This is a genomic window from Delftia sp. CH05 (assembly GCF_009827015.1).
GTDB lineage: Bacteria > Pseudomonadota > Gammaproteobacteria > Burkholderiales > Burkholderiaceae_C > Comamonas > Comamonas tsuruhatensis.
Genome location: NZ_WUMG01000004.1, coordinates 113435 through 170596, shown reverse-complemented (window position 1 = coordinate 170596; position 57162 = coordinate 113435). Strand labels below are relative to the sequence as shown.

The 57162-nt window shown below is 66.2% G+C and carries 51 protein-coding genes (2 of these 51 only partly in view); 10 read left to right on the top strand and 41 right to left on the bottom strand.

What is annotated here, in order from left to right; translation table 11 throughout:
• Together GRX31_RS05820 and hxpB are read right to left on the bottom strand one after the other, a co-directional pair.
• Positions 1 to 327 carry the 5' portion of an RNA polymerase sigma factor gene (locus tag GRX31_RS05820; RefSeq protein WP_016451324.1) on the bottom strand. It extends 294 nt beyond the left edge of the window, so 327 of the gene's 621 nt are visible here — the first part of the coding sequence; its start codon is at positions 325 to 327; the stop codon falls past the left edge of the window.
• A gap of 162 nt (positions 328 to 489) precedes the next feature.
• Complete coding sequence (gene hxpB, locus GRX31_RS05815; protein ID WP_237426614.1) at positions 490 to 1185, bottom strand: hexitol phosphatase HxpB; 696 nt, start codon at positions 1183 to 1185, stop codon at positions 490 to 492.
• Positions 1186 to 1301: 116 nt separating this feature from the next.
• Here hxpB and GRX31_RS05810 point away from each other — a divergent pair, with 116 nt between their 5' ends.
• Positions 1302 to 1811, top strand: a complete 510-nt coding sequence (locus GRX31_RS05810; RefSeq protein WP_160851846.1) for a DUF1993 domain-containing protein — start codon at positions 1302 to 1304, stop codon at positions 1809 to 1811.
• 28 nt (positions 1812 to 1839) lie between these two features.
• Here the strand turns inward: GRX31_RS05810 and GRX31_RS05805 are convergent, their stop codons facing one another.
• The 3 genes from GRX31_RS05805 to GRX31_RS05795 form a co-directional block, all read right to left on the bottom strand.
• Positions 1840 to 3129, bottom strand: coding sequence for an MFS transporter (locus GRX31_RS05805; RefSeq protein ID WP_016451321.1), 1290 nt, complete (start codon positions 3127 to 3129; stop codon positions 1840 to 1842).
• Positions 3130 to 3253: 124 nt separating this feature from the next.
• Positions 3254 to 6886 (bottom strand): hydantoinase B/oxoprolinase family protein, encoded by a 3633-nt coding sequence (locus GRX31_RS05800; protein WP_160851845.1) that lies wholly within the window; start codon positions 6884 to 6886, stop codon positions 3254 to 3256.
• 233 nt (positions 6887 to 7119) lie between these two features.
• The gene (locus GRX31_RS05795) at positions 7120 to 7902 is read right to left on the bottom strand and encodes a putative hydro-lyase (RefSeq protein ID WP_016447519.1); all 783 of its coding nucleotides are present in this window, start codon (positions 7900 to 7902) and stop codon (positions 7120 to 7122) included.
• 126 nt (positions 7903 to 8028) lie between these two features.
• Between GRX31_RS05795 and GRX31_RS05790 the strand changes: the two genes are divergently transcribed.
• The gene (locus GRX31_RS05790) at positions 8029 to 8958 is read left to right on the top strand and encodes a LysR family transcriptional regulator (RefSeq protein WP_160851843.1); all 930 of its coding nucleotides are present in this window, start codon (positions 8029 to 8031) and stop codon (positions 8956 to 8958) included.
• On the opposite strand, the gene GRX31_RS05785 is transcribed toward GRX31_RS05790, so the two are convergent.
• Positions 8955 to 9911 (bottom strand): LysR family transcriptional regulator, encoded by a 957-nt coding sequence (locus GRX31_RS05785; RefSeq protein WP_070080951.1) that lies wholly within the window; start codon positions 9909 to 9911, stop codon positions 8955 to 8957. The two genes, GRX31_RS05790 and GRX31_RS05785, sit on opposite strands and share 4 nt — an antisense overlap.
• 114 nt (positions 9912 to 10025) lie before the next feature.
• Between GRX31_RS05785 and GRX31_RS05780 the strand changes: the two genes are divergently transcribed.
• Genes GRX31_RS05780 through GRX31_RS05765 form a run of 4 tightly spaced genes read left to right on the top strand, consistent with a single transcriptional unit; the run spans position 10026 to position 14175 of the window.
• Positions 10026 to 10997: a Bug family tripartite tricarboxylate transporter substrate binding protein gene (locus GRX31_RS05780; RefSeq protein ID WP_047326713.1), complete on the top strand. Its 972-nt coding sequence runs from the start codon at positions 10026 to 10028 to the stop codon at positions 10995 to 10997.
• A 7-nt stretch (positions 10998 to 11004) separates the two neighbouring features.
• Positions 11005 to 12033, top strand: coding sequence for a 4-hydroxythreonine-4-phosphate dehydrogenase PdxA (locus GRX31_RS05775; protein ID WP_160851841.1), 1029 nt, complete (start codon positions 11005 to 11007; stop codon positions 12031 to 12033).
• A gap of 28 nt (positions 12034 to 12061) precedes the next feature.
• Positions 12062 to 13234: an L-rhamnonate dehydratase gene (locus GRX31_RS05770; protein ID WP_160851839.1), complete on the top strand. Its 1173-nt coding sequence runs from the start codon at positions 12062 to 12064 to the stop codon at positions 13232 to 13234.
• 11 nt (positions 13235 to 13245) lie between these two features.
• Positions 13246 to 14175, top strand: coding sequence for a dihydrodipicolinate synthase family protein (locus tag GRX31_RS05765; RefSeq protein WP_160851837.1), 930 nt, complete (start codon positions 13246 to 13248; stop codon positions 14173 to 14175).
• 39 nt (positions 14176 to 14214) lie between these two features.
• Here the strand turns inward: GRX31_RS05765 and GRX31_RS05760 are convergent, their stop codons facing one another.
• Positions 14215 to 15981, bottom strand: a complete 1767-nt coding sequence (locus GRX31_RS05760; protein WP_160851835.1) for an alkaline phosphatase D family protein — start codon at positions 15979 to 15981, stop codon at positions 14215 to 14217.
• 370 nt (positions 15982 to 16351) lie between these two features.
• Between GRX31_RS05760 and GRX31_RS05755 the strand changes: the two genes are divergently transcribed.
• Entirely contained in the window at positions 16352 to 17071 is a 720-nt protein-coding gene (locus tag GRX31_RS05755; protein WP_013801399.1) for a Crp/Fnr family transcriptional regulator, read from the top strand.
• A 24-nt stretch (positions 17072 to 17095) separates the two neighbouring features.
• On the opposite strand, the gene GRX31_RS05750 is transcribed toward GRX31_RS05755, so the two are convergent.
• Both GRX31_RS05750 and GRX31_RS05745 read right to left on the bottom strand, forming a co-directional pair.
• Positions 17096 to 18367, bottom strand: a complete 1272-nt coding sequence (locus GRX31_RS05750; protein WP_047326703.1) for an amidohydrolase family protein — start codon at positions 18365 to 18367, stop codon at positions 17096 to 17098.
• A 100-nt stretch (positions 18368 to 18467) separates the two neighbouring features.
• Positions 18468 to 19553 carry a fimbrial protein gene (locus GRX31_RS05745; protein WP_160851833.1) on the bottom strand — a complete coding sequence of 362 codons (1086 nt, stop codon included), beginning with the start codon at positions 19551 to 19553 and terminating at the stop codon, positions 18468 to 18470.
• A gap of 301 nt (positions 19554 to 19854) precedes the next feature.
• On the opposite strand from GRX31_RS05745, the gene xth reads away from it, so the two are divergent.
• A complete protein-coding gene (gene xth, locus GRX31_RS05740; protein ID WP_047472000.1) occupies positions 19855 to 20631 on the top strand; it encodes an exodeoxyribonuclease III in 777 nt (258 codons plus the stop codon).
• 15 nt (positions 20632 to 20646) lie between these two features.
• On the opposite strand, the gene GRX31_RS05735 is transcribed toward xth, so the two are convergent.
• From GRX31_RS05735 to surE, 32 genes are all read right to left on the bottom strand, one after another.
• A complete protein-coding gene (locus tag GRX31_RS05735) occupies positions 20647 to 21459 on the bottom strand; it encodes a hypothetical protein (protein WP_239009652.1) in 813 nt (270 codons plus the stop codon).
• A 143-nt stretch (positions 21460 to 21602) separates the two neighbouring features.
• Entirely contained in the window at positions 21603 to 23171 is a 1569-nt protein-coding gene (gene ntrC, locus GRX31_RS05730) for a nitrogen regulation protein NR(I) (protein ID WP_160851831.1), read from the bottom strand.
• A gap of 45 nt (positions 23172 to 23216) precedes the next feature.
• On the bottom strand, positions 23217 to 24293 hold the full coding sequence (gene glnL / locus GRX31_RS05725; RefSeq protein WP_016447543.1) for a nitrogen regulation protein NR(II): 1077 nt from the start codon (positions 24291 to 24293) through the stop codon (positions 23217 to 23219).
• A 30-nt stretch (positions 24294 to 24323) separates the two neighbouring features.
• Complete coding sequence (locus GRX31_RS05720; protein ID WP_017404153.1) at positions 24324 to 24827, bottom strand: hypothetical protein; 504 nt, start codon at positions 24825 to 24827, stop codon at positions 24324 to 24326.
• 180 nt (positions 24828 to 25007) lie between these two features.
• Positions 25008 to 26423 (bottom strand): type I glutamate--ammonia ligase, encoded by a 1416-nt coding sequence (gene glnA, locus GRX31_RS05715; protein ID WP_016447544.1) that lies wholly within the window; start codon positions 26421 to 26423, stop codon positions 25008 to 25010.
• Between the two features lie 225 nt (positions 26424 to 26648).
• Complete coding sequence (locus GRX31_RS05710; RefSeq protein ID WP_016447545.1) at positions 26649 to 27467, bottom strand: competence/damage-inducible protein A; 819 nt, start codon at positions 27465 to 27467, stop codon at positions 26649 to 26651.
• On the bottom strand, positions 27464 to 28363 hold the full coding sequence (locus GRX31_RS05705; protein ID WP_016447546.1) for an EI24 domain-containing protein: 900 nt from the start codon (positions 28361 to 28363) through the stop codon (positions 27464 to 27466). The genes GRX31_RS05710 and GRX31_RS05705 overlap by 4 nt, the downstream gene beginning before the upstream one ends.
• A 15-nt stretch (positions 28364 to 28378) precedes the next feature.
• On the bottom strand, positions 28379 to 29359 hold the full coding sequence (locus tag GRX31_RS05700; protein ID WP_160851830.1) for a sterol desaturase family protein: 981 nt from the start codon (positions 29357 to 29359) through the stop codon (positions 28379 to 28381).
• A 39-nt stretch (positions 29360 to 29398) separates the two neighbouring features.
• On the bottom strand, positions 29399 to 30217 hold the full coding sequence (locus tag GRX31_RS05695; protein WP_046984225.1) for a polysaccharide deacetylase family protein: 819 nt from the start codon (positions 30215 to 30217) through the stop codon (positions 29399 to 29401).
• Positions 30217 to 31488 (bottom strand): YncE family protein, encoded by a 1272-nt coding sequence (locus GRX31_RS05690; RefSeq protein WP_047326700.1) that lies wholly within the window; start codon positions 31486 to 31488, stop codon positions 30217 to 30219. The genes GRX31_RS05695 and GRX31_RS05690 overlap by 1 nt, the downstream gene beginning before the upstream one ends.
• Before the next feature lie 152 nt (positions 31489 to 31640).
• Positions 31641 to 32165: a phosphoribosyltransferase gene (locus tag GRX31_RS05685; protein ID WP_012206807.1), complete on the bottom strand. Its 525-nt coding sequence runs from the start codon at positions 32163 to 32165 to the stop codon at positions 31641 to 31643.
• Positions 32166 to 32208: 43 nt separating this feature from the next.
• Positions 32209 to 33585, bottom strand: coding sequence for an adenylosuccinate synthase (locus GRX31_RS05680; protein WP_160851828.1), 1377 nt, complete (start codon positions 33583 to 33585; stop codon positions 32209 to 32211).
• 39 nt (positions 33586 to 33624) lie between these two features.
• Complete coding sequence (locus GRX31_RS05675) at positions 33625 to 34773, bottom strand: ATP phosphoribosyltransferase regulatory subunit (protein ID WP_016447551.1); 1149 nt, start codon at positions 34771 to 34773, stop codon at positions 33625 to 33627.
• 201 nt (positions 34774 to 34974) lie between these two features.
• Positions 34975 to 35865: a protease modulator HflC gene (hflC, locus tag GRX31_RS05670; RefSeq protein ID WP_016447552.1), complete on the bottom strand. Its 891-nt coding sequence runs from the start codon at positions 35863 to 35865 to the stop codon at positions 34975 to 34977.
• 12 nt (positions 35866 to 35877) lie between these two features.
• On the bottom strand, positions 35878 to 37272 hold the full coding sequence (gene hflK / locus GRX31_RS05665) for an FtsH protease activity modulator HflK (protein WP_016447553.1): 1395 nt from the start codon (positions 37270 to 37272) through the stop codon (positions 35878 to 35880).
• Between the two features lie 71 nt (positions 37273 to 37343).
• On the bottom strand, positions 37344 to 38558 hold the full coding sequence (gene hflX / locus GRX31_RS05660) for a GTPase HflX (protein ID WP_016447554.1): 1215 nt from the start codon (positions 38556 to 38558) through the stop codon (positions 37344 to 37346).
• Positions 38559 to 38625: 67 nt separating this feature from the next.
• Positions 38626 to 38877 carry an RNA chaperone Hfq gene (gene hfq, locus GRX31_RS05655; RefSeq protein ID WP_012206813.1) on the bottom strand — a complete coding sequence of 84 codons (252 nt, stop codon included), beginning with the start codon at positions 38875 to 38877 and terminating at the stop codon, positions 38626 to 38628.
• A gap of 102 nt (positions 38878 to 38979) precedes the next feature.
• Positions 38980 to 40326 (bottom strand): ribosome biogenesis GTPase Der, encoded by a 1347-nt coding sequence (der, locus tag GRX31_RS05650; protein WP_016447555.1) that lies wholly within the window; start codon positions 40324 to 40326, stop codon positions 38980 to 38982.
• 15 nt (positions 40327 to 40341) lie between these two features.
• Positions 40342 to 41499, bottom strand: coding sequence for an outer membrane protein assembly factor BamB (bamB, locus tag GRX31_RS05645; protein ID WP_160851826.1), 1158 nt, complete (start codon positions 41497 to 41499; stop codon positions 40342 to 40344).
• A gap of 20 nt (positions 41500 to 41519) precedes the next feature.
• Complete coding sequence (locus GRX31_RS05640) at positions 41520 to 42203, bottom strand: YfgM family protein (protein WP_016447557.1); 684 nt, start codon at positions 42201 to 42203, stop codon at positions 41520 to 41522.
• 70 nt (positions 42204 to 42273) lie between these two features.
• Positions 42274 to 43533, bottom strand: a complete 1260-nt coding sequence (gene hisS, locus GRX31_RS05635) for a histidine--tRNA ligase (RefSeq protein ID WP_212646543.1) — start codon at positions 43531 to 43533, stop codon at positions 42274 to 42276.
• Positions 43534 to 43717: 184 nt separating this feature from the next.
• The gene (gene ispG, locus GRX31_RS05630) at positions 43718 to 45001 is read right to left on the bottom strand and encodes a flavodoxin-dependent (E)-4-hydroxy-3-methylbut-2-enyl-diphosphate synthase (protein ID WP_047472013.1); all 1284 of its coding nucleotides are present in this window, start codon (positions 44999 to 45001) and stop codon (positions 43718 to 43720) included.
• Positions 45002 to 45003: 2 nt separating this feature from the next.
• Positions 45004 to 45966, bottom strand: coding sequence for a helix-turn-helix domain-containing protein (locus tag GRX31_RS05625; protein WP_160851824.1), 963 nt, complete (start codon positions 45964 to 45966; stop codon positions 45004 to 45006).
• Positions 45959 to 46819, bottom strand: coding sequence for a type IV pilus biogenesis/stability protein PilW (gene pilW / locus GRX31_RS05620; protein WP_174538864.1), 861 nt, complete (start codon positions 46817 to 46819; stop codon positions 45959 to 45961). The genes GRX31_RS05625 and pilW overlap by 8 nt, the downstream gene beginning before the upstream one ends.
• Positions 46820 to 46847: 28 nt before the next feature.
• A complete protein-coding gene (gene rlmN, locus GRX31_RS05615) occupies positions 46848 to 47972 on the bottom strand; it encodes a 23S rRNA (adenine(2503)-C(2))-methyltransferase RlmN (protein ID WP_017404144.1) in 1125 nt (374 codons plus the stop codon).
• 92 nt (positions 47973 to 48064) lie between these two features.
• On the bottom strand, positions 48065 to 48490 hold the full coding sequence (ndk, locus tag GRX31_RS05610) for a nucleoside-diphosphate kinase (RefSeq protein WP_016447563.1): 426 nt from the start codon (positions 48488 to 48490) through the stop codon (positions 48065 to 48067).
• Between the two features lie 124 nt (positions 48491 to 48614).
• Complete coding sequence (locus tag GRX31_RS05605) at positions 48615 to 50012, bottom strand: pseudouridine synthase (protein WP_061287453.1); 1398 nt, start codon at positions 50010 to 50012, stop codon at positions 48615 to 48617.
• On the bottom strand, positions 50009 to 50926 hold the full coding sequence (gene scpB, locus GRX31_RS05600) for an SMC-Scp complex subunit ScpB (RefSeq protein ID WP_160851823.1): 918 nt from the start codon (positions 50924 to 50926) through the stop codon (positions 50009 to 50011). The genes GRX31_RS05605 and scpB overlap by 4 nt, the downstream gene beginning before the upstream one ends.
• Positions 50927 to 51036: 110 nt before the next feature.
• On the bottom strand, positions 51037 to 52119 hold the full coding sequence (locus GRX31_RS05595) for an RluA family pseudouridine synthase (protein WP_160851821.1): 1083 nt from the start codon (positions 52117 to 52119) through the stop codon (positions 51037 to 51039).
• Entirely contained in the window at positions 52119 to 53024 is a 906-nt protein-coding gene (locus GRX31_RS05590; RefSeq protein ID WP_160851819.1) for a peptidoglycan DD-metalloendopeptidase family protein, read from the bottom strand. The genes GRX31_RS05595 and GRX31_RS05590 overlap by 1 nt, the downstream gene beginning before the upstream one ends.
• A 13-nt stretch (positions 53025 to 53037) precedes the next feature.
• Complete coding sequence (locus GRX31_RS05585; RefSeq protein WP_016447568.1) at positions 53038 to 53826, bottom strand: protein-L-isoaspartate(D-aspartate) O-methyltransferase; 789 nt, start codon at positions 53824 to 53826, stop codon at positions 53038 to 53040.
• Positions 53823 to 54626, bottom strand: coding sequence for a 5'/3'-nucleotidase SurE (gene surE / locus GRX31_RS05580; RefSeq protein WP_160851817.1), 804 nt, complete (start codon positions 54624 to 54626; stop codon positions 53823 to 53825). The genes GRX31_RS05585 and surE overlap by 4 nt, the downstream gene beginning before the upstream one ends.
• Positions 54627 to 54743: 117 nt before the next feature.
• Here surE and GRX31_RS05575 point away from each other — a divergent pair, with 117 nt between their 5' ends.
• Positions 54744 to 55724, top strand: coding sequence for an NADPH:quinone oxidoreductase family protein (locus tag GRX31_RS05575; protein ID WP_016447570.1), 981 nt, complete (start codon positions 54744 to 54746; stop codon positions 55722 to 55724).
• A 58-nt stretch (positions 55725 to 55782) separates the two neighbouring features.
• Positions 55783 to 57162, top strand: partial view of a GGDEF domain-containing protein gene (locus GRX31_RS05570; RefSeq protein WP_016451284.1) — the 5' portion only. It continues 219 nt past the right edge of the window; 1380 of the gene's 1599 nt are visible here — the first part of the coding sequence; the start codon lies at positions 55783 to 55785; its stop codon lies off the right edge, out of view.

Genomic DNA, 57162 nt, shown 5'->3' with positions numbered 1-57162 from the left:
TTCGCCGGCCGGCAGTTGCTGCGCCAGCTCCATGTGTTCATCCAGCGAGACCGATTCGCGCCCCGGCGCGCCCTCCGAGCGGCGCCAGGCATCGTGCGATACATGGCGGGCGATCACGCGCAGATAGGGCTCCTGCTCCTCGGGCGGCAGGGCCTTGCCCGAGGCCGCATAGCGCACGAAGACCTCCTGCACCGCATCCTCGGCATCCTCGCGGTTGCGCATCTGCCGGCCCAGCAGGCGGCGCAGAGGCTGGTGCCAGCGCGCATACACGCGGGCCAGCAGCGAGGGGGCGGCATCATCGTCCGCGCCTGGCACGCGCGCGCTCACGGGCAGGCTCCCGGCACAGCGGTCAGGACGCAGGCAGGCACGCCAGCATGGGAAACGGACAGGACGAAGAAGAACGGCACGGGCGGCGATTGTACTGAGAATGGTTCTCATCAACACCCTTGCGGCCGACACGCGCCATGCGATGCGGGTGCTGCGGATGCCTTACCGGCCCGCTGCCCCATGCAGCGCCACCAGCGTGGGCACCACCCAGTGCGGCGCAGGCTGCGCCCCGTCGAAGCACTGGTCCTCGGACGGCACGGCGATGACGGTCATGCCGGCCTGCCGCGCCGCATGTGTTCCCGAGACCGAGTCCTCGAACACCAGGCAGCGCCCGGCCGGCACGCCCAGGCGTTGCGCCGCGAAGTAATAGATGTCGGGCGCGGGCTTGCCGCGCACCACCTGCTCGGCCGAGACGATGGCGTCGAACGCCGGCCGCAGGCCCAGCGCATCCAGGGTGTGGTGGCACAAAGACAAAGGAGAGTTCGAAGCCAGCGCCACGCGCCAGCCCAGGGCGCGGCAGGCGCCCAGTGTTTCGCGCACGCCGGGCAGGGCCTGTCCATGCGCGCTGACCAGGGCCGCCACGCGCGCGACCACGCGGCTCTCCAGCTCGCGCTGGCTGGGCCCCTGCCAGGGCCGGTGGGCATACCAGTGCGCGGCAACCTGCGCCGTGGTCATGGGCGCCGTCACGCGGGACATCTCGGCCGTGATGTCGATGCCGACCTCGGCAAAGGACTCGCGCTCGGCACGCTTCCAGAAGGGCTCGGAGTCTATGAGCAGGCCGTCCATGTCGAAGATGGCGGCGCCGAATCCGGCCTGGCCAAGGCCTGCGAACGAGGGAGCGGCTTCAGGGATTTGCATGGCGCGCATGCTAGCGCAGGCGGCAAGTGAAAGCAGTTGCTGTTAGCCTGTGCCGGCTGGCGATGGATGCAGATGCATGCGATTGCCAGCCCTTCACAAACCTTAGCGAGCCCGCAATGACCAGCCCCCTGTACACCGCCTCCATTCCCGTCCTGCAGCAGATGCTGAAGGCCCTGTCCGACGTGCTCAAAAAGGCCGAGGAACATGCCGCGCAGAAGAACATCGATCCCGACGCCCTGTTGCAGGCCCGCCTGTTCCCCAACATGTTCCCGCTGGTGCGCCAGGTGCAGATTGCTGCGGACTTTGCCAAGGGCATCGCCTCGCGCCTGGCCGGCGCCGAGGTGCCTTCGTGGCCCGACACGCAGACCAGCTTTGCCGACCTGCAGGCGCTGATCGCCAAGGCGCTGGACCATGTGGGCTCGTTCGCGCCCGAGCAGTTCGCGCAAAGCGAGTCCCGCGAGATCGTGCTGCGCCCCGGCACGCCCAAGGAAAAGAAGCTGACCGCCAGCGCCTACCTGCTGCACTACGGCCTGCCGCAGTTCTTCTTCCATGTGACCACCGCCTATGCCCTGCTGCGCCACAACGGCGTCGAGGTCGGCAAGCGCGACTACATGGGCAGCTACTGAGCGTGCCGTGGCCGGTCTGGCCAGCGCTTCACTGCGCGGCCAGATCCCGGCCTCGCGTCTCCGGCAGGCACATGGCGAACAACACCACCATCACGTAGCCCGCCGTGGCGCAGATGCCGATGGCCATGCCCAGCGACAGGCCCAGCCGGTCGCTGAACACGCCCACCAGCGCAGGGAAGGTGGCCCCGATGCCGCGGCCGAAGTTGTAGCAAAAGCCCTGGCCGGAGCCGCGCAGTTCGTTGGGGAACAGCTCGGCCAGGAAGGCTCCGGCGCCGCTGAAGATGCCCGACATGAAAAAGCCCAGCGGAAAGCCCAGCACCAGCATCCAGGCATCGGTGATGGGCAGCAGCGTATAGGCATAGGCCAGGCTGCCGGCGCCGATGGCGAACAGCGTGAAGGCCAGGCGCCGGCCCAGCCGGTCGGAGGCGTAGGCACCGCACAGGTAGCCTGCAAAGGCGCCGAAGATGAACATGAACTGGTAGCCGCCCGAGCCCAGCACTGTCAGGTGGCGCTCGTTCTTCAGGAAGGTGGGCAGCCACACGGCAATGGCGTAGTAGCCGCCCTGCATGCCCGTGAACATCAGGCTGGCCAGCACCGTGGTCTTGAGCATGCCGCCCTTGAAGATGTCCAGGAAGTGCCCGCTGCGCTCGCCCCGGCCCACGGCGGCACGGGTCTTCAGGTAGACCTCGGGGTCCTTGACGGTGCGGCGTATGTACAGGATCAGCAGGGCCGGCAGCAGGCCCAGCAGGAACATGGCCCGCCATGACATCTCGGGCGGCAGAAACGAGAACAGCGCCATGGACACCAGCACGGCCGCGCCCCAGCCTATGGACCAGCTGCTTTGCACCAGGCCCACCGCCTTGCCCCTGAAGGCCGGGCGTATGGTCTCGGCGATCAGCACCGAGCCCACGGCCCACTCGCCGCCAAAGCCCAGGCCCTGCAGCGTGCGGGCCAGCAGCAGTTGGCCCGGTGTCTGCGCCAGGCCGCAGGCGAAGGTGAAAAGAGCGAATACGAGGATGGTCCACTGCAGCACACGCACGCGCCCGTAGCGGTCCGCCAGGATGCCGGCCATCCATCCGCCGATGGCCGAGGCCACCAGAGTCGAGGTGCCGATCAGGCCGACCTCGGTCTTGCTCATGCCCCACAGCGACAGCAGGATCGGGGTGACCAGGGGCAGCGTGTAGTAGTCGAAGGCGTCCACGGCATAGCCGCCGAACGAGGCCGTCAGCGCCCGCTTTTCCTTGGGCTCGAGCTGGCCCAGCCAGTGGCCCCGGGGCTGCTCGGCGGCCAGGGTCCTTGCGTTGTCAAGGCTTGTCATTTGTTGTCTCCTTGCACTTCGGCTGCGCGAAGCGTCTTGCATTCAATGGCACTCCATCGGTTGTGATCCGGGCCTGGCCGGGCGGCCCTCCCCCGCCCGCGCCATGCCCCCTGCTGGCGGCGTGTCAGGCCGCCGTTCCGTAGCCGCCGCCCCCCGGCGTGCAGACTTCGAAGATGTCGCCCGGCTGCATGTGCACGGCGCCGATGTGGTCCAGTTCCTCGACCTGGCCATCGGCACGCAGCACACGGTTGATGCCCGGCTGCCCCGGCTGGCCACCTGCCATGCCGAAGGCCGGATTCAGGCGCCCGTTGGACAGGATGCTGGCCGTCATGGGCTCCAGGAAGCGCACGCGCCGCACGCCGCCGTTGCCGCCGTGCCAGCGCCCGCCGCCGCCCGAGCCGTCGCGGATCTCATAGCTGTCCAGCATCACGGGGAAGCGGAACTCCAGCACCTCCGGATCGGTCAGGCGCGAATTGGTCATGTGCGTCTGGACGACGCTGGTGCCGTTGAAGCCGCGCTCCACCCGGCCCTCGGCGTCCAGCACCGCGCCCGCGCCGCTGCCGCCGGCAATGGTTTCGTAGTACTGGTGGTGCGCATTGCCGAAGGTGAAGTTGTTCATGGTGGGCTGGCTGCCCGCCATCACGCCCAGCGCGCCGAACAGCGCGTTGGTGATGCAGGTGGAGGTCTCCACATTGCCCGCGACCACCGAAGCGGGCGGGTTGGGGTTGAGCATGCAGCCTTGGGGGATGATGACTTTCAAAGGCTTGAGGCAGCCCGCGTTGAGCGGGATGTCGTCGTCCACCAGCGTGCGGAACACATAGAGCACGGCCGCCATGCACACGGCGCGCGGCGCATTGAAGTTGTTGGTCTGCTGGACGCTGGTGCCCGAGAAATCGATGACGGCACTGCGCTCGGCCGTATCGACGGTGACGGCCACGCGGATCTGCGCGCCGTTGTCCAGTTCCAGCGTGAACTGCCCGTCCCTGAGCCGCGTGATGACGCGGCGCACCGACTCCTCGGCGTTGTCCTGCACATGGCCCATGTAGGCCTGCACCACGGGCAGGCCGAACTGCGCCACCATCTTGTGCAGCTCCTGCACGCCTTTTTCATTGGCCGCGATCTGGGCCTTCAGGTCGGCCAGGTTCTGCTGCGGGTTGCGGCTCGGGTACTCGCCGCTTTGCAGCAGCTCGACCATCTCCTGGGCGCGCAGCACGCCGCGATCGACCAGCTTGAAGTTGTCGATCTGCACGCCCTCTTCCTCGATGCGCGTGGAAAACGGCGGCATGGAGCCCGGCGTGATGCCGCCCACATCGGCATGGTGGCCCCGGCTGCCGACGTAGAAGGTCGGAGATGCCTCGCCGGCGATATGGACCGGCGTGATGACGGTGATGTCCGGCAGATGGGTGCCACCCTGGTAGGGGTCGTTGAGCACGTAGACATCGCCCTGGGCCATGCGCCCGGCGTTCCTGCGGATCACCGTCTGGATGCTTTCGCCCATGGAGCCCAGATGGACGGGCATGTGCGGCGCGTTGGCGATGAGATGGCCCCGGGCATCGAACAGCGCGCAGCTGAAATCCAGCCGCTCCTTGATGTTCACCGAATAGGCGGTGTTCTGCAGCTGCAGGCCCATCTGCTCGGCAATGTTCATGAACAGGTTGTTGAAGACCTCCAGCAGCACAGGGTCCACCGTCGTGCCGGCCGCGTACTCGACCTTGCGCGGCACCACCCGGTCCAGCACCAGGTGATCCAGCCCGGTGAGCCTGGCCGACCAGCCAGGCTCGATCACGGTGGTGGCGTTGCGCTCGGCGATGATGGCCGGGCCGGCAATGACGTCGCCGGGCCGCAGGTCCTCGCGCACCACCAGGGCCGCGCCATGCCAGGCGCCGCCGGAGTACATGCGCACGGTTTCGCGGCGCGGATGCTCGCGCGGCGGATGCTCCGACTGCAGCGGCTCGCCGGGCGCATCGCCCGCAATCACGGCTTCGACCGACACGGCTTCCACCACCAGCCCCTTGCCCGCCATCAGAAAGGCGAAACGCTGGCGGTAGGCCGACTCGAAAGCCGACTGAATGCCCGGCAGGGAGCCAAAGGGCACGACCAAGGCGGAATCGGAGCCCTCGTAGCGCACATGCACGTTGTGCCGCACCTGCACAGGGCCTGCGCCGACCTGCCGGCGCTCCAGCTCCGCCTGCGCGCCCGTGCCCAGCGCATCCAGGCATTCGGCGATCAGCGGCAGGGCCTCGGCAGTCAGCGCCAGCTCCATGGCCTGCTCGCGGATCACGGTCTGGTCCGCCAGGCCCATGCCATAGGCGCTGAGCACGCCGGCCAGCGGATGCACGAACACGCGGGACATGCCCAGCGCATCGGCCACCAGGCAGGCATGCTGGCCGCCCGCGCCGCCGAAGCACTGCAGCGTATAGCGCGTGACGTCATAGCCGCGCGCCACGCTGATCTTCTTGATGGCGTTGGCCATCTGCTGCACGGCGATGCGGATGAAGCCCTCGGCCACGTCCTCGGGAGTGCGCCCCGTCTGCCGCGCCAGTTCCTCGAAGCGGACACGCACGGCCTCGCCGTCCAGTCGCTCGTTGGCGGCAGGCCCGAACACGCTGGGAAAGTAGCGCGGCTGGACCTTGCCGACCATCACGTTCGCATCGGTCACGGCCAGGGGGCCGCCGCGGCGATAGCTCGCCGGGCCGGGATGGGCACCCGCGCTCTCGGGTCCCACGCGAAAGCGCGAGCCGTCATAGGCCAGCACCGAGCCGCCGCCGGCGGCCACGGTGTGGATGCTCATCATCGGCGCGCGCATGCGCACGCCGGCCACCTGGGTCTCGAACTCGCGCTCGAAGGCGCCTGCATAGTGGCTGACGTCGGTGGATGTGCCACCCATGTCGAAACCGATGACCCTGTCGTGCCCGGCCAGGCCCGCCGTGCGCGCCATGCCCACGATGCCTCCGGCCGGCCCGCTCAGGATGGCGTCCTTGCCCTGAAAACTGCCCGCGTCGGACAGCCCTCCGCAAGACTGCATGAAGAACAGCCGCACTCCCGGCATCTCTGCAGCCACCTGCTGCACATAGCGGCGCAGGATGGGAGACAGGTAGGCATCGACCACCGTGGTATCGCCCCGGCTCACGAACTTCATCAGCGGACTGGTCTCGTGCGAAGTGCTGACCTGCGTGAAACCCAACTGCCGCGCAATGCGCGCCGCCATCTGCTCATGCCGCGTATGGCGGTAGCCATGCATGAAGACGATGGCCACGCTGCGCAGGCCGCGCGCATGGGCTGCGGCCAACGCCGTGTGCAGGTGCAGCCCGTCCAGCTCGCGCAGCACCTTCCCATGGGCATCCACACGTTCCACGGCCTCGACCACCTCGCTGTAGAGCAGTTCGGGCAACTGGATATGGCGGTCGAACAGGCGCGGACGGTTCTGGTAGGCGATGCGCAGCGCATCGCGAAAGCCCCGCGTGGTCACCAGCAGCGTGGGCTCGCCCTTGCGCTCCAGCAGCGCATTGGTGGCCACCGTGGTGCCCATCTTCACGCACTCCACAAGGTCCGGCGTGACCGGCTCGCCTGGCTTGAGGCCCAGCAGGTGGCGGATGCCGGCCACGGCCGCGTCCCGGTACTGCTCGGGGTTCTCCGACAGCAGCTTGTGCGTGACCAGGCTGCCATCGGGCCGCTTGCCCACCACATCGGTGAACGTACCGCCACGGTCTATCCAGAATTGCCAGCGCCTGTCATGGGGAGTGGAGCGTTCTTGCATGGTGTCGGAACCCGTTTGTCTCGAAGTTGAAGTCAGGAAAACCGTGGCCTGGAGCACGGCCCTCCGCCGGTGCCCACCACTGGCGTCCAATCTAAAAGTGCCCCTGGACCGCGTCCATCGAGAAGTTTTCGCCCCCTCTGTTCACGAAAACTGAACAGGAGCGGCCCCTTGCCGGCCAGCGACGCAAAGAAAAAGGCCCGCCGAAGCGGGCCCCAAGCCAGGCAGGCAGGCCGTCAGAACGCGGCCAGATGGCTGTTGCGCAACTCCGTCACCAGCATGTGGCCCGGCTCGTGCGTGATGGCGAATGGCAGGGCCGCCGAGCGTATGGCCTGCTGGGGCGTCACGCCACAGGCCCAGAACACGGGAATCTCTCCCGGCCTGAGCGCCATGGGCTCGCCGAAGTCCGGCCTGTCGATGTCGGCAATGCCTATCTGCGCGGGATCGCCCAGGTGCACGGGCGCCCCATGCACGCTGGGAAAGCGCGAAGTGACCTGGATGGCGCGGATGGCGTGGGCCGCCGTCATGGGCCGCATGCTGACCACCATGCTGCCGCCGAAGCGGCCGGCCCGGCCGTTGGGAATACTGGAGATGAACATGGGCGCGCCCCGGCCTTCATCGATGTGGCGCACGGGCACGCCCGCCTCGCGCAGCGCGTCCTCGAAGGAATAGGAGCAGCCGATGACGAAGCCCACCAGGTCGTCGCGCCACAAGTCCGTGAGGTCATTCACCTGCTCGGCCCTGTGACCATCGCGAAACACCCAGTACGAGGGCAGGTCGGTCTTCAGATCGATATCGCCCAGTTCGGGCACGCGGCTGCTGCCGGGCTCGGTCACGCCGATCAGCGGGCAGGACTTGGGGTTGAGGCGAGCAAAGCGCAGGAACTCCTCGCTGCACTCGCGCGGCAATATCGCCAGGTTGCCCTGGGTGTAGCCGGGGCACTGCCCTGCCGTCTGCCCGCGAAAGCGGCCGGCGCGCACCTCCTGTCGGAACTCGGTCGGATGGGTCCAGTGCGTCATGGGTGAGCCTCTATTGAGTGGAGATGCCTCCCAATGTAAAAAGCAGCAGGCCACCGGTCCACTCAGGAATTGTGCGCAGCCTCTCCCAGAAAAACTGAACAGCCACCGCAGCCCGCGCAGACCCCCATGAATATCCGTTTTCTTGAAACCTTTGTGCTGCTGGCACGCATCGGCAGCGTGCGCCGCGTGGCCGAACTGGTCCACGCCAGCCCCGGTGCCGTCTCCATGCGCATACGCGGGCTGGAGTCGGACCTGGGCGTGACCCTGTTCCACTGGGACCGCAAGACGCTGCAGATCACCGACGCCGGCGCCCGGCTGCTGCGGCATGCGGAGGCCGTCATCGAAGCCGCACGCACCCTGGAGCGTGCCGCCAGGTCCGACGACGCCATCGGCTGCCGCCTGCGGGTCGGCGTGCTGGAGACGGCGGTACACACCTTCCTGCCCGAATTCGTCAAGGCGATGGGTGCCAGCCTGCCGCACATCGAGCTGGACCTGACCGTCGATCTGAGCACCCATCTGTCGGAGCAGATGATGCGGCGCGACCTGGATCTGATCGTGCGCACCGGCAGCGGCGTGGACCCCCAGTTCGCCGTGGTCGAGAACCTGCTGGAGGTGCCCGTGCACTGGATTGCCAGGCGGGGCCTGGTGCCCAGGAAGGATGGACTGCACAAGGCGCTGGGCAAGCAATTGCTGACCCAGATGCGCGGCACCGGCCCCTACGAGCAGGCCGTGGCCATGGCACAGCAGCTGGCCGTGCAAAGCGGCATGGTCTCCAGCGATCTGCGCATCTCGGGATCGCCCTCGCTGGCGGCCCTGGTCTCGCTGGTGCGCGAGGGCCTGGGCGTCGCCATCATGCACGGCATGCTGGTGGCGCCGCAGCTGGCAAGCGGGGAACTGGTGGAGCTGGATCTGCCCACGCCACCCTCCTTTCGCATCACCACCTGGTACCCCAAGAGCCCGCCGCCCGGCGTCACCGACACCGCCCAGGTGCTGCGCCGCGTCTGCAAGAGCTACTGCAAGCGGGTCAGCTCGCATCTGGTGCGGTACATCGGTTAGGGCGCGGATGCCGGCGGCGGCTCCTGCCCGTGCAACAGCGCCAGAAAGCTGGCGGCCGCCTGGCTCAGCGGCCGGTCGCGGCGCACCAGGCTGCCGTAGGACTGCAGGTTGCGGCGCATGCGGTAGGGCAGGATGCGGACCATGCCGTGCGCGGCGCTGTCCCGGGCCACGGCCTGCGGAATCACGGCGATCAGGTCGGAGTTGCGCACCAGGTTCATGGTGGTGAGGATGGAGCCCGTCTCGATCAGGCCGCGCGGCAGCGGCAGGCCGTGGGCCTGGAACTCCTGGTCGATCAGCGCGCGCATGGGGCTGCCCGGGGGCTGAAGCACCCAGCCATAGGCCTGCAGCTGCGCAAAGCCCACGCTGCGGGCACGCGCCAGCGGATGGCTGCAGCCCGCGATGATGGACAGAGCCTCATCATCGAGCGAGCAAAAGCGGTGATCCGCGTCGGACGGCCCGGCCGGACGGCCCACCACCACCTCCAGCACCCCGTCCTGCAACTGCGCCAGCAGCCGGTCGCTGGTGTCCACGGCCACCTCGATGGACAACAGCGGCCACTGGCGCTTGAGCGCCAGCAGCGCCTGCGTGAGGCGGCCCGGCGACGCCGCCATGATGCTGCCCACGGCCAGCCGCCCCGCGCTGCCTTCGCGCAGTTCCTGCAGCTCGCGGTTCAGCGCCTCCATGCCGCCGCGCAGGTGGCGGAAGTAGCCCGTCACGCGCTCGCCGGCGGCGTTCAGTTGCAGGCCGCGGCCCACGCGCTCGAACAGCGGCAGGCCCAGCGCGCCTTCCAGCTCATGCAGCATCTTGGTGGCCGCCGGCTGGCTCAGGCCCAGCCGGGCTGCAGCGCCGCGCAGCGTCCCCTGCTCCTCTATGGCCAGCATCAGCGCCACCTGCCGCATGCGCAGGCGGTTGAGCAGTTGCGGCGTGCTGTCCCTGCGGTCGATGGAGCCCATGGAAGTCCCTTTGAATTGATTGCCTGGAGTTATCCATTCATCAGCAATTTTCAGTTTACGGCAATCAATTGCCTGCCTAGCATGGACCCACAACAAAAGCACCGGAGACAAGACATGCAACGCCGCATCCTGCTGGCCGCAGCCGCCCTGCTGCCCTCGCTCGCCACCGCTCAAACCCCGCCAACCCCGCCCGACTGGCCCGCGCGGCCCGTGCGCATGCTGGTGGGCTCGGCCCCGGGCGGCGGCACGGATGCCATGGCACGCGCCGTGGCCGACCGGCTCGCGCCGCTGCTGCGCCAGCCGGTGATCGTGGAAAACCGCCCCGGCGTCTCCAACACCCTGGCCGTGGACATGACGGCCAAGTCCACGGACGGGCACACCATGGTGATGGGCGTGGTCACGGCCCATGCCATTGCCCCGCACCTGCTCAAGCTGGGCTACGACAGCAACCGCGACCTGGTGCCCGTGGCCTATGTGGGCGCAGTGCCCAATGTGCTGGTGGTGGGAAACAACCTGCCCGCCAACTCGGTGCAGGAACTGGTCGCCCTGGCCCGCAAGGAGCCCGGCAGGATCAACTTCGCCAGCAGCGGCACGGGCAGCACCCAGCACATCGCGGCCGAGATGTTCAAGGACGCGGCCGGCATTGAACTGACCCACGTGCCCTACAAGGGCAGCGCCGCCGCCCTGGTGGACCTGGTCAGCGGCCAGGTGCAGATGAGCTTCGACACCATGCCTTCGGTGATCGGCCAGATCAAGGCCGGCAAGCTGCGCCCGCTGGGCGTGACGTCACCGCGCCGCAACGCCCAGCTGCCCCAGGTGCCGACGCTGGCCGAGGCCGGCCTGCCGGGCGTGGAGATAGGCGCCTGGTACGGCATCTACATGCCAGCGGCCACACCCCGCGCCGTGCAGGCCCGGGTGCACGACGAAGTCAACAAGGTGCTGGCCCTGCCCGAGACGCGCACGCGCCTGGAGGCCGTGGGCGCCGAGCTGCAGCCCATGGGCCAGGCGGAGTTCATTGCCTTGCACAACGCCGAGTACCAGCGCTTTGGCGAAATCATCCGCAAGAACCACATCAAGATCGACTGAGCCGCACATGCCCGCATCCGAACTTCCCGTCGTCGCCCTGACCCTGGGCGATCCCGCCGGCATAGGCGCCGAACTGATCGCACGCCTGCTGGCGCGGCCCGAGGCCATGCAAAAGGCCAACATCGTGCTGGCCGGCGACCCCTGGCTGTGGCAGCAGGGCCAGCGCATCGCGGGCCTGCAGGTGGCCTCCACACCCATCGCCAGCATGGCACATGCACGTGGCCGCACCGACACCGCCCTGCCCGCCTTCCTGGCCCTGGACACGGTGGCCCCCGATGCCGTGCACCCGGGTCGTGCCGAAGCCGCAGGCGGGCGCTCGGTGCTGCAGGTGCTGGACCGGTGCATGGACGCGGCCCAGGCCGGCCAGATCGACGCCATCTGCTTTGCGCCGCTCAACAAGCAGGCCATGAAGCTGGGCGGCCTGCGCCATGAGGACGAGCTGCACCACTTTGCCGAGTACCTGGGTGTGAGCGGCTATTTCTGCGAATTCAACACGCTGGGCGATCTGTGGACCTCGCGCATTTCGTCCCATGTGCCGCTCAGGGACGTGGCCGGCTATCTGAGCCAGGAGCGCATCGCCCAGGCGGCCGAGCTGATCTACCGCGCGCTGCTGGCCAGCGGCATGGCGGCCCCCAAGGTGGCGATTGCGGGCTTCAACCCGCACAACGGCGACGGCGGCACCTGCGGGCGCGAGGAGATCGACATCATCGCGCCGGCCGTGCGCGCGCTGCAGGCCCGCGACTGGCCCACGCCCGATCCGTTCCACGGCCCCTTCCCGGCCGACACCATCTTCCTGAAGGCCCAGGCCGGCGAGTACCAGGCCATCGTGACCATGTACCACGACCAGGGCCAGATCGCCATCAAGCTGCTGGGCTTCTCGCGCGGCGTGACCGTGCAGGGCGGCCTGCCGATCCCCATCACCACGCCGGCCCACGGCACGGCCTATGACATCGCGGGCCAGGGCCGGGCCAGCGTGGAGGCCACCTGGCAGGCCTTCCTGATCGCCTGCCGCATGGGCGCCGCGCGCCTGTCCTGACTGACTTCACTCCCCCGCCCTCACCATCATGAAAATCAAATCCGTCCGCGCCCGCGTCTACGAATGGCAAGGCAAGACCGTGCCGCCCCAGGGCAACTTCTGCTCCAACGCCATGGACCTGCTTTATGCGCCGCAGGAGACCATGTCCACCTTCCGCTTCCATTCCTGGACGGTGGTGGAGATCGAGACCGACGACGGCATCGTCGGCCTGGGCAACGTGGCGCTGGCGCCGCGCATCGCCAAAGCCATCATCGACGAGTACCTGGCGCCCCTGGTCATCGGCCACGACCCGTGGGACTACGAATACCTGTGGCAGCGCATGTACCGCGCCACGCACGCCTGGGGCCGCAAGGGCGTGACCATGGCCGCCATCTCGGCCGTGGACCTGGCCATCTGGGACATCCTGGGCAAGAGCGTGAACAAGCCCGTGTTCAAGCTGCTGGGCGGGCGCACCAAGGAAAGGATTCCCTGCTACTACAGCAAGCTCTACCGCACCGACCTCAAGGCCATGCAGCAAGAGGCGCAAAAATTCCTGGACCAGGGCTTCAAGGCCTTCAAGATGCGCTTCGGCTACGGCCCGGCCCATCTGCAGGAAGGCGTGCGCGAGAACCTGCGCTCGGTCGAGGCCGTGCGAGAAGTCATAGGCTACGACTGCGACCTGATGCTGGAGTGCTACATGGGCTGGAACCTGGAGTACGCCAGGCTCATGCTGCCCAAGCTGGAGAAGTTCGAGCCGCGCTGGCTGGAGGAGCCCGTGATCGCCGACGACATCGACGGCTACGCCGAACTCAGCCGCCTCAGCAGCATTCCGATCTCGGGCGGCGAGCACGAGTTCAGCCTCTACGGCTTCAAGCAGCTGCTGGACAAGAAGGCCGTCAGCGTCGTGCAGTACGACACCAACCGCGTGGGCGGCATCACGGCGGCGCACAAGATCAATGCGCTGTGCGAGGCGTTCAGCGTGCCCGTCATCCCGCATGCGGGCCAGATGCACAACTACCACCTGACCATGAGCACGCTGGCCTCGCCCATGGCCGAGTACTTTCCCATCTTCGACGTGGAAGTGGGCAATGAGCTGTTCTGGTACATCTTCGACGGCGAACCCGTGGCCGAGAACGGCTTCCTGCAGCTCAGGGACGATGTGCCGGGCCTGGGCCTCACGCTCAAGACCGAGTACCTGGACCAGTTCCGCATCGTCGAATGAGGGAGCACGCCATGCCCGGAATTTCTCGGCCGCGCTACAGCGGCATCTTCCCCGTGGTACCCACCACCTTCCACGAGGACGGCACGCTGGACCTGGCCAGCCAGAGGCGCTGCCTGGACTTCATGATCGACTCGGGCGTGGATGGCCTGTGCATCCTGGCCAACTTCTCCGAGCAGTTCCTACTGGCCGATGACGAGCGCGAGATCCTCACGCGCACGGCGCTGGAACATGTGGCGGGCCGCGTGCCCGTGATCGTCACCACCACGCACACCTCATCGCGCGTGTGCGCCGAGCGAAGCCGCCGCGCGCAGGACATGGGTGCGGCCATGGTGATGGTCATGCCGCCCTACCACGGCGCCACCTTCCGCTTCGGCGAGCCCCAGATCCAGGGCTTCTTCCAGGCCGTGTCCGATGCCATCGCCATTCCCATCATGGTGCAGGACGCGCCCGCCGCAGGCACGCCGCTGTCCCCCGCCTTCCTCGCGCGCATGGCCCGCGAGATCGAGCAGGTCTGCTACTTCAAGATGGAAACCGCAGGCGCCGCCGGCAAACTGCGCGAACTCATCGCCCTGGGCGGCGAGGCCATCGAAGGCCCCTGGGACGGCGAGGAAGGCATCACCCTGCTGGCCGACCTGGAGGCCGGCGCCACGGGCTCCATGACGGGCGGCGGCTTTGCCGACGGCATACGCCCCATCATCGAAGCGCACAGAAACGGCGACCCCGACACCGCATTCGCCCTCTACCAGCGCTGGCTGCCCCTGATCAACCACGAAAACCGCCAGGCCGGCTTCCTGGCCGCCAAGGCGCTGATGAAGGCCGGCGGCGTGATCGCCTGCGACGCGCCGCGCGCGCCCTGGCCGCCCATGCACCCCGAGGTGCGCCGCCAGTTGCTGGACATTGCGCGGCGGCTCGATCCGCTGGTGCTGCGCTGGGGGCGTTGAAAGGCCGGAGCGCCCCTCCCATACAGCCCCGCAGCACGTTCAATCTGCCGCAGGCTGCACAGCCTGCAGATGGTTGGAAAAGCCAGTCTCCGTCTCGCAGCGCCAGGTGGCCCACAGTTTGCTCCCGCCGCTCGATCCGGCATCCAACTCAAGCGCCAGCCAGTTCCTCGCGGGCATCACGTATTTGTTGTGACCAGGGAACAGCATCATCTTCACGGTGTACTGCACATCAATATCCTGTGGCTTGCTTGCCGTGCTGTTGAGCATGAACAGAAACAACCGCTCTGCCACCCCCATCAGCGAAGGGTGCACCACCGCCGAAGAGGTGAACTGCTGGATCTGGGCCCAAGTCTGCGTAGACTGAATGTCGCGCCGGTAGGCAATACCCCAAGCCGCCACATGCACGTCGCCAGACACCAGGGACACGCGCAGCCTCTTGTCACGGGCCAAGCCCGACAGCACTTCCAGCAGGCGCTTGCGCTCGCCCTCATGGTCGTCGTGCGACCAATGGTCCTTGAGATCGTCAGCATTGCTGTCAATGACATGGTCCTGGCCAAAGGTGTCCAGCAGACCCTCCGCCAGCGACAGCTTGGGATGCACGACCGGCACCGAAGACATGAACAGCAGGTGCTGCACGGGCACCTGCGTATCCGGTCCATCAAGGCTTGCAAGCCACCCCTTAAGTCGGGACCAGGCGGATTCACCCAGCACCTGCGTTCTCGATCGCTCAGTGCGCAGGTCCGCAGCGACCAGCGCAAGAGGCCCCAGCCTGTAGGCGCATGAAAAACCTGGCTGCCGATCCAGCAGTGGCAGGGCCAGGGCATCGCCGTGCAGAAGCTCGGACCAGTCGATCTCCTTGTAGATCGGATCCTTGACGGAAAAGCCGCCGGGCGTCGCGTCCTGCAGTTCGGGCAGATCCTTCAGCGCATGCTGCATCTGGAACACCCAGAATGCACGACGCGCATGGCGAAAAAGAATGCGGAACAGAGGGGAATGCTGCATTTCGCAGCTATAGGAGCCCCAGCCATCGAAGATGTCATGGTCGTCCCACATCATGACGGTGGGGATGCGCGCCATGGCATCTGCGGCATCCCAGCTTGGCTGCTTTGCATGCCAGGGACCACGGTCACGGGGCAGCCAGCGCTCGGCATAGAGTTCAAGGTAGTAGTTGCCGATTTCGCGCTCGAGCGCCTCGCTCACCTCGAAATGGAGCTGTTTTTCCCTTGGCAGGCGCACCCATTGCTTGAGCGCATCGATCTTCTCCCAGATGGAGTCGAAATAGATCTGGTCACCGCCCATCAGCATCAGATGGAAACGCTGCAGGTCGAGGTCGTGTATCCGCTCTTCGTGCCAAAGCTGCTCCTTGTCCAACAGCTTTTCGCGCTGGGGGTCGCGCAGGCGCCTGTCATGGCTGTACAGCAAGTCTTCCCAGACCGCGTTTTCCGGCCGCACGAGCTTGCGCATTCCGGCAGGGTCCGAAAATCCGTTGCACGACACATAGGCCACGCGCGGTGCATCGGCCTTTCCCGGAACGGTGAATGACCATTTCATGCCGCCCTTGATGCCGAACTCCACCCGCCGCTCGTCTTCTTGCAAGGGGCAGGAAAGGTCGTATCTCAGCGTGCGCTGGCCTTTGTGCAGCAGCAATTCAAGCGGAGGCTGGCAATCACGGCCCTCCACCCTCAGCACGGGGAGCGCCGCGGTTTCGTCCACCCCAATGAGCGCGGTCACTTTCCAGGTGCCGCCATCGCCACTGACGCCCCGGAACGAAAGCACCGGGCCGATCAGCAAAGTCTTAACCGCCATGACTCCCTCCGATTTCTTCAGTACCTGAAATGAATGCCGACAGAGCCGCCAAATTCTGCACACTCAAACTTCATCTCCAATACAGGGTAATTCCGAAAATCTTCATGCTCATCCCACTCGGCCAAGACACTTGGAAAGCGCAGTCGGTGGACAACCTCCGGATTTCTCTATGGCAGGCAGGGCTGCACGCTACGTTGACGGACCGTATTCCGCGTTGCCCGGCGCGAGCTACCGCTGAACCCAGGCGAAGGCTCCAGGAGCCGGGCTCCATGCGGGGAGCGAGCATCTGCGTGGCCATTGCCATCCCCGCACGCCCTAAAATTGCGGCCGATTGGAGACAAGCGGTTTGCAAACGAGTACCCACGAGCCCATGCTCACCCCCGCCGAGCGCGAGGCCATCAATTCCGGCCAGTGGTTCTGCAGCCTCTCGCCCTCGCTGCGCCATGACATCCTGCGCCAGACCACGGTCCGGCGGCTCAAGGACGGGGCACTGATCTATGCACGCGGCGATGTGCCGCACAGGTGGTATGCCTGTGCGCAGGGCGCCGTGCGCATGAGCTCGACCAGCCTGTCGGGTCGGCAGACTACGCTGGCCTATGTGGAGCCGGGCGCCTGGTTCGGTGCCATGTCCACCTTTCTTGACGAGCCCCGCACGCGCGATGCCTATGCCCACGGCGACACCACGCTGCTGTGCGTGGACAAGGAGAGCTTTCACGCCATCCTGGCAACGCATGTGGAGTTCTACGATGCTCTGCTGCGCCTGCAGGCCCACCGCATACGCCAGACCTACGGGCTGGTGGAAGACCTCAACACCCTGCCCCTGCGCGCACGCCTGGCCAAGCAGTTGCTGCACCTGTCGCGCAGCTACGGCACACAGGTGCTGGACGACCCGCGCGAGCTGCGCATAGGCCTGCAACTGGTGCAGGAGGAGCTGGCCCAGTTGCTGGGTGCCTCGCGCCAGCGCGTGAACCAGGAGCTCAAGCGCATGGAGCGCGACAACTGCATTCGCGTGGAAGCCCAGGGCCTGGTGGTCAGGGACCTGGTGGCCCTGCAGACCATCGTGCGCGAGGCCAGCCTGGCCGGCGCCTGAGGCCGGCGCCGGTTCAGCTGCGGTTCAGCGCCGCCAGTCGATTCTTGCCGGGCGGCCCGGCAGATGCAGCGCAGCCGTTGCAGCAGGCGCCTCGGCCAGCAACCGGCCCTTGCGGAACACCTTCAGGCGCGTGGCGCGCAGCCGTATCGCCTCGGCCGCATCGCGCGCCTGCAGCAGCACGAAGCTGGCATCGCAGCCGGCCTCGATGCCATAGCCGTCCAGGTGCATCACACGCGCCGCGCGCGTGGTCACGGCGTCGAAGCAGTCGCGCATGCCGTCCTGGCCGGTCATCTGCGCCACATGCAGGCCCATGTGGGCGACCTCCAGCATGTCGCCCGAGCCCATGCCGTACCAGGGGTCCATCACGCAGTCATGGCCGAAGGCCACGTTGACGCCTGCGGCCAGCAGTTCGGGCACGCGCGTCATGCCGCGGCGCTTGGGATAGCTGTCCTGGCGGCCCTGCAGCGTGATGTTGATCAGCGGATTGGCAATCACGGCCACGCCGCTTTCGGCGATCAGCGGCAGCAGCTTGCTCACGTAGTAGTTGTCCATGCTGTGCATGGAGGTGCAGTGCGAGCCCGTCACGCGGCCCTGCAGGCCCAGGCGCTGCGCCTCGAAGGCCAGGGTTTCGATGTGGCGCGACAGCGGGTCGTCGGACTCGTCGCAGTGCATGTCCACCAGCAGGCCGCGCTCGGCCGCCAGCTCGCACAGCAGCCTGACGCTGTCGGCACCCTCGGCCATGGTGCGCTCGAAGTGGGGAATGCCGCCCACCACGTCCACGCCCTTGTCCAGCGCCCGCCGCAGGTTGGCGACGCCGCCGGGCGAGCGCAGCACGCCGTCCTGAGGAAACGCCACCAGCTGCAGGTCGATATAGGGAGCCACCTGGCGCTTGACCTCCAGCAACGCATCGACGGCCAGCAGGCGGACATCGCTGGTATCCACATGGCTGCGGATGGCCTGCAGCCCCTTGGCCGCCGCCCAGTCGCAATACTCCAGCGCGCGCGAGATTAGCGCCTCGGCCGTGAGCAGCGGCTTGAGCTCGCCCCACAGCGCTATGCCCTCCAGCAGCGTGCCGCTGCGGTTGACGCGCGGCAGACCGTGGCTCAGCGTGGCATCCATATGGAAATGCGGATCGACGAAGGGCGGCGAGACCAGCTGGTGCTGCGCATCGACCACTTGGTGGGCTGGCGCTGAAAGACCGGCCGCGACCTCGACGATGCGCCCGCCCTGCACGGCGATGGACATGTCCTGGCGGCCGTCGGGCAGCGTGGCGTGAATGACGAGTAGATCAAGCATCTGCGTATTCTGCGGGCATGGCCGCGCACCCGCAGACTTGCCTGACCACGCTGAATGGCCTGGCAGCGGTCAGACCGAAAGCGCAAGGGATCAGGGGGAACTACTGGTAGCTGATGGTGAAGGTCGCCGCCGCATTGGCACTGCCTATGGTCACGTTCTCTCCGGTCTTGACATAGCGCGCCGTCAGCGGGATATCCAACCGCTCCTGCCCGTAGGCAACAGACCCTGCAAACCATTGATTCCTGTTGCCGGCGGCATTGGAGTCCGGGCCAAAGCCCAGTATCTGGTCATCCTTGCGGATCTGCACACCCACACCTTTTGCCACCGAGGTTTTCGACAGGGTCAGAGCATTCCCGATATTTCCAGGATTTGCCACATCCGTCAGGGTGACATAGGCGTTGGTCAACGAACCTGGAATGCCGCCCTTGCACAACAACGAGATGAGGAAGGAGCGGGGAGCACCGGTGGAGCCGATTGAGGTGAGTTTTTGAGCGACAGTCTGGGCCATGCGCACGGGCTCCGGCGCCTGTGGGGTACAAGTGGGCACCCTGGGCCGGAGGACGACGGGCGAGGAAAAGCTGTATTGAGCGAGAATCTGGCCAGATGCATCAGTCGCGCGTTCGTACAGGAAATCGCTGTCCAGCACGCCACCTGCAGTGATATCGCCATCTGCGGTCTTGATCAACTCAACTTTGACATCGGAAAATTGATATGCAAAAGATCCGGGGTGATCGGAATGCTCCGAAGTACTTACAGGCGCAGCACCATGTATAGTCGAAACCCTCATTCCAATACCCTCGACTGTCGTCGGGTATATATTATTGACTGGTGTAGATTTACCTACGCTATAGCCCATGACCCGTTGCTTACAATTCATCAATCTCTTGCCAACCCCATTACTCAGTACCGCCACAGCGGCTTTTGAGTAAATCACCGTGTTCTTGGCCACAGTGGGATTGAATTCTGGGGGATTGAAATTACTGAACACATACTTGTAATAGCCTGCCCCATCACTTGTATCTTTAATTTCGCATTGGGACCATGCGGAGGTGGCCATCATTGCCAAAATAAATATCATGACAGCCTTGTTTATTCTGCAAAAAGCACCTGCGAATATATGCATTTTGAATACCTCCGGATAATAAAAAATTCCAAGGCCGCATTTCCTTGGTAAATTTTCAATCATAGGGACCTTTCATCCGAGATGAAATCAGATCAATCTGATTCAAGGTCTGCCCGGTGCCATGAAGGTCGTGGCGAGGCAGGTCCCATCACGTCAACGGCCCCGCATGCCGATACGCTGGCCGAAGCCAGGGCTGACAGCCGCGCTGCCGAATCGCCTGAAAAACACCCAAGCGCAATCGCGCATCAAAATAGGGGCTGACTGCTGCGGCAAGGGCATGATTTTTCGGGTGAACAGGCTGGCAACCACCACAAGAGCAGCCATCGAAAAATCACGCAACCATTTGATTTAATTGGATTTATTTATGCAAATCGCCACCTGGAACGTCAACTCCCTGTCCGTGCGCCTGCCGCAGGTGCTGGCCTGGCTGCAGGCCAATCCTGTCGATGCGCTGGCGCTGCAGGAGCTCAAGCTCACCGACGACAAGTTTCCGCTGCAGGCGCTGCAGGAAGCCGGCTACCACGCGGTCAGCCATGGACAGAAGACCTACAACGGCGTGGCCTGGCTGACGCGCACGCCGGTGCACGACGTGGTGCGCAATATCCCGGGCCTGGATGACGAGCAGGCCCGCATCATTGCCGCCACCCTCGATGCCGAAGGCGGCCCGGTGCGCCTGATCAACGGCTACTTCGTCAATGGACAGGCGCCGGGCACCGACAAGTTCGCCTACAAGATGCGCTGGCTGCAGGCGCTGCAGGACTGGGTGAAAAGCGAGATGGCAGCCCATCCGCGCCTGGTGCTGGTGGGCGACTTCAACGTGGCCCCCGAGGACCGCGACTCCTACGATCCCATCGGCCTGAAGGACACGATCCACCACACGGTGGAAGAGCGCACGCATTTCCAGGCGCTGCTGCAGCTGGGCCTGACCGATGCCTTCCGCATGTTCGACCAGCCCGAGAAAAGCTATTCGTGGTGGGACTACCGGATGCTGGGTTTCCAGAAGAACCGGGGCCTGCGCATTGACCATATCCTGGTCAGCGAGGCCTTGCGTCCCAGCGTCACCGCCTGCATCGTGGACCGCGCGCCGCGCAAGAACCCTCAGCCCAGCGACCATGCGCCGGTCGTCGTGACATTGGGCTAGGTTTTCAGACTTGCGCTACAGCATGTACCGGCGCAGCCAGTGGATGGCCTCGATCTGCCCGCGCAGCATCAGGGACTGGCGATGCAGAACTTCGCTGAGTGGCGCCGGCAGACGGGACTGCTCAGCAGCCTCATAGGCGCTCAGCCATTGCTGCTGGCAGGACTCGGCCTGGTCCAGCACGTAGTCCGCGCCCTCTTCCCTGCCCAGCAGCCCGTCCCAGAAGGCGTTGCGACGCAGTGCGGCACGGCTGTCGCGCACGGGCAGCACCACGCCGCCGTTGGCGTCGATGGCGCGTTCCAGGTCATCGACCAGGACCTGGCTGGCATTGAAGTGGCGCGCCAGTACCTGGCCTATCAGTCCCTGGGGCATGGGATCCATGCATTCGCCCAACCGGACATGGGCCTGGCGACCCAGGGCCAGCACGGCATTGAGCAGCGCCGTGGTCTGCAGTTCCAGCGTGGAAGCCGCAGGCTGTGCGGGCGTGCGCCGGCGCGCCTGCAGCCAGGAGGCCTCCACGGCCTCACGCACCTGGTTCCAGTGCAGCAGGCTGCCGCCCCGTTCCTGCTCCCAGCGTTCTTCCAGCCGGGCTTCTGCGGACTCGAAATCCTGCTGCGCGTGTTCCGGCGACAGGGAAGCCTTCCAGCCCAGTGCATAGGCGGGCCGGTATTGGTCGTAGCCGCGCCCCGGCACGAAGTACGGCTCCAGGAAATAGCGGTCATGCCAGTACGCATCGACCGGCTCGCCGAGCTTGCGCGGTGTCGATGGGCACATCACGCCCGGGCGGGCGGGTTTGGCCTTTTGCCAGAGGTTGGAGAGGACTGTGGGCACGATAGGTCGGGACGTAGGCCGTTCCAGCGAAGAGGACTCCATTGTCCCCAGCCCGGGCGGCACGGCCCGTCAGCACCCCGGGCGCCGGCCTGTAGGAGTCGGACCCTTGCCAAGGCAAGGGCCCAGCCGCCCGCCGGCTTGCCTTACTCGAAGGCGTCCTCGTCCATGCCCAGCTCCTGCAACTTGCGGGTGATGGTGTTGCGGCCTATGCCCAGGCGCTGGGCGGCCTCGACCCGGCGGCCGTGGGTGACGGCCAGGGCCGAGCGGATCAGCTGCGCCTCGAAGCGGCGGGACAGCTGGTCCCAGACCTCGCCATGCCCCTGGGCATGGGTGTGCTCCAGCAGCTGGCGCGCCTGCTGCCCCAGCAGATGCACCCAGTCCAGGTCGGACGTGGCCAGTCCCCCGTCATGCGGCTGGGCCAGCGACGGGGCTGGCATGGCGATGCGGCCCACTCCCTCTTCCGCCACGGCCGGCGCATGCGACAGCACCACCGGTGCGGGCACGCCGGCACTGCCGCCGCCCACGGGTGGCGCGGCCTCGCCCAGCACCTCGGGAGGCAGGTCCTTGACCGAGATGACCTGGGCTGGCGCCATGACGGTCAGCCAGTGGCAGATGTTCTCCAGCTGGCGCACGTTGCCGGGAAAGGCGAACGACTGCAGCCGCTGCATGGCATCGACCCCCATGCGCTTGGGCTCCACGCCCAGCTGCCGCGCGCTTTGCTGCAGGAAGTGGCGTGCCAGCATGGGCACGTCTTCGTTGCGCTCGCGCAGCGCGGGCAGGCGCAGGCGGATGACGTTGAGGCGGTGGAACAGATCCTCGCGGAAGGCGCCGTTGCGCACGCGCTGCTCCAGGTCCTGGTGGGTGGCGGCGATGACGCGCACATGTGCCTTGACGGCCTGGTGGCCGCCCACGCGGTAGAAATGCCCGTCCGACAGCACACGCAGCAGGCGCGTCTGCAGGTCGAAAGGCATGTCGCCGATTTCATCGAGAAAGAGCGTGCCGCCCTCGGCCTGCTCGAAGCGGCCGCGCCGCTGGGTCTGTGCGCCCGTGAAGGCGCCGCGCTCGTGGCCGAACAGCTCGGACTCCAGCAGGTCCTTGGGGATGGCGGCGGTGTTGATGGCCACGAAGGGGCCGCCCGCCACGGGCGAGTGCTTGTGCAGCGCGCGCGCCACCAGTTCCTTGCCCGAGCCCGACTCGCCCGTGACCAGCACCGTGACCTGGCTCTGGCTGAGCCGGCCGATGGCGCGAAAGACGTCCTGCATGGCAGGCGCCTGGCCCAGCATCTCGGCCTGCAGCGGGGCCTGTGCCTCGGCCACGTCCTCGCGCAGGCTTTCCTCGACGGCGCGGCGGATGAGTTCCACCGCCTTGGGCAGGTCGAAGGGTTTGGGCAGGTACTCGAAGGCTCCGCGCTGGAAGGCCGAGACGGCACTGTCCAGGTCGGAGTACGCGGTCATGATGATGACGGGCAGGCCGGGCTGCTGGGCACGGATCTGCTCGAGCAGTTCCAGGCCGGAGCCGCCGGGCATGCGGATATCGCTGACCAGCACCTGTGGTGGCTGGCGCGCCGGGTCGCTGGCATCGACATCGGACAGTGCCGTGAGCACGTCGCGCGCCTGAACGAAGCTGCGCGTTGCCCAACCTTCCCGGCCCAGTGCCTTTTCCAGCACGAAGCGGATGGAAGGGTCATCATCCACGATCCAGATCGGTTTCATTGGTGGTGCTTCCTTCCCTTGTTGCAGTGTTGACTTCCGTGGGCCTCAAGGCAGGGGAATGAGGATGCGGAAATCCGTGCGGCCCGGCTGGCTTTCACATTCGATCAGCCCCTGGTGGCGCTGCACGAAGGTCTGCGCCAGCGTCAGCCCCAGTCCCGAACCGCCATCCCTTCCCGATACCAGCGGATAGAAGATCCGCTCCTTGATGGCATCGGGAACGCCTGGCCCGTTGTCGATCACATGCAATTCCAATGCCAACCGGTAGCGTTGGCGACCAAAAGTTACCTGGCGCGCCACACGGGTTCTCAAAATGATCTCGGCATCGCCGGCAGCGATGCGTTCGTGCAAGGCCTGCGCCGCGTTCTGGACGATGTTGAGCACGGCCTGGATCAGCTGTGCGCTGTCGCCCCGGAACTCGGGAATGGAGATGTCGTAGTCGCGCGTAATGGTCAGCCCTGCAGGATGCTCGACCAGCACCAGCGAACGCACGCGCTCGCAGACTTCGTGGATGTTGACGTCACCGACCTCGTGCGGATGGCGGTGCGGCGCCAGCAGCCGGTCGACCAGCGCCTGCAGACGGTCGGCCTCGTGGATGATGACTTCGGTGTACTCGCGCAGCTCGGGCGCGTCCAGATCCATCTGCAGCAGCTGGGCCGCGCCACGGATGCCGCCCAGCGGGTTCTTGATCTCGTGGGCCAGGTTGCGGATCAGCTCCTTGTGCGCCTGGGCCTGCTCGCGCAAACGCTCCTCGCGGTCCTGGCGGGCCTGCTGCTCCAGCGGCCAGAACTCCACCAGCACATGGCCGGGCCGCTCGGCCAGGGAAACCGTGACGTGCACAGGAAGCGCATCGCCCCCCACGCGGTGCAGGCTGGCCTCGAAGCGCAGGGCAGCGAAGTCGTTGTCCTGGGCGCCGCGCAAGGCCTTGTCCAGCAAGGCCGGCTCGGTGAAGCAGGCAGCCAGCTCGCTGCCTTCGAGCATGCGGCGCGACAGGCCCAGTGCGTTCTCAAGGGCCGCGTTGGCGAAAAGCACGGCGCCTTGCTCGTCGAGCACGGTCATCAGCGTGCACAGCAGATCAAGCGCCTGATAGGAGGCCGGGGGCGCCGGCCGGTCGTCCTGGATCATGGCCGGGCTCGCATGGGCCGCTCGGGCCCGTCAGTTCTTGGGAAGTCGATCCAGTTCGCGGCGGATGCCGGCGACATCGCCTTCCTGCCGCGAGATGCTGCTCTTGAGCTGCTCGACACGTTCCAGATAGCCCTGGGGATTGCGCAACTCCAATGCGGTGCGCTGGGGATTGCCATCGTTGTACTCCTGACGCAGCTGTGTCAGCTTCTCCTGGGCGCGGGCCAGCTCGCTTTCGAGGATGGTCCGCGCATCGGAGTCGCGGGCCTTCTGGGCGCTGCTGTTGACCTTGGCCGGAGCGGGCGATCCTGCCGCAGGAGCGGCGGAGGTGCGCGGCGCCTGGCCGCCGCCCGAGGCCGCCGGCTTGCTGCCGCCATGGATCACCGTCACATGCCCGCCGTCCACCGGCTTGCAGTCCTTGGCCTTGGCCTGGCTGACGTTGTTGGTGTACTCGTTGCCGCAGCGGTAGATCACGTCCTGGGACCAGGCTCCTGCCGACAGCAGCGGCAGCAGCAGCGACACAAACAGTTTCTTCATTCCATTCCCTCGGGTAGCCAGATCGGAAGGGCCCGGCTTGTCCGGGCAAGTATCGCTCCATCTTCCGGGCTGGACGTCATTTCTTGAGCGGGACAACCCCTTTTGGTTCCGCGCCCAGCATACCCAGGTCCTGGCCGAAAGCAAAAAAGGCGGCTTGCGCCGCCTTTTTGCCGACCCGCCTTACAGCGAGAAGTACATGTCGTACTCGACCGGGTGCACGGCCTGACGGTAACGGGTCACTTCGCCCATCTTCAGCTCGATGTAGGCATCGAGCATGCTGTCCGAGAACACGCCGCCCTTGGTCAGGAACGAACGGTCTGCGTCCAGTGCTTCCAGGGCCTGGTCCAGGCTGTGGCAGACCGTGGGCACCAGCTTGTCCTCTTCCGGGGGCAGGTGGTACAGATCCTTGGTCGCGGCTTCGCCGGGATGGATCTTGTTTTCCACGCCGTCCAGACCCGCCATCAGCAGGGCCGAGAAGCCCAGGTAGGGGTTCATCAGCGGATCGGGGAAGCGTGCCTCGACGCGGCGGCCCTTGGGGTTGGCCACGTAGGGGATGCGGATCGATGCCGAGCGGTTCTTGGCCGAGTAGGCCAGCTTGACCGGAGCCTCGAAGCCGGGCACCAGGCGCTTGTAGCTGTTGGTGCCGGGGTTGGTGATGGCGTTCAGGGCACGGGCGTGCTTGATGATGCCGCCGATGTAGTACAGCGCGAAGTCGGACAGGCCGGCATAGCCGTCCCCTGCGAACAGGTTCTTGCCATCCTTCCAGACGGACTGGTGCACGTGCATGCCGGAGCCGTTGTCGCCCGGATAGGGCTTGGGCATGAAGGTGGCGGTCTTGCCGTAGGTGTTGGCCACGTTCCAGATCACGTACTTCATGACCTGTGTCCAGTCGGCGCGCTCCACCAGGGTCGAGAACTTGGTGCCGATCTCGTTCTGGCCGGCGCCAGCCACTTCGTGGTGGAACACTTCGACGGGAATGCCCAGCTGCTCGAGCAGCAGCACCATCTCGGCGCGCAGGTCCTGGGTGCTGTCCACGGGCGGCACGGGGAAGTAGCCGCCCTTGTTGCGCGGACGGTGGCCGCGGTTGCCGGACTCGAACTTGGCGCCGGAATTCCAGGGGGCTTCGTACTCTTCGATTTCGTAGAAGGTGCTGCCGGGTTCGGTGTTCCAGCGCACGCCGTCGAAGATGAAGAATTCAGGTTCGGGACCGAAGTAGGCGGTATCGCCCAGGCCCGAGGCCTTCAGATAGGCTTCGGCACGCTTGGCCACCGAGCGGGGATCGCGGTCGTAGGCCTTGCCATCGCCGGGTTCGATCACATCGCACTGCAGGAACAGCGTGGTCTCTTCAAAGAAGGGGTCGATGTTCGCGGTGGCGGGATCGGGCATCAGTTGCATGTCCGATGCTTCAATGCCCTTCCAGCCTGCCACCGACGAGCCGTCGAAGGCGTGGCCCGAGGTGAACTTGTCTTCGTCGAAGTGCGACACCGGCACCGTGACGTGCTGCTCCTTGCCACGGGTGTCCGTAAAACGAAGGTCCACGAATTTGACCTCGTTCTCCTTCACCATGTTCAACACGTCTGCAACGGTCTTTGCCATCAGATCTCTCCTGCCAATCTGGCTGATCAAAAAAGATAAATACTCTTAAGCAGTTTGCGTGCCAGGCTGCATCCATTGAGTGCATGCCCGCAGACTGGCACCTGCTTGGCGCGCCAGCCCCGTGATTCTGCCGCCTTGCGTGGGCGTTGTGGATGACATTGCAGCCTGGCCCGGCCCGAGTGACCACTCACCAAATCGGTGCAGATTTGGATGAAGGGCCGTAAATCAGATGTTGCGCACCAATTCAGGGCCAAGACTTGCACCAAATGAGTGCAAACCTTCCAGCAGCGTGGGCCAGGCCTTGGTGACGGCACCAGCTTCGCCCTTGACACCAAGTTCTATGTGCCGGCCGTGCTTGGAATCATCCACGCTGGGCAGGCTGAACACCTTGACGCCCGGGTGGTCGCGCTCTATGGCCACCATCAGCGGCGTCAGCGTGGCCTCCATGCCACCGTAGACGATGACCGAATGCTCCCGCTGCACCGTGCTGTGGAAATGCTTGGCATAGCGCTGCTCCAGCACCCACTCGACCATGGGCCAGGCCATGACCGGGAAGCCGGGCACGAAGTGCACCGTGCCGCTGGCGCCCGAACAGGAAAAGCCCGGGATCTTGTTGTAGACGTTGGGGATGATGCGCGCGCCTTCGGGGAAGTTGCCCATCTGCAGCCGGTGCAGGTTGTCGGCGCGCTGGGGCTCGTAGGGCTTGCCTTCCTCGGTGGCCACATCGCGCATGCGTTCGCGGATCAGGGCCACGGCTTCCGGGTGCAGGGCCAGCGGCACGCCCAGGGCCTCGGCCGCGCATTGGCGCGTGTGGTCGTCGGGCGTGGCGCCTATCCCGCCAAAGCTGAAGACCACGGCCTGCGATGCGAAGGCGCGGCGCAGGGCGTCGGTGATGCGTGCCCTATCGTCACCCACGTACTCGGCATGGGCCAGGGACAGGCCACGCGCGCCCAGCAGTTCGATCAGCTTGGGAAGGTGCTTGTCGGCACGCTTGCCCGACAGGATTTCGTCTCCGATGATGAGTGCGCCAACTTGAAGGGTCATGTGGTCTTTTCTTGCGGGGTGGGGGGAACAGGGGCTGTGCCGGAGCCTTGCGGCGCGTCGGGAGCGTAGGGAATGATGGGTGCTTCGGGCAGCGCCGGCTCCTCCTCGCGCATGCGCTGCAGCGCCGCCAGGCAGAAATGGGCAAACCACAGCGAGGAGAAGGCGAAGATCAGCGCATAGATCCAGATGGCCACCGGAATCAGTATCCAGAAGGCTGCAACGAAGACCACGCCCGAGGCCCAGACAATGGCCGGAGCCGCCCCCAGGTAGCCACAGACCACGCCCATGAGCATCAGCGCCAGGCGGTGGCGCAGGAACAGGCTGCGGCGTTCTGGCTTGCTGGCGTGGGCAGACAGCGCGTCGAAGGCCATGACGCGGTAGGTCAGCCAGCCCCAGATCAGCGGGGGGATCACCACCACCAGGGGAGGCACGAACCACAATGGAACCGATACCAGCAACGCGATCAGGGCGATCAGCGAGGAGCCGGCCGACCACAGCAGGCTGCCGATCAGGGTGGCACCCTGCCTGCGCTCGAGTGCCGGAAAGCGCCGTTGCGCCACCAGCTCGACCAGGGCAGGCGTCATGAACAGCGCCACCAGCAGCAGCGAGACCACGACCAGCACCGGCGTGACCGAGAGAACGACCAGCACCGGCGCCACCAGCTCGGGCAGCGATTGCACGCCCATCCAGGACCAGACCGTGTGCAGCCAGCCCACGCCCTGCAGGACTCCTTCCGTCCAGACCACGGCATCGGCCCAGAAGAAGTAACCCAGCAGCCAGGCCGTGATGGCCATGAAGAGCAGGGGAAACAGCGACCATGCAATCACCCGCTTATGCAGGCAATACGCCGTCGCACGCCAGAAGGAATCGAGTAGCAAGCCCATGCCGGCAAGCATACCCCGAGCCCAGCCTCAAGCGCGACCCATCAACCTTAGGAACCCACGCCATTGCTGGGCCCAAAAGCCCTGGCCGTAGTCGCGCAGCTGGCCCTGGGCATTGGGCTGGACCTGGTCGCGCACGCCGGTGGGATCGAAGCGCAGCTCGAAATTGGCGGTGCCGAACAGCATGTCCCACCAGGGCAGCAGCACGCCGAAGTTGTTGCCATGCGCCTTCTTGTTGCGCACGGGCGCCATGGGCTCGTGGCCAATGCCGATGGCGTGGTGGCGGCGGTGAAAGCGCGGGCTGATCCACAGCCGCTCGCCGATGGTGCCGAACCAGACGCGCAGGTTGGCATGCTGGAAGCTCTCGCTGAGCTGGGTGAAGGCCACGATGGCCACGAACTGGCCTGGAGCCACGCCGATGAACTGGGCCACGAGCACGATGATGGTGTCGCGGATCACATCGTCGAGCAGGTGATTGCGGTTGTCGCTCCAGACCGTCATCTGGCGCTGCGAGTGGTGCAGCGCATGCAGCTTCCACCACCAGCCGATGCTGTGCTGGCCCCGGTGTATCCAGTAGTCGAGGAAGTCGAAGGCCAGCAGGTAGGTGATCAGGCTGACCCAGGCCAGATCGGTCACGCCGGGCCAGACACCGTCCAGGTGAAAGCTCGGCAGGCCCCAGACATGCAGGCGGCCCATGAGCTCGTCCCACAGCGGGTCCAGCGTGAAGAACAGCGCCAGCCTGAACAGGCCCAGCCGGTGCACCACGGTATAGATGATGTCCACATGGATGGCGCGCCGGTCGGTAACGGGCTCGACGGGCCGCCAGTACTGCAGCGGCGCGATCACGGCCACCATGATGAAGATCTGCAGCAGGCCCACCAGCAGCCAGCCTGTGGCGTCGTAGGCATCCTCCAGCAGGCTGGCCTGCCCCAGCCAAAAGAGCACAGGCTGGACAACGCCCTCGAACAGGCGCTGCTGCGCATTACCGAACCACTGAATCCACCAGTCCACACCACGCTCCCATCGCCCGCCGCGCTGCGCGCGCGGACGTCATGCGAATTTTGCTATCCAATCCCGATAGTCGGGATGCTCCCGCAGCGTGCGGAAGCAGAACCCCTGCTTGAGCAGGCCCGTGATCAAAGGTTCCAGCACGGCCGGTGCCCAGGGGTCCTTGCGTGACCAGATGCCCAGATGGGCCAGCAGGATGTCGCCGCTGCGGATGTTCTTGAGCGCCTGGGCCAGCAGCTGCGCATTCGGGTAGCGGTCGCTGGGCAGCTCGTCGCCCAGAAAACCTGCGCTGGACCAGCCCACATGCATGTAGCCGCCCTGCCGCGCGGCGTCCAGCAGCGCGGGCGAGGTCTTGCCGCCGGGCGCACGGAACAGCGGCAGGGGCTTGCGCCCGGTGATCTGCTGCAGCCGCTGTGCAGCCCTGCGGATCTCGTCGCAATAGCCTGCCGCATCGACCGTGAAGCTCTCGTTGGCGCGTGGCCCGGCCGAGGGGCGCACGCGAAAGCCCGTGACCGGACCGTTCTTCGAGGCACGCAGATCACCGCGCCAGTACATGTGGTCGTAGGTGTGCGAGGCGAACTCGTGGCCTTCGGCGGCGCGTGCGCGCCACCAGGGCGCCCAGGTCTCGCCCAGGCTGCCGTCGCCTTGCTGCGTGCGCTCGTTGGCGGCAAAGAAGGTCACTGGCACGCCATGGCGCTTGAGCACCTCGGCCACCAGGTCGGCAATGCCCATGTGGCCCGTGTCGAACGTCAGGTACACGGTCTTGGCGCAGCCCGTGCCCTGCCCTGCGGCCATCGCGGGGCGCAGCAGGCTGAAGGCGGCGGCGCCAGCCAGCGATTGCGCAAAGAGTCTGCGGTCCATCAGCGCTGCGCGTGGGCCAGTGTCCAGACACCGTGGGGCGACTTGCCGACCTTGACCTGCTGGACCACCTTCTTTTCGACGGTGTCGATCACCGACAGCTTGCGCGCCCAGCGCGAGCTGACCAGCAGGTAGCGGCCGTCGGCGGAAACGTCCATGCAGTCCGGGCCTCCCGGGGCCGGGTAGCTGGCCACGACCTGGTTGGTCTGCATGTCGATCTTGCTGATGGTGTTGGCCACGCGGTTGCTCACATACAGGTGGCGGCCATCGCCGGCGGCACGCATGGCGTGGGCGCCAGCGGCTGTCTTGATGCGGGCCACGCTGCGCGGCTCGGGGCCGGTGATGTCGAACACTTCCACGCCATCGCTGCCGGTCAGGCCGATGAACAGCTTGGTGCCGTCCGGGCTGCCATAGAGATCGGCCGGCATGGGGCCGGTGGGCACGCGGGCCTTGATGGTCTGCGTGGCGATGTCGATGGCCACCAGGGCATCGCTGTCCTGCATGGTGGAATAGATGGTCGTGCTCCTGGCATCGATCCAGAGATGGCTGGGCGTCTTGCCCGTGGGCACGCGCTTGACCAACTGCGGGTTCTGGCCATCCCAGCGGTAGATGTCGATGTGGTTGAGGCGGTTGGCCGCCGTGACGAACCACTTCATGTCCGGGCTGAAGCGCAGGTGATAGGGGTCGATGATGTCGCGGATCACGCGCTGCACCTCGCCCGTGCGCGGATCGACCAGGGTCAGGGTATCGCCCAGCGCATTGGCCACGACCAGCGATTTCTCGTCAGGCGTGAGGTAGAGGTGGTGCGGCTCCTTGCCCGTGGGAATGCGGGCCGTCTCCTGCCAGGTGACCGGGTCCACGATGCTGATGTTGGCATCAAGCGAGTTGAGCACGAAGATGGGCGTGGGGCCCTGGGTCTGCGGCGGCGGCGTGACACGCGCAACAGGCGCAACTGGCGCTACCGGGGCAGCAGAGGCCGCAGGCACGGAAGGCGCGGCGGGAACGGCAGCGGCCTGAGCCGATGCAGCCTGCGCCTGGACGGCTGCAGGCGTGGCTGAGGCCGCACGGGCCGATTTGGATCCGGGCAGGGACGCCACGGCCAGCCAGGCCAGCGCACCGCCGCCCACAACCAAAGCCACAGCCGCGCCCAAGCGCCCGACGGAAAGACGTTTCACAAAGCACCACCTTCTGAGAATCTGCGCAGTGTAGCCGCGCCATTCAGCCCTCGGACGCTCTAGGGCATCGGCTTTTGAAGCTGTGCAAAAAACCGACATTTACGCGACGTTGGCCCGAGATATCGCGACAAGCGCGCCAACCCATGACTTGCATCAAGGCATGACGACAACGCATGAAAACGCAGGCCACAACGACAAAGGGAGCCGGTTGGCTCCCTTTGCAGGCAAGGACCTTGAAAGCGCAACGGCTCTCAGATCTTCCACTTTTCCATGAGCTTTTCGGGACGCAGCGTGTCGTAGTGCTCGAAAGGCTGGTGGATCCAGGGGTTGGTCGGCAGGTAGTCCACCGAGTAGTCGGGCGTGAACGCGGACAGGCCCTTGGTCCAGATCACGGCGCTGCGCAGCTCGGTGATCGGCGGATAGTTGGTCTTGAGCATGGCGATCACGGCATTCAGCGTGTGGCCCGAATCGGCCAGGTCATCGACCAGCAGCACGCGGCCGGCAATCTCGCCCTTGGGCGTGGTGATGAAGCGCGCGATGTCCAGATGGCCCTGCACCGTGCCGGCCTCGGCGCGGTAGGAGCTGGTGGACATGATGGCCAGCGGCTTGTCGAAGATGCGGCTGAGCATGTCACCGGGGCGCAGGCCGCCACGGGCCAGGCAGAGAATGGTGTCGAATTCCCAGCCGGACTGGTGCACTTTGATCGCGAGCTTTTCGATCAGTCCGTGGTATTCGTCGTAGCTCACATACAGGTGTTGACCGTCTTCCGTCAGCATGGAATGGCTCCTGGTTCAATCTTGGGGTTCAAACGCCAGCAGTTCACTGGGCGGCGTAGGGGTTTTGCATCAGGATGGTGTGATCCCGGTCGGGGCTGGTCGAAACCATGGCGATGGGCACGCCCGTCACTTCCTCGATGCGCTCCAGATAGCGGCGGGCATTGGCCGGCAGCTTGTCGTAGTCGGTCACGCCCACGGTGGAATCGGTCCAGCCGGGGATGGATTCATAGATGGGCTTGCAGCGGGCGATCTCGTCGGCGCCCATGGGCAGCAGGTCGATCTTTTCGCCATCCAGCTCGTAGCCCACGCACAGCAGCAGTTCCTGCAGGCCGTCGAGCACGTCGAGCTTGGTGATGCACAGGCCCGACAGGCCGTTGACCTGGGCGCTGCGCTTGAGCAGCGCGGCGTCGAACCAGCCGCAGCGGCGCGAGCGGCCGGTGGTCACACCCTTTTCGGCGCCCACGGTGCTCATGTGCCAGCCTGGCGTGCCTTCCTTTTCCCAATCCAGTTCGGTGGGGAAAGGACCGCCGCCCACGCGGGTGCAGTAGGCCTTGGTGATGCCCAGGATGTAGTGCAGCATGCCGGGGCCCACGCCGGAACCGGCAGCCGCATTGCCGGCGACGCAGTTGGACGAGGTGACATAGGGATAGGTGCCGTGGTCCACGTCCAGCAGCGTGCCCTGCGCGCCTTCGAACAGCAGGTTGGCGCCTTCGGCGTGCGCGGCGTTCAGCTCGCGCGAGACGTCGGCCATCATGGGCAAAAGCTGCTCGGCATGGCGCATGGCTTCTTCGTACACGGCGTCGAACTGGACTTCGCCATCCTTGATGTACGGCTTGAGCGCGTCACCGAAGGTGAAGTTCTTCGAGCCCAGCACGTTGACCAGGATGTGGTTGTGCAGGGCCAGCAGTTCGCGCAGCTTGGTGGCGAAGCGCTCGGGGTACTTGAGATCCTGCACGCGCAGTGCGCGGCGGGCAATCTTGTCTTCGTAGGCGGGACCGATGCCACGGCCGGTGGTGCCGATCTTCTCGGTGCCGCCCTGCTCGCGCGCCGCTTCGCGCGCCACGTCCAGCGCCGAGTGGAAAGGCAGGATCAGCGGGCAGGCTTCGGACACGCGCAGGCGGTCGCGCACTTGCACGCCGGCCCTCTCCAGGCCTTCGATTTCCTCGAACAGCTTGGCGGCCGACAGCACCACGCCGTTGCCGATATAGCACTTCACGCCGGGGCGCATGATGCCGCTGGGAATCAGGTGCAGCGCGGTCTTCACACCATTGATGACCAGCGTGTGGCCCGCATTGTGGCCACCCTGGAAGCGGACCACGCCCTGGGCGCTTTCGGTCAGCCAGTCCACCAGCTTGCCCTTGCCTTCGTCACCCCACTGGGTGCCGACCACGACCACGTTGCGACCTTTGGTAGCTTTCATATTCAAATCCGATGAAATCCGAAGAAATTGACAAATGCGTCAGATGGCTTGCACGGCCCACTGCCCGGCAACCTGCACGAGCTCACGGTCGCAGTGGAACTCGTCCACTTCGCTTTCATGGCCTGGCAGCACGCAGACCACGGTCTCGCCCTGCCGGCGCAATGCCGCGATGGCGGCTGCCACCTGGGGATCGTCGCCCCAGGGCGCACGGATGGCAGCCTTGAGCGGGCGCTCGGGCACAACGGCCACGAGCTGCTTGATGTCCAGGCTGAAGCCGGCGGCGGGCCGGTTGCGGCCGAAGACCGCGCCCACCTCGTCATAACGGCCGCCGCGCACCAGCGCGTCGCTGGCACCCGGAACATAGATGGCGAAGCGCGTGCCGCTGTAGTAGGCATAGCCGCGCAGATCGGCCAGATCAAAGCTCACGTTCACGCCTTCCAGGCGCTGGGCAAGCCAGCGCAGCTGGTCCAGCAGAGGCTGCACGCCTGCCGTGCGCGCCAGCAGCTTCTCGGCGCGGTCCAGCACCTCGATGCCGCCGTACAGCTGCAGCAAGGCCATCAGGCCTTCGCGCGAGGCGACGGGGAAGTCCCGGGTGAGGCGCTCGAGTTCGCTCGCATCCTTGGCGGCCAGCGCGGCATGCACGCCGCGCAGCACCTGCATGTCCACCATCACGCCAGCCAGCAGGCTGCGCACGATGCGCACATCGGCCAGATCGACGTTGATGTCGGTGACGCCCGCGCTGCGCAGGCAGTCCAGCGCCAGGTGCAGTGCCTCCAGGTCGGCTTCCATGCCCTGGTGGCCGTAGATTTCGGCACCGAACTGCAGCGGCTCACGCGTGGCGCGGGGACGATCAGGGCGGGCATGGACGACGGGGCCGCAGTAGCACAGGCGCGTGAGGCCCTTGCGGTTGAGCAGATGGGCGTCGATGCGAGCCACCTGCTGCGTGGTATCGGCACGCAGGCCCATGGTGCGGCCCGTCAGCTGGTCGATGAGCTTGCAGGTCTGCAGGTCCAGCGCCTCCCCTGTGCCGGTGAGCAGGGATTCGAGGTACTCCAGCATGGGCGGCATGACCAGTTCATAGCCATAGCCACGTGCGGTATCGAGCAGGCCTCGACGCAATTCTTCGATGTGCCGGGCCTCGGAAGGCAAGACATCGGCGATGTGATCCGGCAGGACCCAAGCAGACATGGAAAAAGGGGGAGGCTGTTAAAAACGTGATTCTACCGGCTGTTGCGGGCCAGCCCAAATTGGGGGTGTCCCAAGGCCCGCGAGGAGCGTTCGGTATTCCGAATCGATTCGGTGTGCGGGCGCCAGCGGCAGCGCAAGAAAAAACGGCGCCCCAACAGGGGCGCCGTGCATGGGCCGGGCGGCGTTGCCGCTCAGGCGTTCTTACTTTCCAGAGCTGCCGCCGTTGCGGTAGGCCTTGAAGAAGTCGGTCTGCGAAGGATCGAGCACAAGCACGTCGCTCTTCTTGGCAAAGCTGGACTTGTAGGCCTCCAGGCTACGGTAGAACTGCGCGAACTGCGGGTCCTTGCCAAAGGCGTCGGCATAGGTGCGGGCGGCTTCCGCATCGCCCTCGCCCTTGAGCTTCTGGGCATCGCGGTAGGCGTTGGCGATGGTGATCTCGCGCTGGCGATCGGCCTCGGCGCGGATCTTCTCGCCTTCGGCGGCGCCGGTGGAGCGCAGCTCGTTGGCCACGCGCTTGCGCTCGGCTTCCATACGGCGGTAGACCGATTCCGTGATCGTCTCGGCATAGTCCACGCGCGTGATGCGCACATCGACCACGTCCACGCCCCAGGGCTTGGCGCCGCGCACGGTCTCCAGCACTTCGCGCTTGACGTCGTTCATCAGCGCATCGCGCTTGCTGGACAGAAGCTCGCGCACGGTGCGGCGGTTGATTTCCTCCTGGAAGGCATTGCGCACCACGCGGTTGAGCTGCATGGCACCGGCCGATTCATCCAGGCCCACGTTGCGGATGTACTCCGACGGATCGGAGATGCGCCAGCGCACGTACCAGTCGATGACCACGCGCTGCTTTTCGGCAGTGAGCATGGGCTCGGTGTCGGTGCTGTCCAGCGTGAGCAGGCGCTTGTCGATGTAGCGCACGTTCTGGAACGGCGGCGGCATCTTGATGTTCAGGCCCGGCTCGGTGATCACTTCCTTGATCTGACCCAGGGCATAGACCACGCCGAACTGGCGTTGATCGACGACGAACAGCATGGAGCTGAGCAGCGCCAGCGCCAGAAGAATGCTGGTGATGAAAAATCCAACTCGGTTCACTTGGGCTGCTCCTCAGCGTGCTTCGCGGTCACGGCTGCGACTGCTGTCGCGGCTGCGCGCATCGTTCGAAAGGCCGGGAATGGCGGCAGGCGCAGGCGCCTGGGTGCTGGGGGCAGCCGAGCCATCGGCTGCCGGCACATTGCCGCTCACGCCTTGCATGATCTTGTCCAGCGGCAGGTACAGCAGGTTGGAGCCCTGGCGCGATTCCACCAGCACCTTGGTCACGTTGCCGTAGATCTGCTGCATGGTTTCCAGATACATGCGGTCGCGCGTGACCTGGGGCGCCTTCTGGTACTCGGTGAACACCGAGCTGAAGCGCTGCGCATCACCCTGGGCCTGGGCCACGATGCGGGCCTTGTAGCCATTGGCCTCTTCCAGCAGACGTGCCGCCGAGCCGGCTGCGCGGGGCACCACGTCGTTGGCATAGGCCTGGGCCTCGTTCTTGGCGCGCTCGCGCTCCTGGCCGGCACGCAGCACGTCGTCGAAGGCGGCCTGCACCTGCTCGGGCGGACGCACGCCGCCTTGCTGCAGGTTGATGCCCACGACTTCCACGCCCACCTTGTAGCGGTCCAGGATGGTCTGCATCAGGTCGCGCACGCGCGGCGCGATCTGGTCGCGCTCCTCGGCCAGCGCCGTGTCCATCTTCATCTTGCCGACGACTTCGCGCACGGCGGTCTCGGCGGCCTGGACCACGGCCTCGGACGGGTTCTTACTCTCGAACAGCCAGGCACGCGCGTCGCTCAGACGGTACTGGACGGCGAACTTGATCTCGACGATGTTCTCGTCCTCGGTGAGCATGGCCGACTCGCGCAGGCCCGTGCTCTTGATGATAGTGTCGCGCCCCACGTCGGCCGAGCGGATCTGCGTCACGAACACCAGTTCATGGCGCTGGATCGGGTACGGCAGGCGCCAGTTGATGCCGGCACCCACCGTGCTCTTGTACTTGCCGAACTGGGTGATGACGGCCTGCTGGCCTTCCTGGACGATGAAGATGCCCGTGCCCATCCAGATGATGAAGGCAATGCCGGCAATCAGGCCCACGCCCATGCCGGCACTGCGCATGTCCGGCGGCTGGCTGCCACCGCCATTGCGCACGGGCGGCTGCCCGCGGCCACCGCCCGGCTTGCCGCCGAACAGGCCCGAAAGCTTGCGGTTGAGGTCACGCCACAGCTCGTCCAGATCCGGCGGCTGACCACCCCCACCCGAGGAGGGACGGTTGTCACGGCTGTCGCGGTTGTCGCGTGCGGGTTCCGCAGGCGGCGGCGCAGCGGGACGGTCGGCATCGGGGCGCGAGGCATCGTCGTTCTTGTCGTCGCCACGTCCCCAGCGCGGATCATTCAGGTTGAACATCCCGCGAAGGCGCTGCGGCAGCATCGCCCAGCGATGGGCGCGTTGTGAAAGATTCATGCGAGAAGTCTCGGTTTCTTCGGTAAAGACAGGGACCCAATCGGCATTTTGCCCAATCAGGGCGCTAGCCCCTAGTATTCGGCGTCCTGCCCAGGGGGCATCGCGCCATCCACCTCCCCTTCGCCCCGCTCTTCACCACCATGCGCTTCGGCGTATTCCGCTTCTGCGCGCAGTGCGTGGTCGGCCAGCAGCTGCCGCAGCTGCGGCAGCCCCTCACCGGAGCGGGCGCTGACAAACACCCGTGAAACAGGTAGCCCGTCAAGCTCGTACTGGTCCTGCAACTGCGCTGGAAGCCGCTCTTCATCGACGGCATCGAGCTTGTTGAAAACCAGTACCAGAGGCACCTCCTGGGCACCGATTTCCTTCAGAACTTTCTGGACTTGTTGGATTTGTTCCGGGAAATTCGGATTGGAGGCGTCAACCACATGCAGCAGAAGATCGGCATCAATCGCCTCCTGCAACGTGGCCTGGAATGCATCGACCAGCCCGTGCGGCAGGTCGCGGATGAAGCCCACGGTGTCCGACAGGGACACCGATTGCCGGGCCTCGTTCAAATACAGCTGGCGCGTGGTCGTGTCCAGCGTGGCGAACAACTGGTCGGCCGCATAGGCCCGCGCCTTCACCAGCGCGTTGAACAGCGTGGATTTGCCGGCATTGGTGTAGCCGACCAGCGAGATGTTGAAGATGCCATGGCGCTCGCGCCGGCGGCGCTGCGTGGCGCGTTGCTTCTTGACCTTCAGCAGCCGTTCCTTGGTACGCTTGATCGATTCGTCGATCATGCGGCGATCCAGCTCGATCTGCTTTTCGCCAGGGCCGCCGCGCCCGCCGATGCCGCCCATCTGGCGCTCCAGGTGGGTCCAGCGGCGCACGAGGCGCGTGGCCACGTATTGCAGGCGCGCCAGCTCCACCTGCAGCTTGCCTTCATGGCTGCGGGCGCGCTGGGCGAAGATCTCCAGGATCAACAGGGTGCGGTCGTTGACCGGCATCTGCAGATGGCGCTCCAGATTGCGCTGCTGGGCCGGGCTCAGGGCCTGGTCGAACAGCACTTCCTGGGCACCGTGCATCTGGGCGAGCATGCGGATTTCGTCGGCCTTGCCGCTGCCCACGAACAGCGCCGCATCGGGCACCTTGCGCTTGCAGGTCAGGCGTGCAACGGGACGCAGGCCGGCCGTGCCGGCCAGCAGGCCCAGCTCTTCCAACTCGCCATCGAAATGGGGAAAGCCGAAATCCACGCCCACCAGCAGCACTGGCGTTGGCGTGGACCGGTCAAAAGATTCAGAACTCAAGAAAAACCTCTCCCGAAGGGTGAGGAAGCTCCCCGGCTGTGCGGGGAGGCATCAGGGCGCAGCGAGCTCAAGCGCTGGCGTCGCTGCCGGCAGCTTCGGCCGTGGAGAAGTTCACGGCGCGGCCGGGAACAATGGTGGAGATGGCGTGCTTGTAAACCATCTGGGTGACGGTGTTGCGAAGCAGAACCACGTACTGGTCGAAGGATTCGATCTGGCCTTGCAGCTTGATGCCGTTGACGAGGTAGATGGACACCGGCACATGTTCGCGGCGCAGCGCGTTCAGGAACGGGTCTTGGAGGAGTTGGCCTTTGTTGCTCACGATATTCTCCGTGTTCGAAGAGTGTTGTTGTAAACCGACACCTTACCACAGTGTTTTGGGCCCCCTGTCTGCACAAGGGTTTTCCCCAAATTCCGTGGCTTGTTATTTGTCCTTGTCGGCGAAAGGATTATGAGAGGTTTTCAACTCGATCCGCAACGGCGTGCCGACCAAATTGAATTCCTTTCGGAACCGCCCCTCGAGGAAGCGCTTGTAGGCCTCCGTCACATGCTCGAGCGAATTGCCGTGTATGACGATGACCGGCGGGTTCATGCCGCCCTGGTGCGCGTAACGCATCTTGGGTCGGTAGATGCCTGTCTTCTTGGGCGTCTGGAACTGCACGGCCTCCATCAGCAGGCGCGTGAGCACCGGCGTGGGCATCTTGCAGGTGGCTGCCTTGTGCGCCTGGATGATGGAGTTCCACAGCGGACCCAGGCCCTGGCGCTTCTCGGCCGAGATGAAGTGCATGGGAGCGAACTTCAGGAAGGACAGGCGCGTCTCGATCGAGCGCTCCAGCATCTGGCGCTGGTAGTCGTCCACCGCATCCCATTTGTTCACGGCCAGCACCACGGCGCGGCCGCTTTCCAGCACGTAGCCGGCAATGTGCGCATCCTGATCGGTCACGCCCTGCGTGGCATCGATGAGCAGCAGCACGACGTTGGCGCTCTCGATGGCCTGCAGCGTCTTGACGACGGAGAACTTCTCGATGGCCTCGAACACCCGCCCCTTGCGGCGCAGGCCTGCCGTGTCGATGAGTTCGAACTTCTGGCCGGCGCGCTCGAAGGGCACGGAGATGGCATCGCGCGTGGTGCCCGGCATGTCGAAGGCGACCAGTCGCTCCTCGCCCAGCCAGGTGTTGATCAGCGTGGACTTGCCGACGTTGGGGCGACCGGCCACGGTGAGGCGGATGGGCTTCTGGGCCACATCGTCGAAGGGGTCGTCTTCCTCGGGTTCGGGCAGGTTGAGCTGGCCCAGGGCCAGGTCGACCAGGCCGCGCACACCCTGTCCGTGCGCGGCGGAAACCGGCAGCACTTCGCCCAGGCCCAGTTCGTAGAACTCGGTCAGCTGCACGCCTTCCTTCATGCCCTCGGCCTTGTTGGCCACGAGCACGCAGGGCTTGCCCAGACGGCGCAGGTACTTGGCGATGTCATGGTCCTGGGCAGACATGCCCAGGCGCGCATCGACGACGAAGACCACGACGTCGGCCTCGGCCACGGCCTGCTGCGTCTGGCGCGCCATCTCCTTGAAGATGCCGCTGGATGCATCAGGCTCGAAGCCGCCGGTGTCGATCACGATGTATTCGTGCTTGCCCTGGCGGCCCTGTCCATAGTGGCGGTCACGCGTGAGGCCCGCGAAATCCGCGACGATTGCATCCCTCGACTTGGTCAGCCGATTGAACAGCGTCGATTTGCCCACATTGGGTCGCCCTACCAGGGCAATAACTGGCTTCATTCCCGAAAATACCTATCAATCCGGCCGGAAGCCGTACACAGTTCCGCTGCGGCTTACCACCACCAGCGTATTGGCAGCCGATACCGGGGGCGAGGCCACACCGGAGTCGTCCGTCTTCAATCGTGCCAGCGCCTGTCCGTCCGTCTTGGACAGCAGGTGCACCACACCATAGTCATCACCAAACACCACCGAACGGCCCAGCATCAACGGCGCCGTCAGGCGGCGGTGCTGCAACTGGTCGATGGACCACACGCGCGAGCCGTCGCCGCGGCGCCAGGCCTGGACGGTGCCATTGCTTTCGGCGCCGAACACGGTCTCGCCATCGCCGTCGATGCCGTCGGCACCCTTGGACGACTGGGTCCAGCGCACCGATGCATTTTGCGTATCCACACAGCCCACGGCAGCCTGGAAGGCGCGCGCGCAGACGCTGTCGCCGACACGGCTGACGCGGCCGACGAGGTCCACCAGGCGCTCCACGTCATTGGTGCCGCGCGGGCTGGCCAGCGGGGCCTCCCAGCGCACGGCACCTGTGTCGGGATCGATGCCCACCATGCGGCCCGACAGGCCGGCCACCAGGGTGTTGCCCACGGCGATCAGAACGCCGGGCTGGCGCAGCACCAGGGGCTCGCCCGGGCGCTGTGCGGTCCACAGCTTGCGGCCGTTGGCGGCATCGAATGCGGCCAGCGAGCGGTCGGCCGCCAGCACGAAGACGCGGCCGCCCGCCACCAGCGGCGGCGTGTAGGCGGCTGCGGGCAGCGGCTGCTTCCACAGCTGCTTGCCTTGCGAGTAGACGATGACCTGGTTGCTGCGCGTGAGCACGGCCTGGCGCTGGGCGTCGCCACCCACGCCGGCAGTCAGCGGCTCGCCAACGGTGAAGCGCGACAGCTGGCTGCCATTGCGCGCATCGAGGGCCGTGACGCTGCCGTCCTTGGCCGCGATCAGCAGCGTGTCACCCTGCACATGGATGTCGGTGGCCAGCGGCACTTCGGCGCCCAGCTTGGCCGTCCAGGCCTGGTGCACTGCCAGCAGGCCGGGGTTGGCCCCCAGTTCCTTGGGCTTGGGCTTGGTGTCGCTGCTGAACCACGAGGAGACCGTGGAGCAGCCGCCCAGGGCACCGGCCAGCAGGCCCAGAGCCATCCAGCGCGCAACGCCACGCGGGCGCGAGATTGCCATCAGTTGATCTGCCGAAGTTTTCAAGGTTGCTTCTCCGAGGTCGAAGTCTTGGCCTGTGCCAGCACGGTGGGCGTGGCGCCCAGGGCGTTGAGCTTGAATTCGATCAGGCGTCCGTAGTCCACGCCCTTGTCCAGGAGCGCATGGGCGCGCTGGTAGGCGTCGATGGCCTCGGCCGTCTTGCCCTGGGCCGCAAGAATGTCACCGCGGCGGTCGGCCACGATGCCGGCGAAGGATTCGGGCATGCTGCCATCCAGCGCCTTCAGGGCTTCGTCGTACTGCTTTTGCTGCTCCAGCACGGCGCTCAGGCGCAGCTTGGCCAGGGCCTTGTAGCCTTCGTCGCCCTTGTCGGCCACCCAGGTCAGGGCTGCCTTGGCATCATCGAGCCTGCCTTCGTCCACTGCAGCCTTGGCCAGCAGCAGGCCGGCCTGGGCTGCCTGCGTGGTGCCGGCGTACTTGTCCTTGAGATCGGCAAAGGCCTGGCCGGCGCGCGCCGCATCCTTGCCTGACAGCGCCACATCGACGGCATGCGCCAGAGCGGCAGCCTGGGTGGCCTGGCGCTTTTCCCAGTACTGGTAGCCATTCCAGCCGGCAAAGCCGACAAAGATGACCACGAGCACACCCGTGATCAACGTGCCCCAGGTATTCCAGAAATGCTTGAGCTGCTCTATCTGCTCTTGTTCTTCGAGATCGAAATGGTTTGCCATGAATCGCCTGTGTCGCCTTGTGTATGGAGGACGCCGCTGGAGCGGTGGCCTGGAAAGCTGCGGATGACGGTCAAACCGCCGATTGTAGGGTGGCAGCCCATTGGGCCGCATCGGCCAGGGCTTGCTGCACCTGCTGGCCCGTGCCGTCGCGCAGCGACTTGACGGTGACCAGGCCCTGCTGCAGCTCGTCGGAGCCGAAGATCAATGCGAAATGCGCGCCACTGGCGTCGGCCTTCTTGAACTGCGACTTCATGCTGCCCAGGCCTTCGGCGCTGGCCGCATGCATCTGCACGCGCACGCCGGCCTCGCGCAGTTGCTGCAGGGTGCGCAGGGCCACGGGCATGGCCGACACGTCGGGAACGATGGCGTAGGCATGCAGCGTGGGCGCGGGGATGTCGGCGCCCAGCTCCTTGACGAGCTCCAGCACGCGCTCCACGCCCAGCGCCCAGCCCACGGCCGGCGCGCTCTTGCCGCCCACCTGCTCAATCAGGTAGTCGTAGCGGCCGCCGGCGCAGATGGTGCCCTGCGCACCCAGCATGTCGGTGATGAACTCGAACACCGTGAGGTTGTAGTAGTCCAGGCCGCGCACCAGGCGCGGATTCACGGTCCAGGGCACGCCATTGGCGTCCAGGATGGCCTTGAGTCCGTCGAAGTGGGCCAGCGAGCCCTCGCCCAGGAAGTCCAGCAGGCGCGGCGCGCCGTTGACCATGGCCTGCATGGCGGGATTCTTGGTGTCCAGCACGCGCAGCGGGTTGCTGTACATGCGGCGCCTGGCCTCCTCGTCCATCACGTCCTGGTGCTGCTCCAGGTAGGCGATCAGGGCCTGGCGGTGGGCCTGGCGCTCCTCGGGCTGGCCCAGGCTGTTGATTTCCAGGCGCCACTGCGTCAGGCCCAGCTGCTTCCACAGGGAGACGGCCAGCAAAATGAGCTCGGCATCGACATCGGGGCCGGCAAAGCCCAGGGCCTCGGCTCCGATCTGGTGGAACTGGCGGTAGCGGCCGCGCTGCGGGCGCTCGTGGCGGAACATGGGCCCCATGTACCACATGCGCTTGCCGCCGTCGTACAGCAGGTTGTTTTCGATGGTGGCGCGCACCAGGCTCGCCGTGCCTTCTGGGCGCAGCGTCAGGCGCTCGCCATTGAGCTTGTCCTCGAAGGAGTACATCTCCTTTTCGACGATGTCCGTCACCTCGCCGATGCCGCGCACGAACAGTTGCGTGTGCTCGACGATGGGCGTGCGCACGTTGCGGTAGGCAAAGCGCGCCATCAGCTCGCGCACCTGCGCCTCCAGCCATTCCCAGCGAGCGGACTCGGCGGGAAGAATGTCGTTCATGCCTTTGACGGCGGAGAGTTTTTCGGGTTTGGCCACGTTGTTCTCGTTCGATGAATGCTCGGAAACAGGAGCGGACCCCGCCTTTTGCGCTCCATGCTCCCACGCGCATCCCGCGTGAGAGCCCATGAAACAAAGCGTGGTGTGCTATCTATTTTGCAATAACTGCAATGCCTGGCGCAGCCGCTCAGGCGGGTGCGGCAGCGGTGGTGCCATAGGTGCGCGCCACATAGTCTTCGACCAGGGTCTGGAATTCCTCGGCAATGCGCTCGCCGCGCAGCGTCAACGCCTTCTCGCCGTCAATGTAGACGGGGGCAGCGGGCGCCTCGCCCGTCCCGGGCAGGCTGATGCCGATATTGGCGTGCTTGCTCTCGCCAGGGCCGTTGACGATGCAGCCCATCACGGCCACCTTCATGGCCTCGACGCCGGGGTACTTCATGCGCCACAGCGGCATCTGGCCGCGCAGGTAGTCGTCGATGCGCTTGGCCAGCTCCTGGAAGGTGGTGCTGGTGGTGCGGCCGCAGCCAGGGCAGGCCGTGACGCTGGGCACGAAAACGCGCAGGCCCAGGGCCTGCAGGATTTCGGAGGCAACCACCACTTCCTGCGTGCGCGCCTCGCCGGGCTGGGGCGTGAGCGAGACGCGGATGGTGTCGCCAATGCCTTCCTGCAGCAGCACGGACAGCGCGGCGGCCGAGGCCACCGTGCCCTTGGTGCCCATGCCGGCCTCGGTCAGGCCCAGGTGCAGCGCATAGTCGCAGCGCTGCGCAAGGGCCCGGTAGACCGAGATCAGGTCCTGCACGCCGCTGACCTTGCACGACAGGATGATGTTGTCGCCGTTCAGCCCCATGGACTCGGCCAGGCGCGCGGAATCGACAGCCGAGGAGATCAGCGCCTCGAACATGACCTGGCGCGTATCCCAGGGCTGGGCGCGGCGCGAGTTCTCGTCCATCAGGCGCGCCATCAGCTCCTGGTCCAGCGAACCCCAGTTGACACCGATGCGCACGGCCTTGTCGTAGCGGGCTGCCGCCTCGATCATCTGGCCGAACTGCCTGTCCTTTTTCTCGCCCTTGCCGACGTTGCCGGGGTTGATGCGGTACTTGGACAGCGCCTCGGCGCAGGCCGGGTATTCGGTGAGCAGGCGGTGGCCGTTGTAGTGGAAGTCGCCCACCAGAGGCACGTACTCGCCCATGCGGTCGAGCTGCTCGCGGATGTAGGGCACGGCAGCGGCTGCCTCGGGCGTGTTGACGGTGATGCGCACCATCTCCGAGCCGGCCTGGGCCAGCTGGCGCACCTGTATGGCCGTCTCGACCGCGTCCACCGTATCGGTGTTGGTCATGGACTGCACGCGCACAGGCGCATCGCCGCCCACGGTGACGACATTGTTGCGCCAGACCACGCGGGCCTGGCGGGACTTGCGCGGCAGCGGCGAGGCAATCGCTATCGGCTGCTGCGTGGATAGGAAATCTTGCACGGTCACTTCACCTCAAAGCGGGCCACGTTGTCACGGGTGGTCTTGGCCACTTCCAGCAGCTCACCACGGACGCGCACTTCGGTGCCGCTGGCATTGCCGACGATGACAGACAGCGGCAGCGCACCTTCGGCGCCAACCGACTCACCTGCCGCCAGCGTCTTTTGCAGCACCACGCGGCCGTTGGCATCCTTGACCTGCACCCACGATTGTGCGCTGGCCTTCATGACCAGCACGCCACCAGGCGTTTGCGCGGCCTGGGTTACAGGAGTCGCCGCTGCGGCATCGGCGGGCACATCGCCAGGCACGCCGGCTGCGGGAGCCGCTGCTGCAGGCGCCTGGACGGCTGGCGTGGCTGCAGGCGCTGCAGGCGCCGCCCCTTCGGAGGCTGGCGCCGTCACTGCGGGCGCCACAGGCTCCTGGGCAGCCACGGGCTCGGACACGGTTGCGGCCGGCGACACCAGGGCAGCGGCGTCGGAAGAGCCGGCCTGCGGCTCCTCGGCATCGCCTTCGTGCTTGGGCAGGAAGTACACGGCGGCGGCGGCCGCCAGCAGCAGCAGCACGATGATGGCGACCTTGCGCGAACCGTTTTCGCGGCCCAGCGGTGTTCCGGTGGCCTTGAAGGAGCGCTCCTTGAACGTGGCATTGATGCTGCCGCGATCATCGGCCAGGCTCTTGAGCTGGGTGCGCGGCAGCAGGGCCAGCACCGAGGCCGAGTCCACGCGCAGCGTGCGGCAGACGCTTTGTGCCAGGGCCCGCATGAAGACATGGTCCTGGAAGGCGGCATAGTTATCCGCCTCCAGGGCCTCCAGCTTGGGGGCCGGCACCTTGAGCGCCGCCGCCAGTCCGGCCAGCGACAGGCCTGCCGCCTCGCGCGCCTGGCGCAGCAGCGTGCCCGCCGTCATGGAAGTTTTGGCGTTCTCGCCTTGCGTACCTGCTTCGTCATGCACCGCCAACACCTCACTCATTGAATGCTCCACGCTCGTAGGCCAGCCATTGGCGGGACTCCGGGAAGCGCTGGTGCAGCTGGTCGGCCAGCTGCCGCATCGCTGCAGATTGCTGCAGCGCCCTCTCTATCTTGATGCCCAGCCACAGGCTTTCCGCGTTGGACTGGGGGCTGCTGTTGAGGCGGCGGATATAGAACTGCGCCCTCTTGGCGTCGCCCCCCTGCAGCATCACATTGCTCAGGTGATAGGCTATCACCGGGTTTGCGGCATCGAGTTCATAGCCCTTGAGCAGCGCCTGCTGGGCCTCGACCAGCAGGCCGGCCTGCTGCAGGCACAGGCCCTTGGCCATCCATGTCTTGGGACGCTCCAGGTAGCCGGGCTGGGCCAGTGCCTTGTCCAGCCATTCCTGGGCCTGCACATACTGCTTGCGCTGGCACAGCAGCCATCCGTAGTTGTGCTGCAGGTCACCATCCTGAGGGCGCAGCGACATGGCCTTGCGCAGGCTGGCATCGGCCTGGTCCCAGTCCTGGTTGCGCATGTAGATCAGGGCCAGCAGTCCATAGCCATCGGCGGAACCGGGGTCGGAGGCCAGCGCCTGGTTTACCTCTTCCAGGGCCACATCGATGCGGCCGGCCTGGAAGTAGGAAGCCGCCAGCTCCAGGCGAATGGCCGCGCGGCGACGGGGATCGACCTCGGCGGCCGAGGCCATCGAGGCATTGGAGACGGACGAAGCATTGCCGGAGCCTGAATTCGCCGAAGGCACCAAAGGTTGCTTGCCGGCGCAACCGGCCAAGGCAAGGACCAGCACCGGCACTGCCCAGCGCATGCATCCACCGATACCCCCCGATCGCAGCCGCCGAGCCACTGACTTCATGAACTGTCCCTTTGTTCCGTAGGTCCTCTCAAGGCATCTGCTTGAGAACAATGGTGCGCTGCTTTGCCATGCGCTCGGCAGCGCGCGTGCGGTCCTTGACATCGCCAGCCAGCTGTCCGCAGGCTGCGTCGATGTCGTCGCCACGTGTCTTGCGCACCGTGGTCACAATGCCGGCATTGCTCAGCAGGCTGGCGAACTCCGTCACCCGCGCTGCAGGTGAACGCAGCAGGCCCGAGGCCGGGAAGGGGTTGAACGGAATCAGGTTGAACTTGCACCAGCTGCGGCCGTCGCCACGTGCGCGGACCAACTCTATCAGTTGGCGCGCATGCTCGGGCTGATCATTGACGCCATCGAGCATGCAATATTCGAACGTGATGAAATCGCGCGGCGCGAACTCCAGGTAGCGCTCGCAGGCATCGAGCAGCTCGTGGATGGGGTACTTGCGGTTCAGCGGCACCAGCGGGTCGCGCAGCTCGTCGTTGGGTGCATGCAGCGACACGGCCATGGCCACGGCGCAGTCCTGCGACAGCCTGTCGATCATCGGGACCACGCCCGAGGTGGACACGGTCACGCGGCGGCGCGAGAGGCCGTAGCCATGGTCATCCAGCATCACGCGCAGCGCCGGCACCAGGGCCGTGTAGTTCTGCAGCGGCTCGCCCATGCCCATCATCACCACGTTGGAGATGACGCGCTCGCCGCCCGTGCCCAGGCGCTTGCGCAGCGCATGCTCGGCATACCAGAGCTGGGCCAGGATCTCGCCCGTGCTGAGGTTGCGGCTGAAGCCCTGGTGACCCGTGGAGCAGAAGCGGCAGCCCACGGCACAGCCGGCCTGGGACGACACGCACAGCGTGCCCCGGTCATCTTCGGGAATGAAAACGGATTCGACGGCATTGCCGCCCCCCACGTCGAACAGCCACTTGACCGTTCCATCGGCAGACACATGCTCGGTCAGAACCGGCAGGGCCGTGATGTGGGCACGCGCCTTGAGCTTTTCGCGCAGGGACTTGGCCAGATCGCTCATCTGGTCGAAATCGCTGGCGCCTCGCTGGTGGATCCAGCGGAACAGCTGCGTGGCGCGGAAACGCTTCTCGCCGAGCTGTTCGCAATAAGCGGCCAGTCCGTCGAGATCAAAATCTAGCAAATTGGTATTCATGTCGGCAGGCCGGTGCCACGCCGCTCTCGGCTCTTCCGCGGCAGGCATGGCCTGCACCGGACAGACCATGACGGCCGCGGAAGACGCGGGGATCAGCGCGAGTAGACGTTCATGCCGGGGAAGAAGAATGCCACTTCCACGGCTGCAGTTTCAGCGGCGTCAGAGCCGTGCACGGCGTTGGCGTCGATGCTGTCGGCGAAGTCGGCGCGGATCGTGCCCTTCTCAGCCTTCTTGGGGTCGGTGGCGCCCATCAGTTCACGGTTCTTCAGGATGGCGTTCTCGCCTTCCAGGGCCTGGATCATCACGGGGCCGGAGATCATGAAGTCCACCAGGTCCTTGAAGAAGGGACGCTCCTTGTGGACGCCGTAGAACTGCTCGGCTTCGCCGCGCGACAGGTGCACCATCTTGGCGGCGATGACCTTCAGGCCGGCGGCCTCGAAGCGAGCGTAGATCTGGCCGATCACGTTCTTGGCAACGGCGTCGGGCTTGATGATGGAAAGAGTGCGTTCGATGGCCATTTGAATGGTTCCTAATCAGGGTTACTATGGATTTTTGTCAATTGGACAAAACCGTTGATTCTAGCTGTGCCATCAAAGTCCTTGATGACATGGTGCTGCCAAAGGGGAGGCTGACCGCCGTATTTCAGCGGCGCCCTCCCGGCTTGCGCTTGGCGTTCTGGCGTGCACGCGACAGACTGTCGGAGCCGATGTAGCCCACCGATGTACGCATCGGATCGGGCTGCTGGCTGCCGCCTGTCTTGCCACGCCCGCCTGCACCGCCCTGCCCTCTGCCCTGGCCGCCGTCCGCCTTGCCACCCTTGGCAGCGGGCTTGGCACGCGGGCCGTCCAGCATGGCATTGGGTGCCGGGCGATTGCCGTCGAAATAGCGGCCGCCGCCTTCGCGGCGGACGGTGTTGCGGTCGGCCGGGCCACCACGGCGGCCTCCGGCCGGAGGCTTGGGTGCAGCAGGCGCACGCGCCTGCATGCCTGCCGCGGAGGCCAGGGACTGGATGTCGGCCTGGTCCAGCTCCACCCAGGCGCCGCGCTTGAGGCCGCGCGGAAGCACCATGGCGCCATAGCGGATGCGGATCAGCCGGCTCACGGCATGGCCCACCGCCTCGAACATGCGGCGCACTTCGCGGTTGCGGCCTTCGGAAATGGTCACGCGGTACCAGCAGTTGGCGCCTTCGCCGCCGCCATCCTCGATGGAGCCGAAGGCGGCCACGCCGTCTTCCAGCTGCACACCATCGGTCAGGCGCTGCTTTTCTTCCTTGCTGAGCGCGCCCAGCACGCGGGCCGCGTACTCGCGCTCCAGACCGAAGCGCGGGTGCATCAGGGAGTTGGCCAGCTCGCCCGAGCTGGTGAACAGCAGCAGGCCTTCGGTGTTCAGGTCCAGGCGGCCAACGGACTGCCATTTGCCATGCTGCAGGCGCGGCAGCTTGCGGAACACCGTGGGGCGGTTCTGGGGATCGTCGTGCGTGACGACTTCGCCCACGGGCTTGTGATAGGCGATGACACGCGCCGGCGGCGGATCGATGCGAAAGCGGATGGGCTGGCCGTTGACCTTGATCTGGTCGCCGAACTGGATGCGCTGGCCCACGTGGGCAGGCTCGTTGTTGACCGAGATGCGGCCTTCAAGAATGAGCTGCTCCATTTCAAGGCGCGATCCCAGCCCGGCCTGGGCCAGCACCTTGTGCAGCTTGGGCGAATCGACCTGGGGCAGCAGTACGCGCTTGGCAGGCGCGGCATCGTCGCGCTCTTCGGCGGCGTCGAGCTCGCCCGAGATGACGTCCGCAAAACCGTAGCCTTCGGCAGACCCTGAGTCGCTTGACTCTGATGCATCAGCCGTCACCAGCTCCTGCTCGGTGTCTTCGGCAGGCACCGCCTCGGCGGCCGGGCGCGGCTTGCGCGCAGGCCTGGCGCCAGGCCGGGACTCGGCCTTGGGAGCGCGCGAGCGCGCGGGGCGGGCCTTGCGCTGTGCGCCAGCCTCGTCGGACGCCGGCTGGGCATCCTGGTCCTTGGAGATATCACTACCCGTCATGGCTTTCCTTCTTCGGCCTGCAGTGCAGCGCCGTCCGTATCCGTTGTGTCTGTCGTATCCGCGGTGTCCGCTTTTTCCGCTGTGTCTGCGGTCTGCGCAGCTTCTGCGGCACTCGCGGCATCTGTCCCATCCGGTGTCTCAGCCTCGCCCGAGGGCGCCTCTGGCAAGAGAGCGGCAAGGGCGTCGTCTTCACCATCCTCGACCAGCTCCGGCAGCTCCGTCTCATCGGCCTGCAACGGCACCTGATCCAGCAATTCCTCGCCCACGTCCTGCGCGCCGATGACCGGCGGCACTTCGTCGGGACCCCAGCCTTCGGTCGGCGGGGCGTCACCGGCTGGCGCACTCTCTTGCACCTCAGGCTCGCCCGACTCCTCCAGCGCCTTGAACAGGCTTTGCTGGGATTCAGGCTCCTCAAGCATGGGCAACTGGTCCAGCGACTGCAGGCCCAGGTCGTCCAGAAACTGGCGCGTGGTGGCAAACAAAGAGGGCCGGCCCACGGTTTCCCGGTGGCCAATCACCTCGATCCAGCCCCGGTCTTCCAGTTGCTTGATCAGCAGGCTGTTGACCGTCACACCACGTATGTCCTCGATATCACCGCGCGTCACCGGCTGACGGTAGGCGATGATGGCCAGCGTCTCCAGGGTCGCACGGGTGTAGCGTGGCGGCTTTTCAGGATGCAGCCGGTCCAGGTACACCCGCATCTCGGGCCGGCTCTGGAAGCGCCACCCGGACGCCACCTGTACCAGCTCCACGCCCTTTTGCGCCCAGTCCTTCTGCAGGTCCAGCAGCAGGTCCTTCAGCGTGTCGGAGCCCAGCACGTCATCGAACAGCGAGCGCAGCTCACGCAGCGTGACAGGCTGCGGCGCGCAGATCAATGCAGTTTCCAGGACCCGCTTGGCATCTACCGTATTCATGGCTCAGCGTCTCGGGAACAAAGGCGCGCGTGCCACCAGGGGTGGCAGCCAGGGTGCGCCGAATCAAAGAAGAGGAAGCAAGCGCTCCACAGATGCCATGCGAGAGATGGTCAGAGGCTTTCGGCGGGATTGTAGCTCAGCCCCCAATTTTCCAGCGCCTGCGCCATGTCGGCGGGCAGCGGCGCATGCAGCACCAGGGCCTGGCCCGTCATGGGATGGGTGAAGGCCAGCCGGAAGGCGTGCAGGGCCTGGCGCGTCATGCCGCCAGCGTCCTTGCCGCCGTAGACGGCATCGGCCACCAGCGGATGACCCAGAGAGGCCATGTGCACGCGGATCTGGTGGGTGCGGCCCGTATGCAGCGTGCAGCGCACCAGGCTGACTTCGTCGTTGCCGGCCAGCAGGTCGATGTCGGTGCGCGCGGTCTTGCCCGCATGCTGGGCCAGGTCGACCACGGCCATGCGCAGGCGGTTGCGCGGATCGCGGCCGATGGGCGCATCGACCTCGCGGTGCTTGCGCGGGCCCCAGGCCTTGTGGGCCAGCGCCAGGTACTGCCGGCTGACATCGCGTGCGGCGATCATGGCCACCAGCGCATCCATGGCGGCGCGGCTGCGCGCCACGACCATGAGGCCGCTGGTGTCCTTGTCCAGGCGGTGGACGATGCCGGCGCGCGGCACCTCGCGCGCCTTGGGGTCGCGCCCCAGCAGGCCGTTGAGCAGGGTTCCCGTCCAGTTGCCGGGCGCCGGGTGCACGACCAGGCCAGCCGGCTTGTTGACGACCAGCAGGTGCTCGTCCTCATGCACCACGTCCAGCGCCATGTCCTCGGGCTGGAAGGCCATGCTCTGCTGCGTGGGCCGCATCTCCAGCACCATGCGGTCGCCGGCCGCGACCTTGGCGGAAGGCTTGCCCAGCACACGCCCGTTGAGGGTGACCGCGCCCTGCGCAAGCAGCTGCTGCAGATAGCTGCGCGAGAACTCGGCCACGCATTCGGCCAGCACCTTGTCGGCGCGCAGGCCGTGCTGGGCGGGCGGCACGGTGATTTCGCGCAGCTCGGCGGCGGCGGCCTCGACCTCGCCACCTTCGGCGTCGGCCTCGTCCTGGTCCTCGACCGATTCCGGCAGCGGTTCGCCGGGCGCAGAAGAAACAAGCCCCTGCGGGGCAGGGGCTTGTCCGGTTTGCCTGGTGCTGCGGCTCATCAGCGCGAAGGCAGGTAGCGCGAAGGATCGACAGGCTTGCCCTGGCGACGCACCTCGAAGTGCAGCTTCACGCGGTCGGCGTCGGTGCTGCCCATCTCGGCAATCTTCTGGCCCTTGCGCACGGTCTGGTCCTCCTTGACCAACAGCGTCTGGTTGTGCGCGTAGGCCGTGAGGTAGGTGTTGTTGTGCTTGAGGATGATCAGGTTGYCATAGCCACGCAGGCCGGCGCCGGCATAGACCACGCGGCCATCGGCAGCGGCCATCACGGGGTCGCCGGCCTTGCCTGCGATGTCATAGCCCTTGTTGCGCGCCTCGTCGAAGCCGGCAATCAGGCTGCCCGAGGCAGGCCAGATGAAGTCCACATCGTCGGCGCCCTTGCCGGCTGCGGGTGCAGGAGCCGGTGCCGGGGTCGGCGCGGGTGCAGGCGTTGCGGTGGAGCTGCCAGACGATGCCGAGGATGCCACGGGCGGCAACGGCGTTGCCACCACCGGCGAGCCGCTGGGCGTGGAAGAGGAGGACGACGACGAAGAACGTGTGCTGCCGCTGTCCGAACTTGCCATGGACGAGCTGGTCGGCGGCACGACGCGAACCACCTGACCGACTTCGATCAGGTTGGGGTTCTCCAGATTGTTCCAGCGCGCGATGTCCTTCCAGCTCTGGCCGGTCTCCAGGCCGATGCGGATCAGCGTATCACCAGGCTTGATGGTGTAGTAGCCGGGCTTGCCGGCGTTCTCGACGCCGGGCAGCGGCTTGACGGCCGCCGATGGCGAGGAAGAGGTGGAAGTGGAGGTGGATGTTCCGCGGTCCTCCACGGGAGCCCTGTTCACTTGGGATGTGCAGCCTGCCAGAACCATGCCGGCCAGCACCACCGTTCCCCAAGCCCCAAGACTTCGCGATACCAACATAAGTTATTCCCTTCTAGGCGATGCCCGATTTTAGGGGGACAAAGTTCACGGCCTCCAAAATCGATTGCGTAAACCCGTGTGAACTCTTGTCAATCACCAGCAGTGCCTGCTTACCCCCCGTAACCACCATGGGCGCGACAAGCCGCCCGCCCACGGCCAGCTGGTCGCACCAGGCCGAGGGCATGCTCTCGCCGCCGGCGGCCGAGATGATGCCCGCGTACGGAGCGCCGCTGCCATAGCCTTCCATGCCGTCTCCAAAGATCAGATGGACATTGGTCAGGCGCCAGGGCCGCAGGTTGCTGCGCGCTTTCTCGTGCAGGCCGCGCAGGCGCTCGATCGAATAGACCTCGCGTGCCACGCGCGCCAGCACGGCCGCCTGGTAGCCGCAGCCGGTGCCGATCTCCAGCACGCGGCCCAGTCCCGACTTCGCGGCCTCCGAACCCAGCAGCAGCTCGGTCATGCGGGCGACCACGCTGGGCTTGGAGATCGTCTGGCCCAGACCGATGGGCAGGCTGGTGTCCTCATAGGCCTGGTTGACCAGGGCGCTGTCCACGAAGCGGTGGCGCTCCACCGCTCCCATGGCAGCGAGCACGGCCGGCGACTGGATGCCGGTGGCGGCCAGCCGTTGCACCATGCGCGCGCGCACGGCGGCCGAATCCATGCCGATGCCCGAGGGCTGTTGCGGGGCACGGGCGGCGGCGGTGGCCAGCGCGGAGCGCGCGGGCACCGCGCGCGAGGCCGGCGCAGGGTTCTGCACCGAGCGCGCCACCCACGAGGGAACTCCGGGACGGCGCTCGCTCACGGTTGCACCGCCCCGCCCTGGGCAGGCAGCACGGCCTGACTGGCCGATGCCAGCCTGGCCGCCGTCTGCGCCCAGTAGCCCAGGTTGTCATGGTCGGTCAGGTCCACCTTCAGCGGCGTGATAGACATGTGGCCGTGGGACGTGGCGTGGAAGTCCGTGCCCTCCGAGTCATCCATGGCCGCGCCTGCGCTGCCTATCCAATACATCATTTCGCCGCGCGGGCTCTCCTGGGTGATGACGCGCTCGGCCGCATGGCGGCGGCCCAGCCGGCACAGCTTGAGCGGCTTGAGCGCGGACAGCGGCATGTTGGGAATGTTCACGTTGAGCAGCCAGGGCGACAGGCCGATCAGTTCCTGCGACTGCATGTCCATGACCAGCTGGCGCGCGGCGGCGGCGGCAGCCTCGATCTCGGACCAGCCCTTGTCCACCTGGGAGAAGGCAATGGCGGGAATGCCGAAAAGAAAGCCCTCCATGGCCGCGCCGACGGTGCCCGAGTAGATGGTGTCGTCGCCCATGTTGGCGCCGTTGTTGATGCCGGAGACCACTAGGTCGGGCCGGTAGCCCAGCAGGCCGGTCAGGGCGATGTGCACGCAGTCTGCCGGCGTGCCGTTGACATAGCGGAAACCGTTGTGGGCCTGGTGCACGTACAGCGGTGCATTCAGCGTCAGGGCGTTGGACTTGGCACTGTTGTTGTGCTCCGGCGCCACCACCTCGACGTCTGCCACCGTGCGCAGCGCCTCGTACAAGGCCTGGATGCCGGGCGCCTGGTAGCCGTCGTCGTTACAAATGAGAATCTTCATGGATACAGCAGGGATTGCGGGCGATTGTAGGCGGGCGTCTCGTCGCCCGAGGGACAGGAGGCATTCCCGCCACACTCCTATCATCGGCCAGGCATTCAATCACAGGAGACAACCACCATGCACGCTTGGCTTTGCACAACGCCCACGGGCGTCGATCAACTGCAGTGGACGCAGCTGCCCACACCCGCACCGGGCCCTGGACAGGTACTGCTCGAAGTGAAGGCGGCCAGCCTGAACTTCCCCGATCTGCTGATCGTGCAGAACAAGTACCAGATGAAGCCTGAGCTGCCGTTCGTGCCGGGTTCGGAATACGCGGGCGTGGTCCAGGCCGTGGGCGAAGGCGTGAGCCACCTCAGCGTGGGCCAGCGCGTGGCCTGCCTGTCGGGCACCGGGGGCTTTGGCACCCATACGCTGGCACCGGCCGCGCTGTGCATGCCGCTGCCCGATGGATTCAGCTTCGTCGATGCAGCGGCCTTCATCATGACCTATGCCACCTCGCACCATGCGCTGATCGACCGTGGCCAGCTGCGCGAGGGCGAGACCGTGCTGGTGCTGGGCGCGGCAGGCGGCGTGGGCACGGCCGCCATCCAGATCGCCAAGGCGGCAGGCGCACGCGTGATCGCGGCAGCCTCCACCGACGAAAAGTGCGCGCTGTGCAAGGCCCAGGGCGCCGATGCCACCATCAACTACAGCCAGGGCGACCTGCGCGCGGCCATCAAGGAGGCCACCGACGGCAAGGGCCCCGACGTGGTCTACGACCCCGTGGGCGGCGACTTCGCCGAGCCCGCCTTCCGCTCCATCGCCTGGCGCGGCCGCTATCTGATCGTGGGCTTTGCCGCAGGCCCCATCCCGGCCCTGCCGCTGAACCTGCCGCTGCTCAAGGGCGCATCGCTGGTGGGTGTCTTCTGGGGCGAGTTCTCCCGGCGCGAGCCCAAGGCCAACGCGGCCATGATGCAGGAGCTGGCCCAGTGGTACGGCCAGGGAAAGATCAAGCCCGTGATCGACCGCACCATGCCCATGGCTGAGCTGCACGCGGCCTACGCACGCATGGGATCGCGCCAGGTCCAGGGCAAGCTGGTCATGGTCAACGAGCAGTGAACCGGGCGCCGGCCATGCCACACTGGAGGGCATTGCATTCTGAAACAACTGCCCCCCCATGGCCGAGCGCTCCGCTTCCGAACTGGCACGCGAAACCCTGCGGCAACTGGCGCTGAACCGCCTGCCGCCCACCCCGGAAAACTACACCCGCCTCTATGAGCAGGCAGCCGGCGAACCCGGCCCCGCCAGCTTTCCCCAGGGGCCGCTGCGCCACGTCCATGCGCTTTTGCCTGCGCAGACGCCCGGACAGAAGCGCCTGCGCGACCAGTTGGGCGCCGCCATAGAACGCAGCGACTGGCAGGGCCTGCAGCAGGTCATCACCGCCTATGCCAACGCGGCCCTGCAGCCGCCAACCCATGAGGCCAGGCCCGTGGAATTGCCCGTGCCGCCGCCCCTGCAGGCTTTGCCCGAGGATCTGACGCAGCAGCTGGCGCGGCGCTTCGAGGCCTTCTTTGCGCTGCTGAACACCCAGGAAGCCAAGACCCGGCAACTGCATCAGCAGCTCATGGAACAGCTGCAGGCACCGCCCGTGGACGCCAAGGCCCTGGCGCGGCGCCTGCATGACCAGCACTACCAGCTGTCGTTCTCCATTGCCGACCAGCTCCAGGTCCTGCAGTTGGTGCAGGAGCTGCTGCAGACCCTGATCCAGCATCTGGCCCAGGACCCCACGCACGGCAGCTGGCTGGTGCCGCAGCTCACGGCCATCGAGCAGGCCATCACGCCGCCGCTGTCACCCGCGCCCCTGGTGGATGCGCGGCGCGAGCTGCAGACCGTGATCCACCGGCGCATGCAGCTGCAGGACGGCATGGCCGCCGCGCAGCAGGCGCTCAAGGACATGCTGGGCGGCTTCGTCCAGCATCTGGCAAAGATCACGAGCAGCAACGAAACACTGGGCGCCCGCATGGAGGAAGCCGCGCGCCAGCTGGACGGCATCCAGCGCCTGGAGGATGCCGCCCCGCTGCTGCAACAGGTGCTGGAGGCCACCCGCACCATGGCCGCCGGCAGCCGCGTGGCCCAGGAAGAGCTGCAATCGCTGCGCAGCCATGTCGATGCCTGCGAGGCGCGCATAGAGGCCTTGCAGCAGGAACTGGACGAGGCCGCGCGCCGTGCACGCCACGATCCGCTGACCGGCCAGCTCAACCGCCTGGGTGTGAGCGAGGCGCTGGACCGCGAGGTGGCGCGCGCCCAGCGCCATGGCCAGCCGCTGAGCGTTGCCCTGCTCGACATGGACGGCATGCAGGCCCTCAATGCCGAGCTGGGGCATGCCACGGGCGATGCCGCCCTCATCCATGTGGCCCAGCTGGCACGCCAGGGACTGCGCCCCGAGGACGTGGTGGGCCGATACGAGGGCCAGGCCTTCGTGCTGCTGCTGCCCCAGACACCGGAGACTGCGGGCGCCCAGGCGCTGCAGCGCCTGCTGCAGCTGCTGGAGCAGACG

What these genes read in the sequence shown, in the direction of transcription:
- rlmN (WP_017404144.1), bottom strand. Translation starts at nt 47,972, where the DNA reads ATGAATACCAATTTGCTAGATTTTGATCTCGACGGACTGGCCGCTTAT.
- GRX31_RS05785 (WP_070080951.1), bottom strand. Translation starts at nt 9,911, where the DNA reads ATGGGCTCCATCGACCGCAGGGACAGCACGCCGCAACTGCTCAACCGC.
- bamB (WP_160851826.1), bottom strand. Translation starts at nt 41,499, where the DNA reads ATGGCAATCTCGCGCCCGCGTGGCGTTGCGCGCTGGATGGCTCTGGGC.
- GRX31_RS05605 (WP_061287453.1), bottom strand. Translation starts at nt 50,012, where the DNA reads ATGACGGGTAGTGATATCTCCAAGGACCAGGATGCCCAGCCGGCGTCC.
- GRX31_RS05765 (WP_160851837.1), top strand. Translation starts at nt 13,246, where the DNA reads ATGCCCGGAATTTCTCGGCCGCGCTACAGCGGCATCTTCCCCGTGGTA.
- GRX31_RS05805 (WP_016451321.1), bottom strand. Translation starts at nt 3,129, where the DNA reads ATGACAAGCCTTGACAACGCAAGGACCCTGGCCGCCGAGCAGCCCCGG.
- GRX31_RS05680 (WP_160851828.1), bottom strand. Translation starts at nt 33,585, where the DNA reads ATGAAAGCTACCAAAGGTCGCAACGTGGTCGTGGTCGGCACCCAGTGG.
- hisS (WP_212646543.1), bottom strand. Translation starts at nt 43,533, where the DNA reads ATGAACGACATTCTTCCCGCCGAGTCCGCTCGCTGGGAATGGCTGGAG.
- GRX31_RS05695 (WP_046984225.1), bottom strand. Translation starts at nt 30,217, where the DNA reads ATGGACCGCAGACTCTTTGCGCAATCGCTGGCTGGCGCCGCCGCCTTC.
- pilW (WP_174538864.1), bottom strand. Translation starts at nt 46,819, where the DNA reads ATGAAGTCAGTGGCTCGGCGGCTGCGATCGGGGGGTATCGGTGGATGC.
- glnL (WP_016447543.1), bottom strand. Translation starts at nt 24,293, where the DNA reads ATGATCCAGGACGACCGGCCGGCGCCCCCGGCCTCCTATCAGGCGCTT.
- GRX31_RS05750 (WP_047326703.1), bottom strand. Translation starts at nt 18,367, where the DNA reads ATGCTTGATCTACTCGTCATTCACGCCACGCTGCCCGACGGCCGCCAG.
- GRX31_RS05710 (WP_016447545.1), bottom strand. Translation starts at nt 27,467, where the DNA reads ATGACCCTTCAAGTTGGCGCACTCATCATCGGAGACGAAATCCTGTCG.
- GRX31_RS05705 (WP_016447546.1), bottom strand. Translation starts at nt 28,363, where the DNA reads ATGCTTGCCGGCATGGGCTTGCTACTCGATTCCTTCTGGCGTGCGACG.
- xth (WP_047472000.1), top strand. Translation starts at nt 19,855, where the DNA reads ATGCAAATCGCCACCTGGAACGTCAACTCCCTGTCCGTGCGCCTGCCG.
- GRX31_RS05775 (WP_160851841.1), top strand. Translation starts at nt 11,005, where the DNA reads ATGCCCGCATCCGAACTTCCCGTCGTCGCCCTGACCCTGGGCGATCCC.
- glnA (WP_016447544.1), bottom strand. Translation starts at nt 26,423, where the DNA reads ATGGCAAAGACCGTTGCAGACGTGTTGAACATGGTGAAGGAGAACGAG.
- GRX31_RS05795 (WP_016447519.1), bottom strand. Translation starts at nt 7,902, where the DNA reads ATGACGCACTGGACCCATCCGACCGAGTTCCGACAGGAGGTGCGCGCC.
- GRX31_RS05690 (WP_047326700.1), bottom strand. Translation starts at nt 31,488, where the DNA reads ATGTCGGTTTTTTGCACAGCTTCAAAAGCCGATGCCCTAGAGCGTCCG.
- hflK (WP_016447553.1), bottom strand. Translation starts at nt 37,272, where the DNA reads ATGAATCTTTCACAACGCGCCCATCGCTGGGCGATGCTGCCGCAGCGC.
- surE (WP_160851817.1), bottom strand. Translation starts at nt 54,626, where the DNA reads ATGAAGATTCTCATTTGTAACGACGACGGCTACCAGGCGCCCGGCATC.
- GRX31_RS05595 (WP_160851821.1), bottom strand. Translation starts at nt 52,119, where the DNA reads ATGAGCCGCAGCACCAGGCAAACCGGACAAGCCCCTGCCCCGCAGGGG.
- GRX31_RS05760 (WP_160851835.1), bottom strand. Translation starts at nt 15,981, where the DNA reads ATGGCGGTTAAGACTTTGCTGATCGGCCCGGTGCTTTCGTTCCGGGGC.
- ndk (WP_016447563.1), bottom strand. Translation starts at nt 48,490, where the DNA reads ATGGCCATCGAACGCACTCTTTCCATCATCAAGCCCGACGCCGTTGCC.
- GRX31_RS05685 (WP_012206807.1), bottom strand. Translation starts at nt 32,165, where the DNA reads ATGCTGACGGAAGACGGTCAACACCTGTATGTGAGCTACGACGAATAC.
- GRX31_RS05625 (WP_160851824.1), bottom strand. Translation starts at nt 45,966, where the DNA reads ATGAGTGAGGTGTTGGCGGTGCATGACGAAGCAGGTACGCAAGGCGAG.
- GRX31_RS05640 (WP_016447557.1), bottom strand. Translation starts at nt 42,203, where the DNA reads ATGGCAAACCATTTCGATCTCGAAGAACAAGAGCAGATAGAGCAGCTC.
- GRX31_RS05780 (WP_047326713.1), top strand. Translation starts at nt 10,026, where the DNA reads ATGCAACGCCGCATCCTGCTGGCCGCAGCCGCCCTGCTGCCCTCGCTC.
- GRX31_RS05755 (WP_013801399.1), top strand. Translation starts at nt 16,352, where the DNA reads ATGCTCACCCCCGCCGAGCGCGAGGCCATCAATTCCGGCCAGTGGTTC.
- GRX31_RS05720 (WP_017404153.1), bottom strand. Translation starts at nt 24,827, where the DNA reads ATGAAGAAACTGTTTGTGTCGCTGCTGCTGCCGCTGCTGTCGGCAGGA.
- GRX31_RS05575 (WP_016447570.1), top strand. Translation starts at nt 54,744, where the DNA reads ATGCACGCTTGGCTTTGCACAACGCCCACGGGCGTCGATCAACTGCAG.
- ntrC (WP_160851831.1), bottom strand. Translation starts at nt 23,171, where the DNA reads ATGAAACCGATCTGGATCGTGGATGATGACCCTTCCATCCGCTTCGTG.
- hxpB (WP_237426614.1), bottom strand. Translation starts at nt 1,185, where the DNA reads ATGCAAATCCCTGAAGCCGCTCCCTCGTTCGCAGGCCTTGGCCAGGCC.
- GRX31_RS05745 (WP_160851833.1), bottom strand. Translation starts at nt 19,553, where the DNA reads ATGATTGAAAATTTACCAAGGAAATGCGGCCTTGGAATTTTTTATTAT.
- GRX31_RS05800 (WP_160851845.1), bottom strand. Translation starts at nt 6,886, where the DNA reads ATGCAAGAACGCTCCACTCCCCATGACAGGCGCTGGCAATTCTGGATA.
- scpB (WP_160851823.1), bottom strand. Translation starts at nt 50,926, where the DNA reads ATGAATACGGTAGATGCCAAGCGGGTCCTGGAAACTGCATTGATCTGC.
- der (WP_016447555.1), bottom strand. Translation starts at nt 40,326, where the DNA reads ATGAAGCCAGTTATTGCCCTGGTAGGGCGACCCAATGTGGGCAAATCG.
- GRX31_RS05675 (WP_016447551.1), bottom strand. Translation starts at nt 34,773, where the DNA reads ATGTCTGCTTGGGTCCTGCCGGATCACATCGCCGATGTCTTGCCTTCC.
- GRX31_RS05790 (WP_160851843.1), top strand. Translation starts at nt 8,029, where the DNA reads ATGAATATCCGTTTTCTTGAAACCTTTGTGCTGCTGGCACGCATCGGC.
- GRX31_RS05810 (WP_160851846.1), top strand. Translation starts at nt 1,302, where the DNA reads ATGACCAGCCCCCTGTACACCGCCTCCATTCCCGTCCTGCAGCAGATG.
- GRX31_RS05770 (WP_160851839.1), top strand. Translation starts at nt 12,062, where the DNA reads ATGAAAATCAAATCCGTCCGCGCCCGCGTCTACGAATGGCAAGGCAAG.